Annotated in this window: 56 protein-coding genes and 1 pseudogene (1 of these 57 running past the window's edge); 40 read left to right on the top strand and 17 right to left on the bottom strand. The window is 31.8% G+C overall.

Translation table 11 applies throughout. The annotated features are described in order from the left end of the window. The 8 genes from iadA to P8H50_RS04815 all read left to right on the top strand — a co-directional run. Positions 1–184: the end of a beta-aspartyl-peptidase gene (iadA, locus tag P8H50_RS04850; RefSeq protein WP_300206174.1), read on the top strand. Its footprint begins 959 nt before the window's first position; the window shows 184 of its 1,143 coding nt (coding positions 960–1,143); its start codon lies off the left edge, out of view; its stop codon occupies positions 182–184. 19 nt (positions 185–203) lie between these two features. After that, complete coding sequence (locus P8H50_RS04845; protein ID WP_300206172.1) at positions 204–1,511, top strand: porin; 1,308 nt, start codon at positions 204–206, stop codon at positions 1,509–1,511. A gap of 2 nt (positions 1,512–1,513) precedes the next feature. Next, a complete protein-coding gene (locus tag P8H50_RS04840; protein ID WP_300206170.1) occupies positions 1,514–3,046 on the top strand; it encodes a M14 family metallocarboxypeptidase in 1,533 nt (510 codons plus the stop codon). After that, positions 3,046–4,290: a porin gene (locus tag P8H50_RS04835; protein ID WP_300206168.1), complete on the top strand. Its 1,245-nt coding sequence runs from the start codon at positions 3,046–3,048 to the stop codon at positions 4,288–4,290. Before P8H50_RS04840 ends, P8H50_RS04835 begins: the two co-directional genes overlap by 1 nt. A gap of 1 nt (position 4,291) precedes the next feature. Next, positions 4,292–5,488: a T9SS type A sorting domain-containing protein gene (locus tag P8H50_RS04830; protein ID WP_300206166.1), complete on the top strand. Its 1,197-nt coding sequence runs from the start codon at positions 4,292–4,294 to the stop codon at positions 5,486–5,488. Positions 5,489–5,951: 463 nt separating this feature from the next. Then, a complete protein-coding gene (locus tag P8H50_RS04825) occupies positions 5,952–6,410 on the top strand; it encodes an RNA methyltransferase (protein WP_300206164.1) in 459 nt (152 codons plus the stop codon). A 27-nt stretch (positions 6,411–6,437) separates the two neighbouring features. Beyond that, positions 6,438–7,319, top strand: a complete 882-nt coding sequence (gene era / locus P8H50_RS04820; RefSeq protein ID WP_300206162.1) for a GTPase Era — start codon at positions 6,438–6,440, stop codon at positions 7,317–7,319. A gap of 151 nt (positions 7,320–7,470) precedes the next feature. Continuing rightward, positions 7,471–9,000, top strand: coding sequence for a choice-of-anchor I family protein (locus tag P8H50_RS04815; protein WP_300206160.1), 1,530 nt, complete (start codon positions 7,471–7,473; stop codon positions 8,998–9,000). 48 nt (positions 9,001–9,048) lie between these two features. On the opposite strand, the gene P8H50_RS04810 is transcribed toward P8H50_RS04815, so the two are convergent. Further along, positions 9,049–9,543 carry a GTP-binding protein gene (locus P8H50_RS04810; RefSeq protein ID WP_300206158.1) on the bottom strand — a complete coding sequence of 165 codons (495 nt, stop codon included), beginning with the start codon at positions 9,541–9,543 and terminating at the stop codon, positions 9,049–9,051. A 98-nt stretch (positions 9,544–9,641) separates the two neighbouring features. On the opposite strand from P8H50_RS04810, the gene der reads away from it, so the two are divergent. Together der and P8H50_RS04800 are read left to right on the top strand one after the other, a co-directional pair. Further along, positions 9,642–10,949, top strand: coding sequence for a ribosome biogenesis GTPase Der (der, locus tag P8H50_RS04805; RefSeq protein ID WP_300206156.1), 1,308 nt, complete (start codon positions 9,642–9,644; stop codon positions 10,947–10,949). Between the two features lie 57 nt (positions 10,950–11,006). Next, positions 11,007–11,576: pseudogene (locus tag P8H50_RS04800) on the top strand (hypothetical protein). A gap of 269 nt (positions 11,577–11,845) precedes the next feature. Here the strand turns inward: P8H50_RS04800 and P8H50_RS04795 are convergent. Further along, the gene (locus P8H50_RS04795; RefSeq protein WP_300206154.1) at positions 11,846–12,175 is read right to left on the bottom strand and encodes a MerR family transcriptional regulator; all 330 of its coding nucleotides are present in this window, start codon (positions 12,173–12,175) and stop codon (positions 11,846–11,848) included. Further along, entirely contained in the window at positions 12,175–13,146 is a 972-nt protein-coding gene (locus P8H50_RS04790) for a M23 family metallopeptidase (protein WP_300206153.1), read from the bottom strand. Before P8H50_RS04790 ends, P8H50_RS04795 begins: the two co-directional genes overlap by 1 nt. Positions 13,147–13,368: 222 nt before the next feature. On the opposite strand from P8H50_RS04790, the gene alaS reads away from it, so the two are divergent. The 3 genes from alaS (at position 13,369) to P8H50_RS04775 (ending at position 17,449) form a co-directional block, all read left to right on the top strand. After that, on the top strand, positions 13,369–15,984 hold the full coding sequence (gene alaS / locus P8H50_RS04785; protein ID WP_300206151.1) for an alanine--tRNA ligase: 2,616 nt from the start codon (positions 13,369–13,371) through the stop codon (positions 15,982–15,984). A 79-nt stretch (positions 15,985–16,063) separates the two neighbouring features. After that, entirely contained in the window at positions 16,064–17,008 is a 945-nt protein-coding gene (locus P8H50_RS04780) for a GSCFA domain-containing protein (RefSeq protein WP_300206150.1), read from the top strand. 132 nt (positions 17,009–17,140) lie between these two features. Further along, on the top strand, positions 17,141–17,449 hold the full coding sequence (locus P8H50_RS04775; RefSeq protein WP_366900955.1) for a DUF4230 domain-containing protein: 309 nt from the start codon (positions 17,141–17,143) through the stop codon (positions 17,447–17,449). On the opposite strand, the gene P8H50_RS04770 is transcribed toward P8H50_RS04775, so the two are convergent. Beyond that, positions 17,444–17,737: a rhodanese-like domain-containing protein gene (locus P8H50_RS04770; RefSeq protein WP_300206148.1), complete on the bottom strand. Its 294-nt coding sequence runs from the start codon at positions 17,735–17,737 to the stop codon at positions 17,444–17,446. The two genes, P8H50_RS04775 and P8H50_RS04770, sit on opposite strands and share 6 nt — an antisense overlap. A gap of 88 nt (positions 17,738–17,825) precedes the next feature. On the opposite strand from P8H50_RS04770, the gene P8H50_RS04765 reads away from it, so the two are divergent. From P8H50_RS04765 to P8H50_RS04680, 18 genes are all read left to right on the top strand, one after another. Then, positions 17,826–18,395, top strand: a complete 570-nt coding sequence (locus P8H50_RS04765; protein ID WP_300206146.1) for a TetR/AcrR family transcriptional regulator — start codon at positions 17,826–17,828, stop codon at positions 18,393–18,395. 67 nt (positions 18,396–18,462) lie between these two features. After that, entirely contained in the window at positions 18,463–19,536 is a 1,074-nt protein-coding gene (locus P8H50_RS04760; RefSeq protein WP_300206144.1) for a 2Fe-2S iron-sulfur cluster-binding protein, read from the top strand. 68 nt (positions 19,537–19,604) lie between these two features. Next, entirely contained in the window at positions 19,605–20,561 is a 957-nt protein-coding gene (gene paaA, locus P8H50_RS04755; protein ID WP_300206142.1) for a 1,2-phenylacetyl-CoA epoxidase subunit PaaA, read from the top strand. Between the two features lie 98 nt (positions 20,562–20,659). Next, on the top strand, positions 20,660–20,950 hold the full coding sequence (paaB, locus tag P8H50_RS04750; protein WP_300206140.1) for a 1,2-phenylacetyl-CoA epoxidase subunit PaaB: 291 nt from the start codon (positions 20,660–20,662) through the stop codon (positions 20,948–20,950). Between the two features lie 101 nt (positions 20,951–21,051). Beyond that, positions 21,052–21,807 (top strand): 1,2-phenylacetyl-CoA epoxidase subunit PaaC, encoded by a 756-nt coding sequence (gene paaC, locus P8H50_RS04745; protein WP_300206138.1) that lies wholly within the window; start codon positions 21,052–21,054, stop codon positions 21,805–21,807. A gap of 82 nt (positions 21,808–21,889) precedes the next feature. Next, positions 21,890–22,390: a 1,2-phenylacetyl-CoA epoxidase subunit PaaD gene (gene paaD, locus P8H50_RS04740; protein ID WP_300206136.1), complete on the top strand. Its 501-nt coding sequence runs from the start codon at positions 21,890–21,892 to the stop codon at positions 22,388–22,390. A 73-nt stretch (positions 22,391–22,463) separates the two neighbouring features. Next, entirely contained in the window at positions 22,464–23,249 is a 786-nt protein-coding gene (locus P8H50_RS04735; RefSeq protein WP_300206134.1) for an enoyl-CoA hydratase-related protein, read from the top strand. After that, entirely contained in the window at positions 23,250–24,419 is a 1,170-nt protein-coding gene (locus P8H50_RS04730; protein ID WP_300206132.1) for a 3-hydroxyacyl-CoA dehydrogenase NAD-binding domain-containing protein, read from the top strand. It abuts the gene before it with no gap. Beyond that, positions 24,420–24,827, top strand: a complete 408-nt coding sequence (locus tag P8H50_RS04725; protein ID WP_300206130.1) for a hotdog fold thioesterase — start codon at positions 24,420–24,422, stop codon at positions 24,825–24,827. A gap of 52 nt (positions 24,828–24,879) precedes the next feature. Further along, positions 24,880–26,094 carry a 3-oxoadipyl-CoA thiolase gene (pcaF, locus tag P8H50_RS04720; protein ID WP_300206128.1) on the top strand — a complete coding sequence of 405 codons (1,215 nt, stop codon included), beginning with the start codon at positions 24,880–24,882 and terminating at the stop codon, positions 26,092–26,094. A 49-nt stretch (positions 26,095–26,143) separates the two neighbouring features. After that, positions 26,144–28,681 carry a phenylacetic acid degradation bifunctional protein PaaZ gene (gene paaZ, locus P8H50_RS04715; protein WP_300206126.1) on the top strand — a complete coding sequence of 846 codons (2,538 nt, stop codon included), beginning with the start codon at positions 26,144–26,146 and terminating at the stop codon, positions 28,679–28,681. A gap of 52 nt (positions 28,682–28,733) precedes the next feature. After that, positions 28,734–30,254, top strand: a complete 1,521-nt coding sequence (locus tag P8H50_RS04710; RefSeq protein WP_300206124.1) for a serine hydrolase — start codon at positions 28,734–28,736, stop codon at positions 30,252–30,254. Next, the gene (locus P8H50_RS04705; RefSeq protein WP_300206122.1) at positions 30,254–31,006 is read left to right on the top strand and encodes an enoyl-CoA hydratase/isomerase family protein; all 753 of its coding nucleotides are present in this window, start codon (positions 30,254–30,256) and stop codon (positions 31,004–31,006) included. The genes P8H50_RS04710 and P8H50_RS04705 overlap by 1 nt, the downstream gene beginning before the upstream one ends. 1 nt (position 31,007) lies before the next feature. Next, positions 31,008–31,604: a transferase hexapeptide repeat family protein gene (locus tag P8H50_RS04700; RefSeq protein ID WP_300206120.1), complete on the top strand. Its 597-nt coding sequence runs from the start codon at positions 31,008–31,010 to the stop codon at positions 31,602–31,604. A 2-nt stretch (positions 31,605–31,606) separates the two neighbouring features. Beyond that, complete coding sequence (locus P8H50_RS04695) at positions 31,607–32,905, top strand: dihydrolipoamide acetyltransferase family protein (RefSeq protein WP_300206118.1); 1,299 nt, start codon at positions 31,607–31,609, stop codon at positions 32,903–32,905. A 15-nt stretch (positions 32,906–32,920) separates the two neighbouring features. Next, positions 32,921–33,514, top strand: coding sequence for a TlpA disulfide reductase family protein (locus tag P8H50_RS04690; RefSeq protein ID WP_300206116.1), 594 nt, complete (start codon positions 32,921–32,923; stop codon positions 33,512–33,514). A 10-nt stretch (positions 33,515–33,524) separates the two neighbouring features. Further along, the gene (locus P8H50_RS04685; protein WP_300206114.1) at positions 33,525–34,592 is read left to right on the top strand and encodes a branched-chain amino acid aminotransferase; all 1,068 of its coding nucleotides are present in this window, start codon (positions 33,525–33,527) and stop codon (positions 34,590–34,592) included. A gap of 188 nt (positions 34,593–34,780) precedes the next feature. Continuing rightward, positions 34,781–36,868: a thiamine pyrophosphate-dependent enzyme gene (locus P8H50_RS04680; protein ID WP_300206198.1), complete on the top strand. Its 2,088-nt coding sequence runs from the start codon at positions 34,781–34,783 to the stop codon at positions 36,866–36,868. A 79-nt stretch (positions 36,869–36,947) separates the two neighbouring features. Here P8H50_RS04680 and P8H50_RS04675 read toward each other — a convergent pair whose 3' ends face one another. From P8H50_RS04675 to P8H50_RS04650, 5 genes are all read right to left on the bottom strand, one after another. Beyond that, the gene (locus P8H50_RS04675) at positions 36,948–37,499 is read right to left on the bottom strand and encodes a DUF4136 domain-containing protein (RefSeq protein WP_300206112.1); all 552 of its coding nucleotides are present in this window, start codon (positions 37,497–37,499) and stop codon (positions 36,948–36,950) included. A gap of 17 nt (positions 37,500–37,516) precedes the next feature. Next, complete coding sequence (locus P8H50_RS04670) at positions 37,517–39,517, bottom strand: urocanate hydratase (RefSeq protein WP_300206110.1); 2,001 nt, start codon at positions 39,515–39,517, stop codon at positions 37,517–37,519. A 25-nt stretch (positions 39,518–39,542) separates the two neighbouring features. Then, entirely contained in the window at positions 39,543–39,692 is a 150-nt protein-coding gene (locus P8H50_RS04665; RefSeq protein WP_300206108.1) for a DUF5522 domain-containing protein, read from the bottom strand. 382 nt (positions 39,693–40,074) lie between these two features. Then, positions 40,075–40,284, bottom strand: coding sequence for a hypothetical protein (locus P8H50_RS04655; RefSeq protein ID WP_300206103.1), 210 nt, complete (start codon positions 40,282–40,284; stop codon positions 40,075–40,077). Between the two features lie 55 nt (positions 40,285–40,339). Then, a complete protein-coding gene (locus tag P8H50_RS04650) occupies positions 40,340–40,582 on the bottom strand; it encodes a hypothetical protein (protein ID WP_300206101.1) in 243 nt (80 codons plus the stop codon). 229 nt (positions 40,583–40,811) lie between these two features. Here P8H50_RS04650 and P8H50_RS04645 point away from each other — a divergent pair, with 229 nt between their 5' ends. Genes P8H50_RS04645 through hemL form a run of 3 tightly spaced genes read left to right on the top strand, consistent with a single transcriptional unit; the run spans position 40,812 to position 43,851 of the window. Then, complete coding sequence (locus tag P8H50_RS04645; protein WP_300206099.1) at positions 40,812–41,747, top strand: pyridoxal-phosphate dependent enzyme; 936 nt, start codon at positions 40,812–40,814, stop codon at positions 41,745–41,747. Beyond that, positions 41,747–42,565 (top strand): glucosaminidase domain-containing protein, encoded by an 819-nt coding sequence (locus P8H50_RS04640; protein WP_300206097.1) that lies wholly within the window; start codon positions 41,747–41,749, stop codon positions 42,563–42,565. Before P8H50_RS04645 ends, P8H50_RS04640 begins: the two co-directional genes overlap by 1 nt. A 5-nt stretch (positions 42,566–42,570) precedes the next feature. After that, entirely contained in the window at positions 42,571–43,851 is a 1,281-nt protein-coding gene (hemL, locus tag P8H50_RS04635; protein ID WP_300206095.1) for a glutamate-1-semialdehyde 2,1-aminomutase, read from the top strand. Between the two features lie 72 nt (positions 43,852–43,923). Here hemL and P8H50_RS04630 read toward each other — a convergent pair whose 3' ends face one another. The 3 genes from P8H50_RS04630 to P8H50_RS04620 all read right to left on the bottom strand — a co-directional run bounded on the left by P8H50_RS04630 (position 43,924) and on the right by P8H50_RS04620 (position 45,202). Further along, on the bottom strand, positions 43,924–44,289 hold the full coding sequence (locus P8H50_RS04630) for a hypothetical protein (protein ID WP_300206093.1): 366 nt from the start codon (positions 44,287–44,289) through the stop codon (positions 43,924–43,926). A gap of 126 nt (positions 44,290–44,415) precedes the next feature. After that, entirely contained in the window at positions 44,416–44,907 is a 492-nt protein-coding gene (locus P8H50_RS04625) for a hypothetical protein (RefSeq protein WP_300206091.1), read from the bottom strand. Between the two features lie 82 nt (positions 44,908–44,989). Next, positions 44,990–45,202, bottom strand: a complete 213-nt coding sequence (locus P8H50_RS04620) for a hypothetical protein (RefSeq protein WP_300206089.1) — start codon at positions 45,200–45,202, stop codon at positions 44,990–44,992. A 26-nt stretch (positions 45,203–45,228) separates the two neighbouring features. Between P8H50_RS04620 and P8H50_RS04615 the strand changes: the two genes are divergently transcribed. The 3 genes from P8H50_RS04615 (at position 45,229) to P8H50_RS04605 (ending at position 47,419) form a co-directional block, all read left to right on the top strand. Then, positions 45,229–45,354: a hypothetical protein gene (locus P8H50_RS04615; protein WP_300206087.1), complete on the top strand. Its 126-nt coding sequence runs from the start codon at positions 45,229–45,231 to the stop codon at positions 45,352–45,354. A gap of 405 nt (positions 45,355–45,759) precedes the next feature. Next, positions 45,760–46,632, top strand: a complete 873-nt coding sequence (locus P8H50_RS04610) for an alpha/beta fold hydrolase (protein WP_300206085.1) — start codon at positions 45,760–45,762, stop codon at positions 46,630–46,632. Next, on the top strand, positions 46,598–47,419 hold the full coding sequence (locus P8H50_RS04605) for an alpha/beta fold hydrolase (RefSeq protein ID WP_300206083.1): 822 nt from the start codon (positions 46,598–46,600) through the stop codon (positions 47,417–47,419). Before P8H50_RS04610 ends, P8H50_RS04605 begins: the two co-directional genes overlap by 35 nt. A gap of 88 nt (positions 47,420–47,507) precedes the next feature. Here the strand turns inward: P8H50_RS04605 and lysS are convergent, their stop codons facing one another. Continuing rightward, on the bottom strand, positions 47,508–49,199 hold the full coding sequence (gene lysS, locus P8H50_RS04600) for a lysine--tRNA ligase (RefSeq protein ID WP_300206081.1): 1,692 nt from the start codon (positions 49,197–49,199) through the stop codon (positions 47,508–47,510). 96 nt (positions 49,200–49,295) lie between these two features. Here lysS and P8H50_RS04595 point away from each other — a divergent pair, with 96 nt between their 5' ends. Both P8H50_RS04595 and lipB read left to right on the top strand, forming a co-directional pair. Then, a complete protein-coding gene (locus P8H50_RS04595) occupies positions 49,296–49,454 on the top strand; it encodes a YqaE/Pmp3 family membrane protein (protein ID WP_300206080.1) in 159 nt (52 codons plus the stop codon). 101 nt (positions 49,455–49,555) lie between these two features. Then, on the top strand, positions 49,556–50,257 hold the full coding sequence (gene lipB / locus P8H50_RS04590; protein WP_300206078.1) for a lipoyl(octanoyl) transferase LipB: 702 nt from the start codon (positions 49,556–49,558) through the stop codon (positions 50,255–50,257). A 175-nt stretch (positions 50,258–50,432) separates the two neighbouring features. Here the strand turns inward: lipB and P8H50_RS04585 are convergent, their stop codons facing one another. From P8H50_RS04585 to P8H50_RS04570, 4 genes are read right to left on the bottom strand one after another with little or no spacing between them, the layout of a single operon-like run. Next, entirely contained in the window at positions 50,433–50,942 is a 510-nt protein-coding gene (locus P8H50_RS04585) for a hypothetical protein (protein ID WP_300206076.1), read from the bottom strand. A 17-nt stretch (positions 50,943–50,959) separates the two neighbouring features. Then, positions 50,960–52,009 carry a nucleoid-associated protein gene (locus P8H50_RS04580; RefSeq protein WP_300206074.1) on the bottom strand — a complete coding sequence of 350 codons (1,050 nt, stop codon included), beginning with the start codon at positions 52,007–52,009 and terminating at the stop codon, positions 50,960–50,962. A gap of 46 nt (positions 52,010–52,055) precedes the next feature. After that, positions 52,056–54,494, bottom strand: a complete 2,439-nt coding sequence (locus P8H50_RS04575) for a ribonuclease HII (RefSeq protein ID WP_300206072.1) — start codon at positions 54,492–54,494, stop codon at positions 52,056–52,058. Positions 54,495–54,526: 32 nt separating this feature from the next. Continuing rightward, positions 54,527–55,126: a ribonuclease HII gene (locus tag P8H50_RS04570; RefSeq protein WP_300206071.1), complete on the bottom strand. Its 600-nt coding sequence runs from the start codon at positions 55,124–55,126 to the stop codon at positions 54,527–54,529. A gap of 153 nt (positions 55,127–55,279) precedes the next feature. On the opposite strand from P8H50_RS04570, the gene P8H50_RS04565 reads away from it, so the two are divergent. Further along, positions 55,280–57,271 (top strand): putative porin, encoded by a 1,992-nt coding sequence (locus P8H50_RS04565; protein WP_300206069.1) that lies wholly within the window; start codon positions 55,280–55,282, stop codon positions 57,269–57,271. Positions 57,272–57,671: the final 400 nt, after the last annotated feature.

Genomic DNA, 57,671 nt, shown 5'->3' with positions numbered 1-57,671 from the left:
ATTCAAACTAATTACTACAAATCCAGCTCGAAATCTAGGACTTAAACATAAAGGTAAAATAGAAGTTGGTTATGATGCAGATTTGTGCTGTTTTACAGAAAATTTAAAGCTAACAGATGTGTTTGCTAAAGGACAACAAATGATGCATAATGGAACCATAATTGTTAAAGGAAATTTTGAATAATAGTTTTAATTATAAAAGTATGAAAGGTTTTAAAATAACTTGTCTTTGTGTATTTGTTTTCCTAGGTATATCTGTTAGAGCGCAAGAGGTAAAATTAGATACCTATAAATTTGGGGAAGGGCTAAATTTTAGTACCAATGATGGTTATACAATGAGAATAACTGGTTATTTACAGCCTTACATGGAGACAAAAACGTTTACAGATGTTGATGAAAACAGCACTCAAAATCGTTTTAGAATGCGTCGTATTAGGCTACGTTTTGATGGAAATTTAAAAAATGAGCGTTTTAAATACAGATTTGCATTTGACTTAAGTGGAACTTCTGAAGCTGGAGATGCCTCTACCAATAATTTCCTGTTAGATGCTTTTGTTTCTTATGACATAACTAATCGGATTAAAGCAACATTTGGACAGCGGTCAACATTTACAGATAACCGTGAGTTATTCATGCTTTCAAATACACTTCAATTAGTTGAACGAAGTCGCGTAACGTCTGCTTTTGCAAGTATACGAGAGTTTGGTTTGTTTTTAGAAGGAGGTTTCAAAACTGGTAAAGGGTCTTATCTAAAGCCTTATTTTGTTTTAACAAATGGAGATGGCGGTAATGTGCTTCAAAGAGATTTTGGCGGACTAAAAATTGGTGGTAGAATAGATTATTTACCATTTGGTTTATTTACAAACTTTGGTCAATTTAGACAGGCAGATATAGTTAGAGAGCGCACACCAAAATTAGTTGTTGGAGCTAATTTTAGCCATAATAATGGTATGAGTAGTAGACGTGGTCGCGATAGTGGTACTATTCTTTATTTAAATGATAATGACGAAGAATCATTACCAGACTACACAAAATATGGTGTTGATTTTCTTTTTAAATATCAAGGATTTTCCGCACTTGGTGAATATGTTAAAACCACAGCTAGTGTCCCAGGTGATATAACACAACGTGTTAGAAATGATGGTTCTACATCAACAACGTTTGATGTAAATGGTATACAAGATGTAGAGAATTATGTAAAAGGGAGAATGATGTTAGGAGAAGCCTGCAATATACAAGCTGGTTATTTATTTAAAAATGGTATATCGCTCGATGCTCGTTACACACACTTAAAAGCAGATGACCATTCATTTCTAAATAATGCTACGTTTTATAATAGACCTAATTATTATACCATAGGAATCAGTAAGTATTTATCACGGAGTTACGGAGCTAAAATTCAAGCCGATTGGACTTACATTGATGGTAGTGATGGTATAAACAATAACGAGGGAATTACAATTCCTGGAAACGAACATTTAGCCAGAATCATGCTAACATTTGCTTTTTAAAGATGAAATATATAGTGATTTTAATAATCGTTCTTTATTGTTCAGTAAATACGTTTGCGCAGTTAAATCCGCAATCTAAACAAATTACACAAAAGTTTTTTCCAGAAATTGAAACCTTGGAAAATACAACACCAGCGTTACAAAAGAACAAAGGATTTACGGATTATGATGATTTGATGTTGTTCCTAAATAATTTAGTAGAACAACATCCTGAAAATATTAAATTAAATTTTATTGGAAAAAGTCAAAAAGGATATCAAATTCCGTTAGTTCTATTGGCAACACAAAATACTAAAGAGAAAATAAAAGTTTGGATGCAAGGTGGATTACATGGTAATGAGCCAGCAAGTACTGAAGGCATGTTATATCTGTTAGACAAGCTTTTAAATGATTCAAAATACACTTATTTATTAGATGATATCGATTTGGCTATTGTGCCAATGGCAAACATTGATGGCTATTTAAAACAAGACAGATATGCTGCAAACGGTTTAGATTTAAATAGAGACCAAACCAAATTAATGGCACCAGAAAGTGTGTCTTTAAAGCAGGCATTTTCAGATTTTAATCCAGAAATAGGATTGGATTTTCATGAATACAGACCATATCGAAAAGATTTTACTCAGTTAAGTGATTTCGGAATTACGTCACTGTTTGATGCCATGTTTTTATATAGTGGAAATTTGAATGTACCTGAAAATATTCGAACATTAACAGATACATTATTTGTTGAAAATGCCAGACGAATACTAGACAAGAATGAGTTAAAACACCATGACTATATTTCTACTGGAAAATATGGTGGCGAAATTCATTTTAATCAAGGGTCAACCAATGCACGCTCAAGTGCAACAAACTATGCCCTAACCAACACAATTTCGACTTTGTTTGAGATTAGAGGTGTTGGCATTGGAAGAACATCTTTTAAAAGAAGAATTAATACAACTTTTTTAATAGCTGTATCCTATTTAGAAACGGCAAGTGCTAACATAACTTTGGTGAAAAATGAAATAAATAAAGCCATAAACCAGCAAAATGATGTGGTTGTTACAAGTAAAAAAACAATTGAAAAAGGGACGTTAGAAATTATAGATTTAGATACTAATAAGATTATAGAATTAGATGTTACGATAAGAGATGGTTTAAGATCGCAAGCAAATTTAATAAGAGAAAGACCATTAGCTTACTTAGTTGATGCAAATCAAACAGAGATTATAGAAAAATTAAAAACATTAGGTGTAACCATTGAAACACTAACCGAAGACCAAGAAGTTGAAGTAGAAACCTATAAGATTTCTGAATACGAAAGAGATTCAAAGAAATACGAAAAAATGAATCTTCAAACAGTAGAAACAATAATTGAAACTAAAAACATTCAATTCCCAAAAGGGACTTATAAAATAAATATCAATCAAAGAAGAGCTAATATTATTCTTGAAGTTTTAGAACCCGAAGCGCCAAATAGCTTTGTGTCATTTGGTGTACTTGAAACAGAAAAAGAAGCATATTTACCAATATATAGAATAACAAACTAATGAAGCAAATTTATACAGATATGAAAAAAATAGCATCACTAATCCTATTTTTCAGTTTATCAATACTGATAAATGCACAAGAAAGCAAAGAAAAAAATGTAGCAAGCTTTGACCTTGGTAGTGGACTGAATTTTTCTTTTAACGAAGGAAATTATCAGTTTAATTTTGGTGGTTTTGTAACACCAACATATAGCTATAGTAAAGTTTCAGGTAAGGATGGCGAAAATACATTTAATGCCAGAAACGCCTTCCTAATATTAAGCGGAAAAGCAGTTAAAGAAAAGGTGAGCTTTTTAGTTCAAACGGATTATAGTCAATCGCAACCCTTGTTAGACGCTTGGTTAGCCTATCATCTAACAAAAGATATTACCATAACATTTGGACAGAAACAAACATTTATAAATAATCGTGAGATGACGTACAGAGAAGATAGGTTGCAATTTACAAACCGAAGTTTATTGAGTCAAACGTTAAGTAATACAGGTCGTGAATTTGGTGTATTTATAGAATCTAAATTTAAAGTTGGCAACAAATTTGGTTTTGCACCCATGTTTGCATTAACATCAGGTGATGGACGTAATTCATTTGGCAATGATTCTCGAGATTCAGATTTAGGTGGCTTAAAAGTTGGTGGTCGTTTAGATTTGTATCCTTTAGGCTTCTTTACAGATGGGAATGATTTATTTAGTGCAGATTTAGCACATGAAGAAAATTTGAAACTTGTTATTGGAGCAGCTGCAAGTAAAAATTTTGGAGCGAGTAATGCTAACGGAGAAGGTCATGGAGACTTCCTTTTATTTAGTGCAAATGGAAGTGAAAATCTTCCTGATTACTCACAAGCCTACATTGACTTATTGTTAAAATACAAAGGCTTTTCATTATTAGCAGAATATGCCATTGCACGCGCAGAAGGTTTAGATTTAGTTTACACAGATGAAGCTGCAACACAAATTTTAGCGCCTCAACAAATAAGTGAATTTTTAGTATTAGGTGATAGCTACAATGTCCAAGCAGGCTATGTTACTAAAAAGGGTTTTGGTTTTGATTTGAGATATGAAAGTGCTACACCAGAATTTGAATCTAACCTCAATTCTTTATTAACAGATTACAGTGGTTTTACATTGGGTTTAACCAAATATTTTGATAACAATAATTTAAAAATGCAAGCCTCAATAAGCAGTATAGATATTAAAAATGTTGGAAATCAAACTGTTGGTGAGTTCTTAATTCAAATTGTTTTCTAGAATGAAAAACCATCTTTTTTTATTTTCTTTTTTGCTTTTTTCGGGTTTAATTTATACTCAAAATTTAAATTCAAATACAACAGGTTCTTTTATTTTTACGCCTCAATCTCCTGTAAACAGGCCACCTATTGAAGTGTTTTATCATATTCCATCTGGTAATATCACAACTATGCCTATATTGATGTCCTTTCATGGTGCCAATAGAGATGGAGCCAATTACAGAGATTATTGGATAAGTATGGCAAATTCAAATGGATTTATGGTTTTTGCGCCTGAATTTACTAATGTTAATTATCCTGGTCTGGGAGATAATTACCTTATGGGTAATGTTTTTGTGGACGGTGATAACCCAACACAATTAGAGTTTAACGATCCCAATGAATGGACATTTTCTGTCATAGAACCTCTCTTTGAATATATTAAGAATGATATTTCTGGAGTACAAGAAACCTATAGTGCTTGGGGTCATTCTGGTGGTGCTCAATTTTTGCATCGTTTTGCACTTTTTGTGCCAGATAGTAAGTTGGGAATAGGCGTATGTTCAAATTCGGGCTGGTACACTGTGCCAGAATCAGGTGTTGATTATCCTTATGGTACAGGACTTCCATTTGGATCAACAAATGAGGATTTGTTTATTTTTTTTCAAAATTTAACTACACCACTAAATGTTACTTTGGAGCAATTCTTTGGTAAAGAGTTAGTCATACATTTAGGAACAAATGATACAGATCCAAATTCTCCAGCTCTAAGACATAATGATATTTTAGATGCACAACAAGGCTTAAATCGATATGTAAGAGGTCAGTATTTTTTTAACACAAGTCAAACTACTTCTACTGATATAAGTTTACCATTTAACTGGGAAAAGCATGAAGTTACAGGTATTGGTCATAATGCTCAACTTATGGCAAATGATGCTTTACAGTTTTTTTTACCAAATATTCTTTCTGTTGATTCGGTTGAAGAAAATAAATTTATTAAAATTTATCCGAACCCAATATACTCAAGTTATATCAATTTTAGTACAAACCTAAGCACTCCAATTTCTGTTTCTATTTATAATATTATGGGAATAGAGATATTCAAAAGAATAATTGAAGACCATGTTTTAAATGTTTCTAATCTTGATACTGGTATTTATTTTATAAAAATTCAATCAAATACATTTTCAACAACAAAAAAAATAATAAAAAAATAGAAATTCAATTTTTAATTATATGCATTACATAAAAAATAGAACTATATCTTTGGATTATTTGGGTATTAAAAACTCAACTACCAACTATCAGCTGGGTTTGTAGACTTCCCCTTATTAAGACACCTCTAAATTCAGCAAATTTTCATTATTGGTATTAAAATGGGTATTTTTGATATCATTAGAAAGAATGGTTTTTAGTATAATGTAAATTCAAAATACAACATTTAACTACCTAGTAGTTTTGAAAATTGAGCTAAGCTATATGTAATTGAGTTCGATATTTTTTCTGTCTGCTCTACTAGTAAAGCTTCACATAAATGTGGAGCTTTTTTTTGCACTAAAATCAAGGTTTTAGAGTTTTTCCTGTGTTTTTTTACTTATAACAAACATATTAAGGCAGATAAAGTTGCTAGTGTAAAATAGAGTATCTCCGCATTTAGTATAAAATATTTATTTTTACAGAATGATAGACAACTTCGAAAACGAATATTTTGGTATTGGCATCCAAAATGGTAAAACACCAGAAAATCTTGGTGTTCTTTGGCGTTCTGCTCAAAATTTAGGTGCAAGTTTTATTTTTACTATTGGTAACCGTTATGCAAAACAAGCCTGCGACACGCATAATGCTGTTAAAGCAATGCCTTATTTTCATTACGATAACTTCGATGAATTCTATAACCACCTACCAAAAGGTGCAAGACTCATAGGTGTAGAATTAACAGATAAAGCCATAGATTTAGAAACTTTCAATCATCCAAGACGTTGTGTTTATTTATTGGGAGCAGAGGATCACGGTTTGTCTAAGCAAGCGATTGAGAAAAGTCATTATTTAGTGAAATTTAAGTCTCAATTAAGCTTAAATGTTTCGGTCGCAGGAAGTATTATAATGTATGATAGAGGAATAAATAAACCAAGGTTGTAACTTTGTAGTCATTAAAATAATAATAGAATGAGTCATAAAGCAGGTTTTGTAAATATTATAGGTAATCCAAACGTTGGTAAATCTACATTAATGAATGCTTTTGTTGGAGAAAAACTATCCATTATTACCTCAAAAGCACAAACTACAAGGCATCGAATATTAGGTATAGTAAATGGTGAAAATTTTCAAGTTGTTTTAAGTGATACGCCTGGAATTATTAAACCAGCTTATGAGCTACAAGCCTCTATGATGGATTTTGTAAAATCGGCATTCGATGATGCAGATTTACTAATTTACATGGTAGAAATTGGAGAGAAAGAACTTAAAGACGAAGCATTCTTTAAGAAAATCACTAGTGCAAAAATTCCTGTTTTATTACTATTAAATAAAATAGATAAATCCAATCAGGCGCAATTAGAAGAACAAGTGCAATTATGGGCAGAAAAAGTACCAAATGCAGAGATTATTGCTATTTCGGCTTTAGAAGGTTTTAATGTTAAAGAAGTTTTTGATAAAATTATAGAATTACTTCCAGAATCTCCACCATACTATCCAAAGGATCAATTAACAGATAAACCAGAGCGTTTTTTTATAAACGAAACTATTAGAGAAAAAATATTAATACACTACAAAAAGGAAATTCCTTACGCTGTAGAGATTGATACTGAAGAGTTTTTTGAAGAAGAAACAATAATACGAGTAAGATCAGTTATTATGGTCGAGCGCGAAACGCAAAAAGGGATCATTATTGGGCATAAAGGAAGTGCTTTAAAGCGTGTTGGTGTAGAAGCTAGAAAAGATTTAGAAAAATTCTTTGGAAAGCAAATTCACCTAGAACTTTATGTAAAAGTCAATAAAAACTGGAGAAGTAATCAACGACAATTAAAACGTTTTGGGTATAATCAATAACCTGATGTAAATATCAATTTTACATCTAGATAATGTTTTCTTAAAATAACTAGCCTTAAAGTTAGTAATGCTTAAAGATTTCTTGTAAGTGTAATAACCTTAAATTTAAGGTAGAGTTTCAAATTTGGTATTAATTATAAAACCAAAAAATATGAAACTTTTAAACAAAACCATTTTAGCATTTTCAGCATTACTTATTTTTAATTGTCAAGATGATGATGATACACCTATTATTGAAGATCCAATAAATACTAATGTAAATTTCCAATATAAAAGTACAATAAATGTTGGTGGTGAAGCAGCTTCAGAAATATCTGCTTATGATGTAGCAACAAATAAATTATTTATTACAAATTCAGAATCTACTGAGATTTCGATTTATAATATTTCAGATTTAGATGCTCCAATACAAGAAACATCAATACCATTAAGTGCATTTGGAGCACCAAATAGCGTGTCTGTTTATAATGGAAAATTAGCAATAGCTGTAGAAGCTTTAGTTAAGCAAGATCCTGGAAAAATTATGGTTTATGACACTTCAGATATGACATTACTTAATCAATATACTGTTGGTGCATTACCAGATATGGTAACGTTTTCAAAATCAGGCAATTTAATTATTACTGCAAATGAAGGCGAGCCAAATGACGATTATACTATAGATCCTATGGGAACTATTAGTATCATAGATTTAAATGATGACTCAGTTACAACTTTAGATTTTTCATCTTTTAATTCGCAAGAAGCGTCATTAGAGACACAAGGATTTAGAGTGTTTGGTCCAAATGCAGATTTGGCTAAAGATGTTGAGCCAGAATATATTGCAGTATCTGACGATTCTCAAACAGCTTGGGTGTCTTTACAAGAAAATAACGGAATTGCTAAAATTAATTTAACAACAAAAACTATTGAAGCAATTTATCCGTTAGGATATAAAGATCATAGTTTACCACAAAACTCTTTAGATGCTAGTAATGAAGATGGTGTTAAAGAATTAAAAAATTGGCCAATTAGAGGGTTGTTTCAACCAGATGCTATCGTGTATGTTAATATTGCAGGTGTAGATTACGTGATTTCTGCAAACGAAGGAGACGCAAGAGAATATGAAGGTACACCTGGATATGTAGGTGAAGATAGAATTAAAGATGTCGTTTTAGATCCAACAGTTTTTCCTGCTTCAGAAGATTATCAAAACGAAGCAAATTTAGGACGTTTAAAAATGATGTTATCTGAAGGAGATATTGATAATGATGGAGATTATGATGAAATATATTCTTATGGAGCCAGATCTTTTACAATTTGGAATGGTAATGGACAACAAGTTTATGATAGTGGAAACAGTATTGCTACAGAGACACTAGCAGCAACACCAGCTACTTTTAATGATGATGATGGTAGAAGTGATGATAAAGGTGCAGAACCAGAAAGTGTAGAAGTATTAAATATTGGAGATCAACGTTATATTTTATTTGTTGGATTAGAACGTACAGATCAGATAATGGTATATGATATAACTAATCCAAATGCACCAACTTTTTTAACAATATTATCTCATAATGGTGATGAGGCTCCAGAAGGTTTGTTAATTGTACCAGCAGTTGATAGTCCTAATGGAAAAGATTTACTAATTGTTTCAAATGAAGATAGTGGTACTGTAACTATTTATCAAAACGAACAATAAATTAATTTAAAATGTTTTTAAAGCTTCAGTTTAATGCTGAAGCTTTTTTTATTCATCCAAAACACTGCTCATAAAAGTATATAAATCTGTCATTTCTTTTTGATTTGAAGCTTTACTAACACGTCCAGAAAAATACAATACAAACCATAAAACAATCATTAAAACCATTCCCCAAATCTGTAAAGAGTAATCAACTTTTAAAGCATAATTAGAATAGGCCCAAATACAAAGTGCTATAAATAATCCAGCAACTGCAAAATGTAAAAACATAAACAAGGTCCAAACGGTTGGATTAGGACCAAACAAACCATACAATTGGCTTTTATTATGTTCAATTTTATTAATTTCTAAATGTAACTGTGGAGACCAAAACTGTTGTTTTGCTTTAGGAATTTTAATAAAAACATGGTCGTCTACTCTAGACACAATAAAATTACTTTGCGTACTTTTAGTGGCATCAAAAAGTTCTAGAAGTTTTTCGTTGTTGTATTCTATGTCGAATTTAAAACGTGGTCTTAATATTATTTCGTTTTCTAATAACATAATTTGTGTTTAAAACTTCAATTTACATTTTTTTCTTAAACTAAACACTACCTTTGCAGGCGCTTACAGGATATGTAATGCAGATAAAACATGAAATTATGAGTAATATAGTAGCAATTGTAGGAAGACCAAACGTTGGTAAATCCACTTTTTTTAATCGTTTAATTCAACGTCGTGAAGCGATTGTAGATGCCGTAAGTGGTGTTACAAGAGATCGCCATTACGGAAAAAGTGACTGGAATGGAAAAGAATTTTCTTTAATAGACACAGGAGGTTATGTAAAGGGAAGCGACGATATTTTTGAAGCTGAAATCGATAAGCAAGTAGAATTAGCAATTGAAGAAGCAGATGCTATTATTTTTATGGTAGATGTAGAAACAGGTGTTACAGGAATGGATGAGGATGTTGCAACATTATTACGTAAAGTCACAAAACCAGTCTTTTTAGTTGTTAATAAAGTAGATAACGGAAAAAGAGCAGAAGATGCAGTAGAATTTTACAGTTTAGGTTTAGGAGAATACTTCACTATTGCTAGTATAAACGGAAGTGGGACAGGAGATTTATTAGACGCTTTAGTAAAAGCGCTTCCTGAGAAAGAACAAGACGAAGAACAAGACGAGTTACCAAGATTTGCAGTAGTTGGTAGACCAAATGCAGGAAAGTCTTCTTTTATAAATGCTTTAATTGGAAAGGATAGATATATAGTAACAGATATTGCTGGTACAACAAGAGATTCTATAGATACTAAATACAATCGTTTTGGCTTCGATTTTAATTTAGTGGATACAGCAGGCATAAGAAAAAAAACTAAAGTAAAAGAAGATTTAGAATTCTATTCTGTAATGCGAAGCGTAAGAGCTATAGAACATGCAGATGTATGTTTATTAGTTGTAGACGCTAATAGAGGTTTTGATGGCCAAGTGCAAAACATCTTTTGGTTAGCCCAAAGAAATAGAAAAGGGATTGTAATTTTAGTAAATAAATGGGACTTGGTAGAAAAAGACCATAAAACAACAATAGCTTTCGAAAAACATATTCGCCAGCAATGTGAGCCATTTACAGATGTACCTATTGTATTTATATCTGCATTAACAAAGCAACGTATTTATAAAGCTATTGAAACAGCTGTTGAGGTTTATAAAAACAGAACTAAGAAAATTAAAACAAGTGTTTTAAACGATACGTTTTTACCAATTATAGAAAGCTATCCTCCACCAGCTTACAAAGGAAAATTTGTGAAAATTAAATACATTATGCAATTGCCAACACCGCAACCGCAATTTGCATTCTTTTGTAATTTACCTCAATATGTACGTGAGCCTTATAAACGTTTTTTAGAAAATAAATTACGTGATATTTTCGATTTTACAGGTGTTCCAGTTAGTGTATATATGCGTAAAAAATAAGGTTTGAAGAAAGCAGTATTACTTACAATTAGTTTTATTGTAGTATTAATTGTAGCAATGTTGTTTTGGAAAACTTCACAACATTTAAGTCATAATGTATTAGATTCATTTGGGGTAATGAATGAGAAGTTGGAGAATGCTAACTCGAATTCTTACCACGAATTAACTTTAGATGAAGAGCGTATTTTAAAACACCAATCTCAAAAAATCCAAAAACAAGGAGAGGAAATTATAAAAGCTTCAAACGAATTATACAATTACATCGAGAATTTAAAAGTTAACATGTTAGCCGAAGTTAATATGACTAAAGATAGCATGGATTTTTCTGTTATGGATAAGCCAAGTGTTCTCTTATTCAAAGACGGTAGAGTAATTGGTAACGCATTTATTTTACATATTAACACATATAGAATTCAAATGGCTGCGTTTGCTAAAACTTCTTTAAACGAGGAATTTAATATTTACATTCAAAATTCATTTAAAACAAAACATTTAAATACTACAGATTGGCTTTCTTAAGAGTTTAATGATTTTCCTGTTATTGCAACGTATACAAAGTTAACAGCAATCCAAAACGATATCAAAAAAGCCCAAAGTATGGCCTATAAAATTTTACTTAAAGAATAGCTTTTTTTTCTCTAGCTTTTTTAAAAACTTAAAAAATAACATTTCACTCACAAATTTTATAATTTCTTTAAGATTTGCACACTATAACTATACTACATTCGTTTTTTGTTTTTCATTAAACCTAAATTATGTAATAGAATTTCGTAATGAAGGTTTTGCAGTAGTGTCAAGATGTAATAGATTTTCTATTACATAATTAGGGTTAAAAAAGCTCATCAATCAAAAACATCAAATACATCATGCATAAATTATTATTTACAGCAACACTATTATAATTCATTTTTAAGTTTAATTAGTTGTGCTTTAACGCCTTCCAATTTACTAATAATTTCAAAATTGGCTAAGCTTTTCTGTTTTTCTTCTTTAATATGCGTTTTTGCACCTTCTAAAGTAAAGCCTCGCTCTTTAACTAAATGATAGATAAACTGAAGGTTTTTTATATCTTCAGGAGTAAATTTACGATTCCCTTTTGCATTTTTTTTAGGCTTAATTACATCAAATTCTTTTTCCCAGAATCTAATCAACGAAGTATTTACAGCAAAAGCTTTAGCAACTTCTCCTATGGCATAATAACGTTTTTCTGGAAGTTCTAAATGCATTAATCTAAAGATTGGTTTTCTATTGAAGAACGCTCAAGTAACTTGCTGTATTCTTCAGCTGTTAAACTTCCGTAATAGAAATTAATTGGGTTTATACGCTCACCATCTTTAAAAATTTCATAATGTAAATGTGGTGCTTCAGATCGACCTGTACTACCTACAAATCCTATTAAATCGCCTCGTTTTACTTTTTGGTTTTTACCTATGTTATATTTATACAAGTGTGCATAAAGTGAAACATAGCCATAGCCATGGTCTATTCTAATGTGGTTTCCATAACCTGTACTATTGCTATCTGCTCTTTCAACAACACCATCACCAGCTGCATAAATAGGTGTGCCTCTAGGCGCAGTAAAGTCCATTCCCCAATGCATTTTTCTTGTTTTGTTAAATGGGTCAGTTCGCATACCAAAACCAGAAGCCATACGTGTTAAATCTTCATTGTTTACTGGTTGAATTGCAGGAATAGATGCAAGAAGCTTTTCTTTTTCCTCAGCTAATACTGCAATTTTATCTAAAGATTTAGATTGTACAACTATTCGTTTTTGAAGGATATCTATACGTTTATTACTTTCTTTAATAAGAGTAGAGTTGTCGAAACCTTCAAAAGCTTTATATCTATTAATTCCACCAAAACCTGCTTTTCTTTGTTCTTCAGGAATAGGATTAGATTCAAAATACAAACGATAGATGTTGTTGTCTCTTTCCTCAATATTTGCAAGTACAGCTTCAGCTTCGTCCATTTTTTTGTTTAGAAGGTTGAACTGTAATTGCATGTTGCTTAACTCACGTTTTAAAGCTTTTTCATTTGGAGATTCAAAAAAATGACTTGCAATAAAAACAAAGCATATTCCTAATATTGCAGCCGAAAAAATAAACGCAACTATATATTTAAAAGTACGACGTTTTTTACGAACTATTTTACGATACGACAAGGTATCAGAATCATAATAATATTTTACCTTACTCATTATGTAAATTATACTATTTTTGCATTAAAATGGTGCTTATTATCCAGCAGCATTAATTAAAAACGTTAAACAAATATATAAATTGTTTTTTAACCTTTAAGATTAGTAAAAACAAGATTATTAACAATAACATTTTTAAGTAGCTATTAGTTAAGTTTAGTGTACTCTAAATTTTTTAGTAGTTATTTAAATTATTCAATAAAAAAATAATAAAAGCAACAAATGAAGTCTCAAGATATTCGCTCTACATTTTTAAGTTTTTTCGAAAAGAAGAAACACAGTATCGTGCAATCTGCACCAATGGTTCTTAAGGATGATCCAACTTTAATGTTTGTAAATTCTGGAATGGCTCCTTTTAAAGAATACTTTTTAGGTAATGCACAACCAAAAAATAACCGAATTGCAGATTCTCAAAAATGTTTACGTGTTTCTGGAAAACATAACGATTTAGAAGAAGTTGGTTACGATACGTATCACCATACTTTATTCGAAATGTTAGGGAACTGGTCTTTTGGAGATTACTTTAAAAAAGAAGCTATTGCTTGGGCTTGGGAGCTTTTAATAGATGTTTACAAAATTGATAAAGACATCTTATATGTTACTGTTTTTGAAGGTAGTGATGACGCAGACAACCTTAAAATGGATACTGAAGCATATGATATTTGGAAGCAGTATATTTCTGAAGACCGCATTTTAAAAGGAAACAAAAAAGATAATTTTTGGGAAATGGGAGATCAAGGACCTTGTGGACCTTGCAGTGAAATACATGTTGATATACGTTCACCTGAAGACAAAGCCAAAGTAGATGGAAAGGATTTGGTAAATAAGGATCATCCGCAAGTGGTGGAAATATGGAATCTAGTTTTTATGCAGTACAACCGTAAAGCAGATGGAAGTTTAGAAGGGTTACCAAACAAACATATTGACACAGGAATGGGTTTTGAGCGTTTATGTATGGTGCTTCAAGATGTAAAGTCTAATTACGATACAGATGTGTTTACTCCAATTATTCGAGAGATTGAGACCATTACCAACAAGGATTATGGTAAAGATGAAAAAACGGACATTGCTATTCGTGTTATTAGTGATCATGTTCGCGCAGTAGCATTTTCTATAGCAGATGGCCAATTGCCTAGTAATACTGGAGCTGGTTATGTTATAAGAAGAATTTTACGTCGTGCAGTACGTTATGGTTTTACCTTTTTAGATAAAAAAGAACCATTTATTTACCGTTTGGTAAATGTTTTAACAGAAAAAATGGGAAAAGCTTTCCCAGAATTAAAAGCGCAAAAACAACTTATAGAAAACGTAATTAAAGAAGAAGAAGCCTCTTTTTTAAGAACGCTAGATCAAGGTTTATCTATTTTAGATAGAATTGTAGATAACGCAAAAGACAAAAAAGTATCGGGTTCAAAAGTTTTCGAACTTAAAGATACGTATGGTTTCCCAGAAGATTTAACAGATTTAATTTTACGCGAAAAAGGGTTTTCTTATAATAAAGAAGAGTACAATAAACGTCTTAAAGCACAACAAGATAGAGGTCGTGAAGCTTCAGAATTAAAGTCTTACGATTGGACTGTTTTAATAGAAGATGAAGAGCAAGAATTTATAGGTTACGACCAATTAGAAGCTAAAATAAAAATTACTAAGTACCGTAAAGTAGTCTCAAAAAAAGATGGTGAAATGTACCAATTGGTGTTTAATTTAACTCCTTTTTATGCTGAGGGAGGAGGACAAGTAGGAGATAAGGGTTACATACAAGCTAATAATGGAGATGTATCTTATATAGTAGATACTAAAAAAGAGAATAATATTATTATTCACTTAACTAAAGAGTTGCCTAGAGACGTAAATCAAACATTTGTTGCTAAAGTAGATGAAAAACAACGTTACCGAACCGAGTGTAATCATACTGCAACCCATTTATTACATCAAGCATTAAGAGAAGTGTTAGGAGAACACGTTGAGCAAAAAGGAAGTGCTGTGCACTCTAAATATTTACGATTTGATTTCTCGCATTTTTCTAAAATGACTGTAGAGCAATTACGTGATGTTGAAAATTTTGTAAATGCTAGAATAGAAAGTAAATTACCATTACAGGAAGGTAGAAATATACCAATGGAAAAAGCAATAGCAGAAGGTGCTATGGCGTTATTTGGCGAGAAATATGGAGATGCAGTACGAACTGTACGTTTTGGGCAATCTATAGAGTTATGTGGTGGAACTCATGTGGATAACACTGCAGATATTTGGCATTTTAAAATTGTGTCTGAAGGTGCAGTTGCTGCTGGAATTCGTCGTATAGAAGCCATTACTAATGATGCTGTTAAGTCTTACTATCAAGATCATGATAAAGCATTTTTTGAAATGAAAGACTTACTTAATAATGCGCAAGAACCTGTTAAAGCCTTACAAAATCTTCAAGACGAAAACACTAACTTAAAAAAGCAAATTGAACAATTATTAAAGGATAAAGCAAAAAATATTAAAGGTGAACTTAAAAACGAAATCTCAGAAATAAACGGAATTAATTTTTTAGCAAAACAATTAGATTTGGATGCTTCTGGTATTAAAGATTTATGTTTTGAGTTGGGTAGTCAATTTAATAACCTCTTCTTGCTATTTGGAGCAGAAAACGATGGTAAAGCTATTTTATCATGTTACATCTCAAAAAGTCTTGTAGAAAATAACAGTTTAAATGCTGGAACAATAGTAAGAGAATTAGGAAAACACATCCAAGGTGGTGGTGGTGGACAACCATTTTTTGCAACAGCAGGAGGTAAAAATCCTGCAGGAATTAAGGATGCTCTGGAAGCTGCGAAAGGTTATATAGCTTAGTTTGTTTTTACTGTGGAATATAAAATTTACGAATTCCTGAAATAAAATATTAATTAATGAGTAAAACAGGAATCTAATTATGGAATTTCAAACCAAAATAAAACTAAAACTTCAAGGCCATAATCAAATAGATTATGACTCTAAATTAGTTTTGCTTGGTTCATGTTTTGCTGAAAATATTGGAAGTAAATTTAAGTATTATAAGTTTCAAAGTTTATTAAACCCTTTTGGTGTTTTATTTCATACTAAAGCTATAGAAACTGTTCTTAAAAAAGCAATAAATAAAGAACAATATACAGATAGCGATGTCTTTTTTTATAATGAACAATGGCATTGTTTCGATGCACATTCTCGTTTAAGTAACACATCTAGAGCACAATTATTACTCAATTTAAATACTAATTTAGAATTAATAAGCAAACAAATTAATAACGCTACTCATATTGTTATTACTCTTGGCACTGCTTGGGTTTATAATGTAATTAGTACAAATAGTACAGTTGCAAATTGTCATAAATTACCTCAAAATGAGTTTAATAAAGTATTACTTTCTATTGAAGAAATTAAACAAAGTTTACAGTCTATAATAAACAATATTAAAAGCGTAAATAGCAAGGCATCAATAGTTTTTACAGTGTCTCCAGTAAGACATTTAAAAGATGGTTTTATTGAAAACACATTAAGTAAGGCTCATTTAATATCAGCTATACATCAGGTATTAAATGAGGAAATATTTTATTTTCCTTCGTTTGAGATTATGATTGATGAGCTTAGAGATTACCGTTTTTATAAAAGTGATATGTTACATCCTAATAATACAGCAATAATATATATTTGGGAGAAGTTTATAACAGTTTGGATGACTTCAGAAGCAAACAATACAATGAAAGAGGTAGAGAATATTCAAATGGGAATGCTTCATAAGCCTTTTAATTCTCAGTCTACTGCACATCAAAAATTTCTTGATAATTTAGAAAGGAGTAAGCTTAAACTTCAAAATAAACACCAACATATTTCATTTTAACACATTAAATTTAAGTATCCTAATATTGAAACATACGATAAATAGCGTATTGTTTTTCATCATTTAAGATTTAAAGGTTTGTAAAAATAATAAAACCTCTCTCTTATATTAAAGTGATAACTAGTTCACTTTTTGCTGACGTTATACATTTTAAGTATTCCAACAGAGGAAATTAAAATTAGTCCAGATTTTGAGTATTATGACATTCAAGCAGATTTTTTTAATCCATTTCTAGCTAAAGATTATAATGCTATAAAAGAAACCGTAAACAAACAATTGTTAAAGAAAATTGAAAACTCAGAATTAAAAACAAATTCCAAAAACAGGCTCATTAGTGAGCTGTCCAAATTTCACATCTTAACAAATTCATTAGGTTGGACTCTAGAATACAACGAAAGGCCAATAAAAAATATCGAGGAATTTTATAATTTAAAATTATAATTTCTTACTTAAACTCATCCAGCCACCACCATTAACAGCTTCTATGCCTTGCGCTTTCAATATAGAAGCAGCACTGCCAGAACGCATACCACTTGTGCAACAGGTAATAATAGGTTTGTTAAGTTTTTTAATATCGTTAATCTTTCCGTTTATAACTTGTAAAGGAATATTTTTGGCACCTTGTTTATATTCATTTACTGTTCTAACATCTATAATAATAGCATCTCTTGTTAATAAATCTTTAATTTTATCATTTTTATTACCAAATAAAACATCTAATAAGCCCATAATATATTTTTTTACAAAATACAGAATTTCTTTTCAAAGTCTAAGTAACAAAAGTTACAACTTATTTTTTTATATTCATTAAATATATATGAAACTAGAAACACGTAAACACGAAATAATAAAAACTGCAGCAAAACTTTTTAAAGAAAAAGGATATAGCGCAGTTACCATGCGAGACATAGCTACAGCAATGGGAATAAAAGCAGCAAGCTTATATAACCACATAAGCTCAAAACAAGAAATTTTAAAAGAAATTATTATATCTCTAGCAGAAGAATTTACAACAGGTATGGAACTAATTGTGAATTCAAATAATAGTAACCTCGATAAATTAAGTCAAATAATAACTTTGCATGTTACAATAACAACTAATAATACTTCAGGAATGGCATCTTTAAATAACGATTGGATGCATCTTGAAGATCAATTAGAATATTACCTTGAGCTAAGAAATAATTACGAAAAAACTTTTTTAAGCATCATCAATCAAGGAATCAAGTCTTCAGAAATTAAGAAAGTCAATCCAGAAATTATTATGTTTTCTATGCTCTCCACTTTACGTTCATTATACCTATGGATTCCTAATAAAGAAGATTCTAGCGCAAACGTTATAGCAAATAACTTAAGCGCAATCCTAATTCAAGGAATTAACAAATAGTTAGCAATTTATTTTGTATTTTTGTCAGAGAAACTAACAAGTGTTAGTTTTTGATTAAGTACTAAATATGGCACAATTTTATAAACTTAATATTAAAGATATTTACAAAGAGACAGATGATACTTCTGTAGTATCTTTCGAGGTTCCTGTTCATCTTCAAAGCGTTTTTAAATACGCTCAAGGACAACATTTAACTCTAAAAGCAGATATTGCAGGAGAAGATGTTAGGCGGTTTTATTCGTTGTGTTCAAGTCCGTTAGAAAACGAATGGAAGGTTGCTGTAAAACAAATTCCAGGAGGCAAATTTTCAACCTATATAAACAACGAAATAAAAGTTGGAGATCTATTAGAAGTCATGGAGCCAAGCGGTAATTTTGGCGTTTCTGTAAAACCAGAAGACTCTAAAAATTATCTTTTTTTTGCAGCAGGAAGTGGAATTACACCGGTTTTGTCAATGTTAAAAACACACCTTAAGGCAGAGCCAAATGCAACTTGTAAGTTGTTTTATGTAAACAAAACAGCGAAGTCTATTATCTTTAAAGAAGAGTTAGAGCAGCTCAGAAACACCTATTTTGGAAGATTGGAAATTTATTATTTCTTAACCAAAGAACGTCGCGACATCCAGTTATTTAATGGTCGATTTGACGATGATAAAATGAAAGTACTTACCAACACCTTTATAGATATTCCAGATACCAGCGAAGTCTTTTTATGTGGTCCCGAAAAAATGGTAAACTATGTTAGTGATTATTTAATAAATGCAGGATTACCAAAAGATTTAGTTCATTTCGAGTTGTTTGTTACAGGTCTAACAGAAGAAGATATTAAAAGAGCAGAACGTCTTGCAAAACAAAATGTTGAAGGCATCGAAATAACAATAGTCGATGGTGGTAAAGAGTTTGCTTTTACCATGACTAAAGAATACGATAATATTTTAGATGCAGCTTTAGGAGCTGGAGCCGATTTGCCTTTTGCTTGTAAAGGAGGCGTTTGTAGTACTTGTAAGTGTAAAGTAGTTGAAGGATCTGTAGAAATGAAAATTAATTACGCATTAGACGAAAAAGAGGTATCACAACAACTAGTATTAAGTTGTCAGGCAGTACCTACAACAGATAAAGTAGTCGTAGATTTCGATGTATAAAAAATAAAGAAAAAGAAAAATTAACTCGCTTGTGGTCTAAAGCCAACAGCTAAAAAAAAGCTAAAACAATGAGTGAAGCACAAATTAAAAGTTTAGAAAAGCAATTCGATGAACGTATTGCGAGAGATGAAAAAATCGAACCAAAAGATTGGATGCCAGAAAAGTATCGTAAAACACACATTCGTCAAATGTCGCAACACGCGCATTCCGAAATTGTTGGCATGCTTCCAGAAGGCAACTGGATAACTAGAGCACCATCATTAAGACGTAAAGTTGCGTTACTTGCAAAAGTTCAAGACGAAGCTGGACATGGTTTATATTTGTACTCTGCAACAGAAACTTTAGGTATTTCCCGTGAAGAAATGTACGAGCAATTACACACAGGAAAAGCTAAATATTCTTCAATATTTAATTATCCAACAATTACATGGGCAGATATGGGAGCCATTGGGTGGTTAGTAGATGGAGCAGCCATTATTAACCAAGTGCCATTATGCAATACCTCTTATGGACCATATGCAAGAGCGATGATTCGTGTATGTAAAGAAGAAAGTTTTCACCAACGTCAAGGATTTGAAATCATGATGAAACTGGCAAATGGTACACCAGAACAAAAAGAAATGGCTCAAGATGCTTTAAACCGTTGGTGGTGGCCAAGTTTAATGATGTTAGGTCCTACAGATGATGTTTCAGTGCATACAGAACAGTCGATGAAGTGGAAATTAAAACGTAAATCTAACGACGATTTGCGTCAGCAATTTATAGATCAAACCGTACCTCAAGCAGAATTAATTGGCTTAACTATTCCAGATCCAGATTTAAAATGGAATGAAGAAAAAGGTATGTATGATTTTGGAGAAATTAATTGGGATGAGTTCTGGCAAGTAGTTAAAGGTCATGGTCCAATGAATAAAGAACGAATGAAAGCTAGAGTAGGTGCCTGGGAAGAAGGAACTTGGGTTCGTGATGCAGCTATGGCTTATGCAGAAAAGAAAAGAAATAGAAAAGAAAAACGAGTAGTTTAAATTTCTTCATTAGTTCAAGTAATTTTCTTTTGTATTTTAAACAATCAAAACTTAAAACAATAGAATCGAGAACAACATGAAATAATAAAAAACAAATTATGTCTGATAAAAAAAATTGGCCTCTTTGGGAAGTCTTCGTAAGAAGTAAAAACGGATTAGAACATCGTCACTGTGGAAGCTTACACGCAGCAGATGAAGATATGGCTTTGGAAAACGCACGCGATGTCTATACCAGACGAAGCGAAGGCGTAAGCATTTGGGTAGTAGAATCTAAACATATTACAGCATCAAATCCTGAGCATAATGGAGAATTATTCGATCCAGCTCATGATAAAGTCTATCGTCATCCAACTTTTTACGATTTACCAGACGAAGTAAAACACATGTGATTATTGCGTGGAAATAATTATAATTTTTCCGAAAGTGAAAAACTCATAAATAAAACTAAATGTCATGCTGAGCTTGTCGAAGCATCTTTTTAATAAAGAAAATGAAAAACGAAAATTTATATAATTACATACTTGGTATCGCAGACAATTCTTTAATTCTAGGACAACGAATGGGAGAGCTTTGTGGACATGGTCCAAGTTTAGAAACAGATATCGCTTGTACCAATATTTCTTTAGATTTATTTGGACAAGTACGTAGCTATTTTCAATATGCTGGAAAAATAGCAGGTGACGGTAGAACAGAAGACGATATTGCGATGCTTCGTAAAGAACGTGAATATAAAAATGTGTTATTGGTAGAACAACCAAACACAAATTTTGCCTATTCAATAGGACGTCAGTTTTTATTTGATGTGTACCATTTAGCATTTTTAGAGCAATTACAAAAAAGCACAGATTTAACCTTATCTGCAATTGCAAATAAATGTATTAAAGAAGTAAGTTACCATGAGCGTTTCTCATCAGATTGGGTTAAACGTTTTGGAGATGGTACTGAGGAAAGTAAAGCTAAAATGCAAGAAGCTATCAATGATTTGTGGACGTATACCGATGAATTATTTCATCAAACAGAAGCAGATAAAGCAATGGTTGCAGAAGGGATTGGTGTAGATGTTACAAAGTTAAAAGAAGCATATTATAAAAATGTAGGCGAGCTTTTAGAAGAGTCAACGTTAGAAATTCCAGAATCAAAATGGTTTCAAAAAGGAGGTAAAAATGGTGTTCATACAGAGCATTTAGGATACTTATTAAGCGATTTGCAATACATGCAACGTGCTTATCCTAATATGGAATGGTAAAATTCCTTTAAGAAAGGATTTTTTTTCGAAAACAGAATATTAAGTAGAGTGTCATACAGAGCTTGTCGAACTATCTCAAATAATGGTAAAAGAAAAACAAAACATAGATAAAAAACTAATTCCAATTTTGGAAGCAGTTTCAGACCCAGAAATCCCTGTATTATCTATTATGGATATGGGTGTTGTGCGTTCTGCTATAATTGTTGATGAGCTTGTTAAAGTAGAAATCACACCAACATACAGTGGTTGTCCAGCAATGGATGTGATTGGCGACGATATCAAAAAAGCATTAAAAGAAGCAGGTTACAATTCTGAAATTGATTTAATCTTGCATCCAGCTTGGACAACAGATTGGATTACACCAAGAGGCAGAAAGGCATTAGAAGATTATGGTATAGCAGCACCTTTAGATGCAGAAGCAGATAAAGACGTGTTGCTAAACGGAAAACGAATAGTAAAATGTACTAATTGTAGTTCACAAAATACACGATTAGTAAGTCAGTTTGGTTCAACAGCTTGTAAAGCACAATTTCAGTGTGATGATTGCCAAGAACCATTCGATTATTTTAAATGTTTGAAATAAAGTAACCTTAGTTCTAATGAAATTCTTTTTTTTAGAATTTCGTATCAAGAATATATAAAGAAACAAAATAGGTATGAGTAATAATTCAATTCTTTTAAAAATTGAAAACAAAGTAGCGTACATAACGCTAAACAGACCAGAAGTCTTTAATAGTTTCAATCGTGAAATGGCATTTAATCTTCACGAAACTTTAGATGCTTGCGAAAAAAGTAATGAAGTAAGAGCTATAGTTTTAACGGGAAATGGAAAAGCATTTTGTGCAGGACAAGACCTAAAAGAGGTTACAGATCCTGATTTAAATCCAGGCTTTAAAAAAATTCTAGAAGAACACTATAATCCAATAATTACAAGACTAAGAGCAATTAAAAAACCAATAATAGCTGCAGTTAATGGAGTAGCAGCTGGTGCAGGAGCTAATATAGCTTTAGCATGCGACATCGTTATTGCACATGAAAAAGTCAGTTTTATTCAAGCTTTTAGTTTAATAGGTTTAGTTCCAGATAGTGCTGGAACTTTTTTTCTACCACGATTAATAGGTTTTCAAAAAGCATTAGCTTTAGCCATGTTAGGCGATAAAATTTCTGCAGAAGAAGCAGAAAAAATGGGTATGATTTACAAAATGGTACCACTTGAGAATTTCGATACAGATGTTAATACATTAGCTTTAAAATTAGCTAATATGCCAACCAAAGCACTTGGATTAATTAAAGAATTATTTAACAAATCAATGACAAATGATTTAGAATCTCAATTAGCCTTAGAATCTAAATTACAAATAGAAGCAGCTCAAAGTAGTGACTATGCAGAAGGCGTTGCTGCATTTATTGAAAAAAGAAAACCAAACTTTAAAGGAAACTAAATGAACGTAGGAATTATTGGAGGTGGAACAATGGGAAGTGGTATTGCGCAAGTTGCAGCAACTTCAGGTTGTAAAGTAAAGTTGTACGATACTAATCAAGCAGCCTTAGATAAAGCTAAAGCAGCTTTAGAAAAGATATTAAATCGTTTAATCGAAAAAGAACGTATTGATAACGCTGAAAAATTAAGAATCCAATCTAATATCTCATATGTAGATAATTTAAAAGATTTAGCAGATTCAAACCTAACTATTGAAGCGATTATTGAAAACCTTGATATTAAGAAAAAAGTGTTTTCAGAATTAGAAAGCTATGTGGCAAACGATTGCATTATTGCTTCAAATACATCTAGTTTATCAATGGCATCAATAGCAGCATCTCTTAAAAATCCAAAACGATGTGTCGGAATTCACTTTTTTAATCCAGCACCTTTAATGAAATTGGTTGAGGTTATTCCTGCTATTCAAACATCATACGAAACCTTAGAGAAAGCTATAGATACTATCGCGAGTTGGAAAAAAACGGTCGCTGTAGCTAAAGATACACCAGGTTTTATTGTTAACCGTGTTGCTAGACCTTTTTATGGCGAAGCATTACGTATTTACGAAGAAGGATTAGCCGATTTTGGAACTATAGATACAGCTATGAAAGAAGTAGGTGGTTTCAGAATGGGACCATTTGAATTAATGGATTTTATAGGGAATGATGTTAATTACACTGTGACCGAAACCGTTTTCAAGGAATTCTATTACGACCCAAGATATAAACCATCATTTACACAAAAACGTTTTGCTGAAGCAGGTTATTTAGGACGAAAATCAGGAATAGGTTATTACGAGTATGATGAAAATGGGAAACGTGTCATTCAGAGCGATAGCGAAGAATCTCATAATAAAGAATTGTCAACACAAATATTTGAAAGAATACTAGTCATGTTAATTAACGAAGCTGCAGATGCATTATTTTTAAATATCGCATCAGCAGAAGACATAGATAATGCCATGACTAAAGGTGTAAATTACCCAAAAGGATTATTGGCTTGGGCAGACGAGAAAGGCATCGATTGGTGTGTGTCAAAATTAGACGAGTTGTATAGCGAATATCACGAAGATCGATACCGTTGTAGTCCATTATTACGCAAAATGAATAGAGAGAACAAAACATTCTTTTAAATGAAAGGAGAAGAAATTCCACATAAAATGTTATCACAAGATGCTTATAGCACTTGGCTAGGAATAGAAATTCTAGAATGTGAAATTGGACGTTGTAAAGTCGCTATGACCATTAAAAAAGATATGCTAAATAGCATGGACAAAGCGCATGGTGGCATTAGTTACGCTTTAGCAGATACAGCATTCGGGTTTGCAGCAAATACTCATGGAAAATATGCGGTTTCTATAGAAACCAGTATTAATCATATTGAAGCTTTAAACGAAGGCGATTATATAGTAGCAGAATCTGTTATCGAAACGGTAAAAAACAAACTAGGCTTTAATATTATAGAAGTTAAAAGAGGAGACGAAATGGTAGCTCTTTTTAAAGGTGTAGTTTATAGAACTCAAAAAGATTGGGAAGAATAAAACAAAGTGATTTGTCATTCTGCATTTGCTGCGGAATCAATAAATATAAATTATGAAAGAAGCATACATAATAGATGGCATTAGAACACCAATAGGAAACTACAAAGGCACATTGTCTGCTGTTAGAACAGACGATTTAGGTGCATTAGTCATTTCAGAAATCGTGAAACGTAATCCAAGTATTCCAAAGGAAGCTTATGACGATGTGATTATGGGTTGTGCCAATCAAGCAGGAGAAGATAATCGTAATGTGGCACGAATGGCATCACTTTTAGCAGGATTACCATTTACAGTTCCAGGAGAAACGGTTAACCGTTTATGTAGTTCAGGATTGTCTGCAATTATTCACGCTAATCGCGCCATAAAAGCAGGAGATGGAGACGTGTTTATTTCAGGCGGAGTGGAGAATATGACACGCGGACCATACGTAATCGCAAAACCATCTTCAGCATTTGGAGGCGACTCAAAAATGTATGACTCTACGTTCGGATGGCGTTTTATCAATCCGAAAATGCAAAAATTATATGGTACAGATGGTATGGGAAACACTGCTGAAAATCTTGTAGAGCTATATAACATCTCAAGAGAGGATCAAGATAAGTTCTCCTATTGGAGCCAAATGAAAGCGACAAAAGCTCAGGAAAACGGACGATTAGCCAAAGAAATCGTAACCGTTGAAATTCCGCAACGAAAAAAGGATCCAATTCTATTTTCAAAAGATGAATTTGTAAAACCAAACACGTCATTAGAAATTTTAGGAAACTTAAGAGCTGCATTCAAAAAAGAAGGCGGAAGCGTTACAGCAGGAAATTCTTCAGGATTAAATGATGGAGCAGCAGCAACAATAATAGCATCAGAAGATGCCGTAAAAAAATACAACCTAAAACCACTAGCACGAATTGTAAGTTCAGCTGTGGTAGGAGTGGAGCCTCGAATTATGGGAATTGGTCCTGTTCAAGCGTCAAACAAAGCATTAGAAAAGGCAGGATTGACAATGGAAGATATGGATATTATCGAGCTTAATGAAGCTTTTGCAGCACAAGCATTAGCGTGTACTCGTGCTTGGGGATTAGCAGACGACGATTCTAGGTTAAACCCAAATGGTGGTTCTATAGCTATTGGTCATCCATTAGGAGTCACGGGAGCTAGAATAGCATATTCAGCAGCTTTAGAATTGCATGAACAAAATAAAAAGTATGCTTTAATCACGATGTGTATTGGTGTTGGTCAAGGTTATGCTGCAATTATTGAAAACGTGAATGTATAACGATTTGTCATTCCGCATTTGATGCGGAATCCACTATATATTATAAAATATGAATAAGATTCAACATTACGTTCAAGGTAGTTGGACTACAGGAAAAGAAGAAGGAATACCAATTTTAGATGCTGTCACTGGCGAAGCTTTCACAAGTGTTGCAATAGAAGGCCTAGATATTCCTGAAATTCTTCAGTACGGAAGAACCAAAGGAGGCGAAGTTCTTCGTAAAATGACCTTTCAAGAACGAGGAAACATGCTCAAAAGTTTAGCATTATATCTCACCAAAAGAAAAGACGCATTTTATGATTTAAGCTATAGAACAGGAGCAACCAAAGTAGATAGTTGGATTGATATTGAAGGAGGTTTTGGAAACTTATTCGCTAATGCATCCTTAAGAAAATTATTTCCTAATCAATCGTATCATGTAGAAGGCGATGCTATCGATTTATCTCGTGGTGGACGCTTTATGGCGCATCATATTATGGTGCCCAAAAAAGGTGTTGCTGTGCATATCAATGCTTTCAATTTTCCAGTTTGGGGAATGTTAGAAAAATGTGCGGTGAATTGGATGGCTGGCGTCCCAGCTGTGGTATTACCTGCACCATCTTCTTCTTATCTATCCGAAGCTGTAGCAAGAACAATTATCGATTCTGGAATACTACCAGAAGGCGCATTGCAAATTATAAATGGAACCGTTAAAACAATTTTAGATACTGTCGAATCTCAAGATGTAGTAACTTTTACGGGTTCTGCACAAACAGGTCGTTTGTTAAAAGCACATCCAAGATTGATTCAAGAATCTGTGCCATTTACTATGGAAGCCGATTCTTTAAACGCTTCAATTTTAGGTGAAGATGCGGTTCCAGGAACTCCAGAATTCGATTTATTTATTAAAGAAGTTAGAAAAGAAATGACCGTTAAAGCTGGACAAAAATGTACAGCAATCAGACGAATCATTGTGCCAGAGAACTTAGTTGAAGACATTCAAATTGCATTAGGTAAAGCATTAGATAAAGTGACAATTGGTGATCCGAGACTTAAAGAAGTTAGAATGGGTTCTTTGGTAAGTCATCAACAAGTGCAAGCGGTTAGGGATTCAGTAAACGATTTAGCTAAAGAAGCACAGATTGTTTATGGTAATTTAGATACAATTGAAACCATTGGAGCAGATGCTAAAAAAGGAGCATTTATAAGTCCTATTTTGTTGCGAGCAGATTATCCGTTTCAAAATACGGTCATTCATGAGCGTGAGGCATTCGGTCCAGTAAGTACCATTATGCCATATAAAAATTTAGAGGAAGCGATTACTTTAGCGCAAATGGGTAAAGGTTCATTAGTCTCTTCAATAGCTACTAACGATGATAAAATAGCTAAAGACTATGTGGTAAAGGCTGCATCGCATCATGGGCGAATTTTAGTGCTTAATAGAGAAAGTGCAAAAGAAAGTACTGGTCATGGTTCACCATTACCATATTTGGTGCATGGAGGACCAGGTCGTGCAGGTGGAGGAGAAGAAATGGGAGGCATGCGTGGTATTAAGCATTACTTGCAACGTACAGCAATTCAAGGTTCACCTTCAACAATAACTGCAATTACTGGTATTTATCAGCAGAATGCTAATTACACAGAAGCAGAAGAGCATCCGTTTAAATACCATTGGGAAGACATCGAAGCAGGAATGTCAATGAAAACCCATAAGCGTACCTTGACTGATAACGACATACAGAATTTTGCCAATTTGACTTGGGATCATTTCTATGCACATACAGATATTACCTCTTTAGACGGAAGTATTTTTGAAAAAAGAACAGCTCACGGCTATTTTATTATATCTGCAGCAGCAGGATTATTTGTGTATCCAAACAAAGGACCTGTTGCAGCAAATTATGGTTTAGATAGTATTAGATTTTTAAGACCATTATATCATAATGATACGATTTATGTGCGACTAACCTGTAAAGAAAAAATAGATAGAGATGTTGCTTCAGCAGAACATCCTAGTGGAATTGTAAAATGGCATGTTGAAGTATTCGATGCTAATTTTGAAAACCAACCTGAAAGTCAAAAATCAGATAAAGATACGCCATTAGTCGCTGTTGCTACGATTTTAACTATGGTTCAAAAGAAGCAAGAAACATTTGTGGAAATGACCAATGAAAAAATAGATGATTGTCTATCTAAACTGTCTGAAGACCTAAAACCAAAATGGGGAATCATGACACCACAACACATGATTGAACATTTGGAGTATACATACAAAATAGCAGCAGGAGACGTTCAGGATTTTGAAATATCAACACCAGAAAAGATTCTAGAAAAAGTAAAAAATAGTCTATGGAACTATGATAAGTTTCCTAAGAACAGTCAGTTTCCACAATTAGAGAAAGATACACTTAACGATTTAAAGCATGAAAATTTAAGTGTTGCTATTCAGCAATTCAAGGAACAACGAAAAAAGTATTTAGACTATTTTAAAGAACATCCAGAAGCTACATTAAGTAATATGGTTTTTGGAGAATTAAATAAATACGAATGGTATTTATTAGAACGTAAACATTTAAATCATCACTTCGAACAATTTGGAGCTTTGTAATTCCTGAGAAGGCAGGAATCTAAAATTTATACCTTGTAATTATTATTCACAAATGAATTTGATAAAAAAAATCACATATATTACACTATTTGGCCTAACTATTTTTAGCTGCAATTCAGAAAAAAAGGTAAACATTTCTGAAGATTCAGCAAAAGATGCGTTTAATAAACTTACAAATCTTGTTGACGGTTTTGCAGAGAATAGCATCCAAAAAGGCAATGCTAATTCATTTGCAATAGCCATTTATAAAGATGGTGAAATGTATCAAAACTATTATGGTGAAATTGATAAAGAGGACAACAATAAGCCTAACGATAGCTCACTCTACGAAATAGCATCTATAACTAAAACATTCACTGGGTCTTTAGTAGCAAAGGCTGTTTTGATTGGTAAAATTGGTTTAGATGACGATATCCGAAAGTATTTAAAAGGTAATTATCCAAATCTTGAATTCGAAGGGCATCCCATTACTGTAAAACACCTTTTAACACACAGTATGGGATTAAAAAATAAACACACAAAAGGCTTTGAAGCTATTAGTAATAAAGTAACAAGCGGAACCTACGATTATAAAACAGATTCCTACTCCATAGACGATTTATTGGAAGAGCTTAAAACGGTTGAGGTAGATAAAAAACCAGGAACAGTTTTCGCATATAATTCAGTTGGTCCTGAGTTATTGGCACATATTCTAGAAAATGTAAATAAGAAGCCTTTCAAGATGCAAATGGATGCTTTTTTTAAAGAACTAGGAATGAATGATACATATCTACAATACTCTCAAAATTACAAATACCGATTAGTTAAAGGTTATAAAGGAGAAGTGTTAGCACCAATAGATCATGACCCAGTTTATGGTGCAGCTGGTGGTGCGATTTCTACATTACCAGATTTGGCTAAATATATGCAGTATCTAATTGATAATAAAAACGGGCCATGGATAAAAGAAGCCTCACGTGTATTGTTTACAGATCCAGATGACGATGAACAAATAGGATACTTATGGCAAAGTATAGGTTTTGCTGAAGAGGAAGGTTGTTATTATTCAAAAACAGGAACTTCTAATAGAATTCAAAGTGGAATATTGATTTGTCCAGATTCTAATTACGGCATTATTGTAATGGTAAATAACACCTCAGATCAAGCTATGCGAGATTGGGAATTACTATTCTTTAGAGATATTGAACCAATGGTAATTAAATACCCTAAACTCGACTTGTCTTCTGTATTTAGAAAGGATTTTAATGAAAACCCAAAAAAAGCGTATCAGAATTTTAGAACCTTAAAAAGTGATACTGTGACCTATCACTTTGCTGTAAGAGATTTAAATAATTTTGGTTACGATTTATTGAATGATAAAGAGTATCAAAAATCGATTGCAGTTTTTAAGTTTTTAACTGAAGAGTTTCCTGAAAATGCCAATATTTATGACAGTTTAGGTGAAGCCTATTTTATTACCGAAGACTATAAAAATGCTTTAATAAGTTTCAAAAAAGCATTGGAGTTAAATCCAGATATGAAAACATCAAAAAACTATATTAAAAAAATTAAAGAATTAAGTACACAACAATAATGAGTAATCCATACGTAACAATAGAAATAGAAAACGAAGTAGGTTATATAGAATTCTTTCATCCTGCTCACAACTCATTACCAGGAGATGTATTAGCAAAATTAGCAAACACAATTACTGAAGCAGGACAAAACGATACTATTAAAGTCATTGTATTAAAAAGTGGAGGAGATAGAACCTTTTGTGCAGGAGCAAGCTTCGAAGAATTAATTAGTATAGACGATGCAGCAACAGGAAAGGTTTTCTTTTCAGGATTTGCAAACGTTATAAACGCGATGCGTAAATGCCCAAAATTTATAATTGGACGCATTCAAGGAAAAACTGTTGGTGGAGGCGTTGGATTAGCAGCATCAACAGATTATTGTATGGCAACAAAATTTGCAGCAATTAAATTGAGTGAGCTTAATATTGGTATAGGCCCTTTTGTTGTTGGTCCTGCAATAGAGCGTAAAATGGGATTAAGTGCAATGTCACAAATAGCTATAGATGCCAATTCGTTTTATCCTGCAGAATGGGCAAAACAAAAAGGTTTATTCACTCATGTTTATGACACTACAGAAGCACTTGATGAAGCTGTAAAAACAACGGCAGAGCATTTGTGTACGTACAATACCGAAGCGATGTTGGAAATGAAAAAAGTCTTCTGGATAGGTACTGATGATTGGGATGAGTTATTGGCAGAACGTGCAGCAACAAGTGGAAGGTTGGTGCTTTCTGATTTTACAAAAGAAAAATTAAAAGGATTTAAATAAAATGATTTACAGTTTTAAAGGCTTTACACCAGTTGTACACGAATCTAGTTTCGTTCATCCTTTGGCAGCAGTAACTGGAAATGTAATTATTGGTAAAAACTGTTATATAGGTCCTGGAGCTGCGATTCGTGGTGATTGGGGACAAATTATTATAAAAGATGGTGTAAATATCCAAGAAAACTGTACAGTGCATATGTTTCCAGGAAAATCGATAACACTTAAAGAAAGTGCGCATGTTGGTCATGGCGCAATAATTCATGGTGCCAATCTAGGTAGAAATTGCTTAATTGGAATGAACACCGTAATTATGGACGATGCTGAAATTGGAGATGAAAGTATAGTTGGAGCAATGGCATTTGTAAAAGCCGAAACTATTATTCCTAAACGAAGCTTAGTAGTTGGCAATCCAGCAAAAGTGATTAAACAAGTTAGTGATGATATGTTGGCTTGGAAAACCAAAGGCACGCAATTATACCAACAATTACCTAGAGATTGTCACGAAAGTTTAAAAGAAGTTGAGCCTTTAAGAGAAGTGCCCGAAAATATGAAAATTCAAGAAGATGTTTATAAAACGCTTCGAGATTTTATGAAAAAATAATTATGTCGAGATACGAATTCAAAATGCCCAAATTGGGTGAGAGTATTACAGAAGCAGCCATTATTACATGGTTTAAAAATGTTGGTGATACCATTGAAGAAGATGAAATGCTTTTAGAAGTAGCAACAGATAAAGTCGATTCTGAAGTGCCTTCAACTGTTTCTGGAATTATTGAAGAAATTTTATACGAAGCTAACGCTGTTATTAAAATAGGAGAGCCTTTAGCTATCATTAAAATAGATGGTGAAGTAAAAAACACTAAAAAAGAAACTAACAAAAAGCTTGAAAAAAAATCTTCCGAAAAAGCAAAAACGTTAAAGAAACCAAAGCCAAATCCTGTTACTACTTCAAATCAGTTTAGTGTCTCAAATTCAAATGCTTTCTTTTCACCATTAATCATAAAAATTGCAAAAGAGCATCATATTAGTTTTGAAGAATTAGCTAGAATTCCAGCAACAGGAAATGAAGGTAGATTACGTAAAAGCGATGTTTTTCAGTATATAGAAGAAGGACGACCATATAAATTTGCACAACCAGTTGCACAACAAGATCCTACAGCTTATCGTATTCCGCAATTAAAATTCGATAAAGGAAAAGGTAAAGTGATTGAGATGGATCGTATGCGACAAATGATTGCAGATCATATGGTGTATTCAAAACACACCTCACCTCATGTTACGGCTTATGTGGAAGCAGATTTAACCAATATGGTAAATTGGCGAAATGCTAATAAAGTTGCTTTTCAAGACAAATATGGTGAACGCCTAACATTTACACCTCTATTTGTTGAAGCTGTTGCTAAAGCCGTCAAAGATTTTCCAAATATTAATGCGTCAGTCGATGGTAAAAATATTATTGTAAAAGAAGATGTTAATATTGGTATGGCTACTGCATTACCAAGTGGAAATTTAATTGTACCAGTGGTTAAAAATGCAGACACCAAAGATTTAAAAACGTTAGCCGAAAACGTCAATGAATTGGCCAACAAAGCCAGAGAGAATAATTTAAAAGCTGATGACATTCAGGGAAGCACATTCACGATTTCTAATGTAGGAACTTTTGGAAGCGTTATGGGAACACCAATTATTAATCAGCCAGAAGTAGCTATTCTCGCTTTAGGAATCATAAAAAAACGTCCTGAAGTTATTACTACAGAAAAAGGAGATGAAATAGCGATTAGAAGCATGATGTACTTATCGCTTTCTTTCGACCATCGTGTAGTTGATGGTTTTTTAGGAGGAAGTTTTGTACGTCGCGTGGCAGATTATTTCGAACAGTTTGATATGGATAGAAAGATTTAATACATAAAAAAAATTATGAAACTTAAATCAATTTTGTTTATTGCCTTTTATGCAATTCTAATTAGTGCCTTCTCTCAAACAGGAAATATAAGTTCAAAAAAAGAGCTTACAAAAGAGCAACAAAAAGCAAAGAACAAAGCGTTAACTGAAAAATATAAAATTCAGAAAAACAAGAATAAAGAACTACGAAAAGAAATAAACGGAAGTATAATTGATGATTTATCTTTTGAAGATATAAATGGAATTAAACACACTTCGCAAAGTCTAAAAGGTAAAATAGTTGTTATTAATTTTTGGTTTATTCAATGTAAACCTTGTGTTGAAGAGTTTCCAGATTTAAATGCCCTAAAAGCTGATTTTAAATCTAAACCAGTAGAATTTATTGCGGTTTCATGGAATGATAAAAATGCACTTCAAAATTTTTTAAAAACAAATAAACTAGACTTCAAAGTTGTACCAAATGGCATGTCAATAGTTGAGAAATTCAAAATACCGCATTATCCATATAATATTATTATTGATCAAAATGGAAAAGTAGAATACATAAGCGATGTACTTAGCTTTAATGTGATTAATAAGATAAAACGAAAAATAAACAATTTATTGTAAAAGTAATATCATGAAACATAACATTTCAGTAACCAAAGTAGAACACTCAAAAGTTGACAATATCGACTTTAATAATATTCCATTAGGTATAACTTTCACAGATCATATGTTTATTTGTGATTACGATAATGGAGATTGGATTAATCCAAGAATAGAACCATTAGCACTAATACCAACACATCCAGCAGCAATGGCTTTACATTATGGTCAAGCCATTTTTGAAGGCATGAAAGCAACTGTAGATACAGAAGGCAATCCAATGTTGTTTAGAGCAGATAAAAATGCAGCACGATTAAATGCAAGTGCAGATAGAATGGGAATGCCAGATTTTCCTCAAGACTTATTTGTAGAGGGCTTAAAACAATTAGTAGATTTAGAACGTAATTGGATTCCACCACTAGACGGAAGCGCACTCTATTTAAGACCATTTATGTATGCAGACGAGCCTTTTATTGGCATGAGAGCTGCTACACATTTTAAGTTTATAATTATGGCATCTCCAGCAGGACCATTTTTTAGTAAACGCATAAAATTGTGGGCTGAAAAGGAGTACATACGTGCAGCTAATGGAGGAACTGGTGAAGCTAAAGCAGCTGGTAATTATGCAGCTGCAATTCGTCCAACTGAGTTAGCAAAAGCAAAAGGTTACGATCAAGTACTATGGTTAGATGCAGTGGAGCATAAATACATTCAAGAAGTAGGAACCATGAATATTTTCTTTAAAATTAATGGAGAATTTATTACACCAAAACGAGACGGTTCTATACTAGATGGAATTACCAGGCTAAGCGTTATCTCTGTTTTAAAAGATAAAGGTTTCAATGTAATAGAACGCGCTGTTACAATAGACGAAATTGAAGAAGCATCACAAAAAGGAACTTTAGAAGAAGCTTTTGGTACAGGAACAGCAGTTGGTATAGCCTATATTCAAGAGATTGGAGTAGGAGACAAAACCATTCATGTGTCTAACGAAAGTCCAGTTGGTCTTGATGTTAATAACACCTTAAATGCAATTAAAACAGGTAAGATTGAAGATAAATTTAATTGGATGACAACAGTTAAAAACGAATTAGCTTAGGATAATTTTGGAGTTACCTAAAGGTCAGGCTTTCGGCAGTCGCTCTCTTCGAGGAGCTTCAACAAAGTCTCAATTGTGGAACACTCACAAATTTCTATTTATAAAATATTATAGATGAGTAATCCTTATCGCAGACGCAATCAAAATAATAAGTAAAATTGATTTCTGCTTTTGTAGAAATGACAGATATGATGAAAGATATATTAGAAAAAGGATTTTTAAAACTCTGCACAGCAAAAGCAATGGCAGAATTATACGAAGCTAATTTTAAGCAAGTTTCAAAATATGTACATGCAACATCTCGTGGTCATGAGGCTATTCAAATAGCCTTAGGATTACAATTGTTACCTCAAGATTATGCGTTTCCGTATTATAGAGACGACGCCATGTTATTATCATTCGGTTTAGAACCTTACGATTTAATGTTGCAATTATTAGCAAAAAAAGAAGATCCGTTTTCCGGAGGAAGAACCTATTATAGCCACCCAAGTTTAAAGGATGATGATAAGCCTAAAATTCCGCATCAATCATCAGCAACAGGTATGCAAGCCATTCCAGCAACAGGGGTGGCTATGGGAATGCAGTATAAGGAACTACAAGGTTTAGACGATTATTCTCTTGATTCCGATCCTGTTAGTTCGAGCGCAGTCGATAACTCTTTGAAACCAATAACCGTTTGTTCTTTAGGAGATGCATCAGTAACCGAAGGAGAAATAGCAGAAGCATTTCAAATGGCAGCTTTAAAACAAATGCCTATTTTATATTTAGTACAAGATAACGGTTGGGATATTAGCGCAAATGCTGCCGAAACCAGAGCACAAAATGCTTTTGAGTACGCTCAAGGATTTCATGGTTTAGAGGCCATTTCTATAGATGGTGCAAATTTTACAGAAAGTTACGAAGCACTAGAAAAAGTTATAAAAACAATACGTACAGAACGCAGACCTTTTTTAGTACATGCAAAAGTACCGTTACTTAATCATCACACTTCTGGTGTGCGCATGGAATGGTATCGCGACGATTTAGACGAAGCAAGATCTAGAGATCCATATCCAGTAATAAAACAACAGTTATTAGATGCTGGATTTTCGAAAAGTGAGATTAACGACATAGAAAATTTCGCGAAAGCAAAAGTACAATCAGATTTTGAAAAAGCGCTAAAAGCTGAAGATCCAAAACCTGAGGATTTATTTACATACGATTTTGTACCAACACCAATCACAGAAGAAAAAGGAACAAGAGCACCTGAAGGAGCAGATAAAGTGGTCATGGTAGATTGCGCCTTATTTGCAGTTGAAGAATTAATGAGAGCGCATAAAGAATGTTTACTTTATGGTCAAGATGTTGGAGGAAGACTTGGTGGTGTTTTTAGAGAAGCAGCAACACTGGCTCAAAAATTTGGTGACGATCGCGTTTTTAATACTCCAATTCAAGAAGCCTTTATTGTTGGTTCTACCGTTGGTATGAGTGCTGTTGGATTAAAACCAATTGTTGAGGTGCAATTTGCAGATTATATTTGGCCAGGATTAAATCAGTTATTTACAGAAGTAAGTAGAAGTTGTTACTTGTCTAACGGAAAATGGCCAGTTTCTATGATTCTTCGAGTACCAATAGGTGCTTATGGAAGTGGTGGACCTTATCATTCATCTTCTGTAGAAAGTGTAATCACCAATATTCGAGGTATAAAAATAGCCTATCCTAGTAATGGAGCAGATTTAAAAGGCTTAATGAAGGCTGCATATCACGATCCAAATCCTGTAGTGATTCTAGAACATAAAGGTTTGTATTGGTCTAAAGTACCAGGAACACAAGGTGCAACATCTGTTGAGCCAAGTGAAGATTATGTATTGCCTTTTGGTAAAGCTTGGGTGTTACAAGAAATATGGAAACAAGACGATTTAGAAACACTTACTATTGTTACTTACGGAATGGGAGTGCATTGGGCAATAAATGCTTCAGAAGCACTAGAAATGCAAGACCAAATAGAAGTTATAGATTTAAGAACATTGTTTCCGTTAGATGAAGACACTGTAATGAAATCTGTTAAAAAAACTGGTAAATGTTTAGTGGTTACAGAAGAGCCTTCGAATAATAGTTTTGCAAGAGCTTTAGCAGGAAAAATTCAAGAAGACTGTTTTAAATACCTAGATGCACCAGTAATGACTATTGGTAGTGAAAATATGCCTGCAATTCCTTTAAATTCTACTTTAGAAGAAACAATGATACCATCTACAGAAAAAGTGAAAGTTAAAATTGAAGCATTACTTAATTATTAAGTTTACAAAATTAGAATTTGAAATATTGAACACACAAAACAAAAAAGCGATTCATTTCTGAATCGCTTTTTAATGTAATTTATTCTTCCAATGCAGGAGGATACGCAGTCATAATTTCTCTAACAAATGTATTTATTCTTTCAATTTTTTTATCAACTTTAGAAGAACTTGTTAAATAACCAGAGCCTTTACCTTGCCAAACAAGCTCTTTCTTTTTTGCGTCTATTAAATCTATATATAGACTGCCTTGTAAATTGGTACTAACGTTAGTATTAAAGTTATTTCCCCAAAACGGGCTCCATCCCCAACCATATCCAAAACCACCAAAGCCATTATTCCATACATTAATTTCTTGTCTTTCTTTTGTAAAAATACTGACTAATAAATCTGGATCTTTAGATTTTGTAAATCCTTTTGCTAGCATTTCGCTTTCAATAGCACGAAGTATTCTACGTTTATCTAAATCACTTATTTCAGCTTTATCTATACCTGTTTTAAAAAAGGCAAAGGTTTTATAAGAGTCAAAATTGTTGTTCTTATCGTAATCTGCGGCAACACGTACAGAGTTGCATGAACTCATAATTATTAGCAAAGCTAATAATGAAAATGTTTTTTGAATTAATTTTTTCATTGTAATTTTTTTAATAGTTATAACGATTCTATCATGGCATCATCTACACTATTAGGTAATGTTACTTTTAAATTAGGTTCTATTTCCATTGCGCGTTTTATTGCAAATATTGCGCCTTCGTTTCTTGCCCAACTTCTTCTGGAGATTCCATTATTAACATCCCAGAACAACATTGATTTTAAGCGTTTTGAAGCTTCTTTACTACCATCAAGAACCATACCAAATCCTCCATTGATAACTTCTCCCCAACCAACACCACCACCATTGTGAATGCTTACCCAAGTTGCGCCACGAAAGCTGTCTCCAATAACATTATGTATTGCCATATCTGCTGTAAAACGAGAACCATCATAAATATTACTGGTTTCTCTGTAAGGCGAATCTGTTCCAGAAACATCATGATGGTCTCTTCCTAGTATTACAGTGTCTATTTCACCTTTTGCAATGGCTTGGTTAAAGGCTTCTGCTATTTTTGCTCTACCTTCTGCATCTGCATAAAGTATTCTAGCTTGAGAGCCAACTACTAGTTTGTTTTCTTGTGCACCCTTAATCCATTGAATATTGTCTGCCATTTGTTGTTGAATTTCTTCTGGAGAATGCTTCATTAATTCTTCTAAAACACTACAAGCAATAGCATCTGTTTTTGCTAAATCTTCTGGTTTTCCTGAAGCACAAACCCAACGAAAAGGTCCAAAACCATAATCGAAACACATTGGACCCATAATATCTTGTACATAACTGGGGTATTTAAATTCTTTACCAATTGTAGGATGAGTAGACATAATATCTGCACCTGCACGAGAGGCTTCTAACAGAAAAGCATTTCCGTAATCGAAGAAATAAGTGCCTTTTGAGGTATGCTTATTTATAGCATCTGCATGACGACGTAATGTTTTTTGAACTTCTATTTTAAATTGTTCTGGATTATTAGCCATCATTTCATTGGCTTGATCAAAAGACATGCCTGTTGGATAATAACCTCCAGCCCAAGGATTATGAAGTGAGGTTTGGTCGCTTCCTAAGTCTATGTGAATATTTGCTTCGTCAAACTTTTCCCAAACCTCTACGATGTTTCCTAAGTAAGCTATTGAAATAGTTTCTTTTTCAGCTTTGGCTTTATTAACTCGAGACACTAATTCATTTAAATCTGTAATTTTTTCATCTATCCAACCTTGATCTAAACGGACTTGAGTGATTTTTGGATTTACTTCTGCGCAAACTGTAATACAACCTGCAATATTTCCAGCTTTTGGCTGAGCTCCAGACATTCCTCCTAATCCTGAAGTTACAAACAGGTTTCCTTTTGGTTCTTTTCCTATTTTTCTAAATCCGTTTAAAACGGTTATGGTTGTGCCATGAACTATACCTTGTGGTCCAATATACATATAGCTTCCTGCTGTCATTTGGCCATATTGTGTAACACCTAAGGCGTTAAATTTTTCCCAATCGTCTGGTTTAGAATAATTTGGAATCATCATGCCATTAGTTACCACCACTCTTGGTGCTTCTTTATGTGAAGGAAATAATCCCATTGGATGCCCAGAATACATAACGAGTGTTTGCTCGTCGTTCATTTCTGCAAGGTATTTCATGGTTAGGCGATATTGTGCCCAATTAGAAAAAACACCACCATTTCCTCCATAAGTAATGAGTTCATGAGGATGTTGAGCTACTGCATAATCTAAGTTGTTTTGTATCATTAGCATAATGGCAGCTGCTTGTTTTGATTGTGCTGGATATTCGTCTATTGGTCTTGCGTACATTTTGTAATCAGGACGTAAACGATACATATATATTCTACCGTAAGTATCTAATTCTTTTTTAAACTCAGGAAGTAATGTTGCATGGTGTTGCTTATCGAAATATCTTAAGGCATTACGTAACGCTAATTTTTCTTCTTCTTTGCTAAGAATAGCTTTGCGTTTTGGCGCATGATTTATTACTGTTTCGTATTGTTTTTGGGCTGGTAAAACTTTTGGAATACCTTCAAGAATTTGAGTTTTAAAAGTTGAGTTCATTATAGTGTTCTCTTATTTTATTGAATTATTTTTTTTTATTGAAGCCGTATGGACAATGTCTACATCCACTCTCACAACAATACCCTCTTTTTAAATGGTATTGCTCTGTAAAACACCTATAGCCTTCTGGTGTTATGTAAAAGTCTCCTTCTTCTAATAGAATATATTTCTTCATTAATTACAAATATAATGTAAATTGGAGTGATTTTTGTAACCAATATTTTATGATTTTAATTTCTAAATATTTAGTACCTAAAGGTTATTTAGGAATCACTATATATCCATTCGTTTTACTTAAAAGTAAAGTGTTAAAATCGAATATAGTATTGGTAAATCATGAGAAAATTCATTTGAAACAGCAACTAGAATTATTAATCATACCGTTTTATGTGTTTTATTGTGTTGAATTTATTTTTAGGTTAATTCAATATAGGAAATGGTATACTGCATATACGAATATATCTTTTGAACGAGAGGCTTATACAAATCAAAACGACCAAGATTATTTAAAATCAAGATCGTTTTGGGGATTTTTAAAATATATTAACACTTAAACTTTAATACAAAGCTTTCTTATATAGTTGTGTTTTGTCTGTAAATACAATTTTAAGTAGTAAAGCATTGTAAGACTTTATTATACCTTTTAATGTTAGTGTTTTAGAATCTACGTTATTGTATGTCATTAGTCGTTTTCCAAGAATATTATAGACTACGATACTTTCTATTTTTTTAGACTGAGAGATCACTTGTAAATTATCACTAGACACTACTTTTATTTCGTTAGCATCTACTAGGTATTCATCTGTAGATAAACTTGCGTTATTATAGATCAGCAGCTATTGGATTAGTTGTATCTGTTGCTGTTAAAGTAGTGCTTGAAACAACAGAACAGCTAGTGTTTGATGTAAGCATAGTTGCAGAACAAGGGTCATCGTTAGAAGGAGGCATGTAAGTGTTATTTCCATAACTAATATTACAAACAATCATAAAAATGATTGAAGTAGCAATGTTAAAAACCAGTCTTGATTTTAAAGTAGGGATTTTAATACAGTAGTTTTGTTTCATAGCTTGTTTATTTATTTAATAAAATCAACATGTAATTTAAATTTCACTTTAGATTTAGACTTTAAATCTTTTCTAAAACAACAAAACACAAAGTGTTTATTTAATCGATGAAATACATATTTTTTGTTAAATTCAATTAAATATACAAACATTAAGGTATGAATTGCAAATTTATTCGATGAAATGCATTAATTTTATAAAGAAATCGTAAATAAATCATCTAAAATTAATGAATACACTAATTGCAAACTTAAATTTTAATGCTAAAGAGATTAAAAATCAAAGTTTTGTACTAGAGAATAGTAATAGTTTTAAATTGTTTATTAAACGAGAAGACGAAATTCATCCTGTAATATCTGGTAACAAATATCGAAAATTAAAATTTAACATAAAGACTGCAAGGAAAGAAGATAAAACAACACTTCTTACTTTTGGTGGTGCGTTTTCAAATCATATTGCAGCAGTTGCAGCAGCAGGAAGTACCTATGGTTTTAAAACCATTGGAATTATTAGAGGAGAAGAATTAGCTAATGAAATTAATAAAAATGCAACTTTAAAATATGCCAAAGCTTGTGGTATGCATTTTAAATTTATTAGCAGGACAGCATATAGAAACAAAAAAAATACAAATTTTATAGCAGCTTTAAAAAATGAATTTGGTGATTTTTATTGTATACCTGAAGGCGGAACAAATAATTTAGCTATTGAGGGTTGTAAAGAAATTTTAACAGAAGCAGATTCTAGTTTTAATTATATTTGTGTGCCAGTGGGAACAGGTGGTACCATAGCAGGAATAATAAATAGTTCTCAACCGCATCAAAAAGTTTTAGGCTTTTCTGCTTTAAAAGGCGACTTTTTAAAAGAAGATATTTGTAAATTTGCAAAACAAGATAATTGGGAATTAATTACAGATTATCATTTTGGAGGTTATGCTAAAATAAATAACGAGTTAATTACGTTTATTAATACTTTTAAAGCAGATAATAATATACAACTTGATCCCATTTATACAGGAAAAATGCTATATGGTATTCAAGATATGATTAACAAAAATTATTTTCCTAAAGGATCAAAAATTTTAGTCATACATACAGGAGGATTACAAGGTATTGCAGGAATGAATGCTAAATTAAAACAGAAAAATTTACCATTAATAACAATTTAATGAACAGAATATTTACACTTATTTTCTTAATAGCCATGCTATCTAGTTGTGGTTCTTCAAAAAAAGTAACAACAAGAAAATCTCAAAATAAAACAAGCCGTGTTGTTAAAACCACCAAAAAAAATAAGGTACCAGAAGTGGTTGTAAATACATCAACAGAAACCGAAGAAATTATTAAGGAAACTCCAGAGAATTATGCAACACCTACTCATGAGTATATAGCTATTTATAGTGACATTGCTCAAGACGAAATGCGAAATTATGGCATACCTGCAAGCATAACTTTAGCTCAAGGAATTTTAGAATCTGGATCTGGAAAAGGAAGGCTTTCAGTAGAAGCCAATAACCATTTTGGTATTAAATGCCATACTGGTTGGACAGGTGGAAAAATATATCATGATGATGATGAAGATCAAGAATGCTTTAGAAAGTATAAAAACTCTAAATATTCGTTTAGAGATCACTCTTTGTTTTTAAAAGAACGTAGTCGATATGCTGGTTTATTCGAGTTAGGCGCAGGCGATTATAAATCTTGGGCTAAAGGTTTAAAAGCTGCGGGTTATGCAACAGATAGAAAATATCCTCAAAAGTTAATAGATTTAATAGAGCGTTATCAATTGTATCGTTTTGATAACGAGGTTCTAGGTGTTGAGGCTAGTCTAAACAACAAACATACTGTGGTGTCTGGAGATACTTTGTATTCTTTGTCCAGAAAGTATAATATTTCTGTTCCAGAATTAAAAGCTTTAAATAGTTTAGAAACAAACAACCTATTTGTAGGGCAAGTAATATATATTAAGCCCATTATTAAAGATTAATTATAATGATTTATAAACGTAGTAGTGCTCTTTTTGCAGCAGCAGAGAAGGTAATTCCAGGAGGAGTAAATTCTCCAGTTCGTGCATTTAAAGCAGTAGGAGGTACTCCAATATTTGTTAAAGAAGCAAAAGGAGCTTATTTGTACGATGAAGATGGAAATGTATTAATAGATTATATTAATTCTTGGGGACCAATGATTTTAGGTCATGCCTACCAACCAGTTGTAGATGCTGTAGTAGAGAAAGCACAAAAAGGAACTTCCTTTGGTATGCCAACAGAAATTGAAACTCAAATTGCAGAATTAGCTGTTTCTATGGTACCAAATATAGACAAAATTCGTTTTGTGAATTCTGGTACAGAAGCCTGTATGAGTGCTGTAAGATTAGCAAGAGGTTTTACTGGGAAAGATAAAATTATAAAATTTGCAGGCTGTTATCATGGCCATAGCGATTCGTTTTTAATACAAGCAGGAAGTGGTGCTGTAACCTTTGGAAGTCCCAATAGTCCTGGTGTTACAGCAGGTACAGCAAAAGATACTTTGTTGGCAAATTATAATAATTTATCTAGTGTTGAAGCCTTAATTGCTGCTAATAAAAATGAAATTGCCTGTATTATTATTGAGCCAGTTGCAGGAAATATGGGCTGTATTCCACCTGTAAAAGGATTTCTTGAAGGCTTAAGAACATTATGTGATGCGAATAATATTTTATTAATTTTTGATGAGGTAATGACTGGTTTTCGTCTAGCTAAAGGTGGTGTACAAGAGTTGTATGGTGTTGATGCAGATATTGTTTGCTTTGGAAAAGTAATAGGAGGTGGTTTGCCAGTCGGAGCATTTGCAGCTAGAAATGAAATTATGAATCAATTAGCACCTTTAGGTCCTGTTTACCAAGCAGGAACTTTAAGTGGAAATCCTTTAGCTATGGCAGCAGGTTTTGCTATGTTGAATGAGTTGAATAATGATAAAGACGTTTTTAAGCGTTTGGCAGAAAAAACCGAGTATTTGCATAAAGGTTTAGCACGAGTATTATACAATAATAATATTACACATACCATTAATAGAGTAGGTTCTATGATTTCTGTTCATTTTGATAAAGCAAACGTTATCGATTTTGAAACTGCTGCAAAAGGTAATAATGAGACTTTTAAAACCTTTTTTCACGGAATGCTCAATCAAGGCATTTATATTGCTCCAAGCGCTTTTGAAACTTGGTTTATAACCGATGCTCTAACTTATAATGATTTGGATAAAACAATAGCAGCTTGCGATGCTGTTTTTAGATAAAGTTCCAATAAAGTTTATAAAAAAAAGCGACTACCAATGTAATCGCTTTTTTTTCTAACTTATTTTTAAAACTTAATCTTGCACGTTTTCTAAAAGTTCTTCTTGCTTAGTTGCAATTAAATATCTTTTGTATAAATCGTCACCTAAGGTTTCTTTAATGCTAGATTGTAATATTTGGTTTACTTTTAAAATGGCATCATTATACTCAGAAGTACCAGAAGTTAAGTGTTTTTTAATAGAGTAAAGCTTGCTTTCGTAAGCTTGGTATGCATTATAAATTTCTTCAACTTTATTGTCGTTAAATTTAAGCATAGAACGTAATTCTTTAGCTTTAACTATAGCGCTCTCGTTAATCTTAGCCATGTCTTGAGCAATTACAGATTGAGTGCCAATTAATAGTGCAAATGCGAAAAAGCAGAATGTAAATATTTTTTTCATTATTATTATTATTGTTATACGTTAATATCTCAAAGAAAAGCTATTTTGTTAAATTTTGCAAATAAAAAAGTACCGATTATATATTCGGTACTTTATTTATTTTTTTAAGATGTAATTAATTGATTATTATTCTTTAACTTTTTCTAATCTCTTCTCTCTTTTTTCACCAGTTCTATTTCGTTGCATCATTTTTCCTTTGGTGTTTTTTACTCTTCTTAATTGAGAAACTTTTTCGTACTTTGTATATTGCTCTTCAGTTAATATTTTTTTCATCTCTCTTTTAGTAGCAATTTGGTGGTCTAACTTTTCGTTAGCCATCTGTAATTTTTCTTCTTTAGTAGGTTTTTTACCAGCTTCTAAAGCAGCCATTCTTTTTTCCATTCCAGCCTTAAGCAATTTAGCGTTTTTAAGATTTAGCTGTTCAACTTTTACTTGTTGTTCATCTGTAAGATCTAGTTCAAGTGTTAGCTTCTTAGTTTGAAGTTGTGCCATGTCTTTTGGTTCCATATCTTTAATATGTTCCATTTTTTGTTTTCTTAACTGTTGCTGTTCCTTCTTTTCTTGAGCAGTTACTTGTAGAGCAAATAATGCTAATGCTACTATTAATAATTTTTTCATTTTTTTATTGTTTTAAATTGTTTAACACTCTTAGGACACTAAAATAATAAAAAGGTTTAAATCAAGAATGTTTTTTTAAGTATTAATTAACAGCTTGAGCTTTTGTAACCAACTCTAATGTTGCCTTATATAAAGGTTTGTTTTCTATTTTGCTTTTTAACCATGCAAAAAAGCTCATTACAAAAATATCTTCACGTTTAGCTTCTACCCAAATAAAAGCGGCTTCCATTTTATTTTTAAAATGTATGGTTTTTATACTGTCTGGTTTTTTATAATAGCGTTCAACAAATTGCAAATAGGTTATTACACGTTCTTGGTGTTGTGAAATTTATAGAAAACTACGGAAGCATTCCAGAACAGTTGCAAAAAGATTTAGACCGTTTAAGCGAGGCAAGTATTCCTGTTGATGTTGTTTTCGAACAAGGTTTAGAAGCCCTAGGATTATAATAATAAGTTTTATTTTTTTTAAAAAGCTTCAGAATAATTTCTGAAGCTTTTTTGTCGTTATAATAGAACAACACAACGAATAAAAAGCAAATAATTTTAAAAATTATTATTCAAGTAATTTTATTTATTACATTTAAAAAAAAATCAATATTAAAACATGGCGTTTACAATAATAACTCTTCTGCTAATAGCCTATCTCATTTTTAGAGTTGTTAAATCAATTAATAAAATCAGAGATTTAAGAGAAAACGGCATAAATGTGACAAATAAAAACTGGTATTATAAGTTACTTTCAAGCCTGTTTTTAAAAAAACTTCCTTCTTAATATATTAGGTAGTCTTTTTTTAAAAAGTCTTCATTCTTAATAAGAACTATTTTTTCTATCTTGTTGGTTAAATTTAACTTATGCCATATTGGTTACATACCTTTATAATTGTTGTAATAGTATATATTGTTATTAGTGTAGCTTTATATTATTTGCAAGATTATATTTTATTTAAGCCAGAAAAATTACCTAAAGACTTTCAGTTTCTATACGATAATCAAGAAACAAAAGAGTACAATCTCGAAACTAGAGATGGTGCCATTATAAATGGTGTACTTTTTAAACCTAAAGCAGAATCTAAAGGTTTAGTATTGTATTTAAAAGGGAATTCTAAAAGCATTAAAGGTTGGGGAAAGTTTGCTGTCGATTTTACAAGATATGGTTACAGTGTTCTCATGGTAGACTATAGAGGTTTTGGAAAAAGCACTGGCAGACGTTCTCAAAAAGCCATAAAACGGGATTTGCAGGAAGTTTATAATAAAATAAAAGAGCAAACTACAGAAGACAGAATTATTATTTACGGTCGCTCTCTAGGATCTGGTTTTACTACCAAATTAGCCTCTATAAATAATCCTAAAATGTTGGTTTTAGACGCTCCATATTACAGCCTAACAAAAGTGACAAGCCGTTATATGCCTTTTATGCCTTTGTCTGTACTTTTAAAATATCCATTACCAACTTATAAATGGTTAAAATATGTACAATGTCCTATACATATTATTCATGGCACGAACGATAAGTTGATTCCTTTTAAAAGTAGTATTAAACTCTCTAAAGTCAACCCAAAACTCACCAAACTACATAGCGTTATTGGTGGAGGACATAAAAATCTTAATAATTTTGAGTCCTACCATAAAATGATTCGTGATATAATAACCACAAAGCAAGAACCAATAGATTTATCAACCACAAGTATTAATGTTATACACTCCCACAAAAAGAGCAAAAAATAAGCTTATAAAAGCGTTTAAAATTGTTGCTTTTTTATATTTTTTAATAGGAATAGTCCTTTACATGTTTCAAGAAAAACTACTCTTTTTACCAACAGTATTAGCAGAAGATTATAAATATACTTCGGTTTATAATTTTGAAGAAATAACGCTTGAACCAGAAGACAATGTGACTTTAAATGCTATTCATTATAAAGTTGAAAAACCCAAAGGTGTTATGTTATATTTTCATGTTAATGCTGGCGATTTATCGCGTTGGTCTAAAGTGAGTGAGTTTTTTGTTGCAAAAAACTACGATGTCTTGATTATGGATTATCGTACCTACGGAAAAAGCAAAGGCAAGTTAAGTGAGCAAGCTTTTTATAATGATGCGCAGTTATTTTACAACTATTTATTAAAACAATATGAAGCTTCAGAAATTACCATTTATGGTCGCTCTTTAGGAACAGGTATTGCAACTTACGTGGCTTCAAAAAACAAAGCCAAACAGCTTATTTTAGAAACACCATATTCTAGTATTACAGCTGTTGCAAAGCATAGATTTCCTGTATTTCCAATAAAATGGTTGTTGAAATATAAATTTCCTTCAGAAGATTTTATTAAAAATATTACCTGTCCAATTACTATTTTTCATGGTACAGAAGATAAAATTGTGCCTTATCAATTTGGAGTAAAATTAGCTGAACAAGCAAAAAAGGACCAAGTTAATTTTATAACTATTGATAAAGGAAGCCATAATAACCTTGTGACTTTTGAGGCGTATTTGGAAGGAATTGATAAAATTTTATAATTAATAAATTAAAATAAAAAAGGAACTACATTTCTGTAATTCCTCTCTGTTTTGTATGATTCCTGCCTTCGCAAGAATGACAAGTTTATTAAACCATTTCAACAAACAAACCATCATCTGTTTTGCTAACTTTAGCGACACCAATTTTGGTTAATCCTTTAATGGTTTTATCCCATTTTTTGTTGCTTAAACCAGACTGTGTTTTTAATGTATTTAAATCAATAGGTGAATTCTTTTTCAAGATTTCGAAAACTGCTTTTTCATCGTCACTCATAGCAACCGCTTTCTTTTCTGGACGCATTTGCGGAAAAAATAAGACTTCCTGTATACTTTGGTTATTAGTTAAAAACATAATTAATCTATCCATACCAATTCCCATTCCAGATGTTGGTGGCATACCGTATTCTAAAGCACGTAAAAAGTCTTCGTCTATAAACTCTGTGGCTTCGTCGTCTCCTTTTTGAGCCAATTTTAATTGGTGTTCAAAACGTTCGCGTTGGTCTATTGGGTCATTCAATTCAGAATAGGCATTTGCTATTTCTTTTCCGCAAACCATAAGCTCAAAACGCTCTGTTAATTCAGGATTGTCACGATGTTCTTTACACAACGGACTCATTTCTTTTGGGTAATCTGTTATGTAGGTAGGTTGTATGTAATTACCTTCACATTTTTCACCAAAAATTTCATCAATTAATTTTCCTTTTCCCATGGTTGCATCTACTTCAATTCCCATACCTTTTGCAGCATCAAAAATTTCAGCTTCTGTTTTGCCATTAATATCGAAACCTGTAAAATGCTTAATAGAATCTGCCATGGTTACACGAGCATAAGGCGCTTTAAAGTCAACCTCATGTTCACCAAAAGTAGCTTTTGTTGTTCCATTAACAGCAATAGCACAATGTTCTAATAATTTCTCACAGAAATCCATCATCCAATTATAGTCTTTGTAAGACACATAAATTTCCATAGCTGTAAACTCTGGATTATGAGTGCGATCCATACCTTCGTTTCTAAAGTTTTTAGAAAACTCATAAACACCATCAAAACCACCAACTATTAAACGTTTTAAGTATAACTCATTTGCTATACGCATGTATAACGGAATGTCTAAACTGTTGTGGTGTGTAATAAATGGACGTGCTGCTGCTCCTCCAGGAATAGGTTGTAAAATTGGAGTTTCTACTTCAAAATATCCAGCATTATTAAAGAAATTACGCATCGCGTTAAATAACTTTGTACGTTTAATAAAGACCTCTTTTACATGTGGATTTACTGCTAAATCTGCATAACGTTGTCTGTAACGCATTTCTGGGTCTGTAAACGCATCGTAAGTTTTACCATCTTTTTGTTTTGGTATAGGTAATGGTTTTAATGCTTTACTTAGCATTTTAAAGTCTTTTACCATAACTGTTTTTTCTCCAACTTGTGTGGTAAACAGTTCGCCTTCAATACCAATAAAGTCTCCTAAATCTAATAATTTTTTAAAAACTAAGTTATATAAATCTTTGTCCTCACCAGGACAAATTTCATCTCTATTAAAATACACTTGAATGCGTCCTTCTGAATCTTGTAATTGTGCAAAAGAAGCTTTTCCTTGTATATTAATTGCCATCAATCTACCAGCAATTACTACCTGTTTACCGTCTTTAAAGTTCTGTTTTATGCTTTTAGACGTTTCTGAAACTGGAAATAAATCTGCTGGATATGGATTAATTCCCATATCGCGAAGCTTTACTAGCTTTTCTCTTCGTACGAGCTCTTGCTCAGATAATTGTGACATAATATATGTGTTTAAGCCTGCAAAGATAATTGCTTTGTAACAAAACACAATAGTTTGCGTCCTATTAATACATCATCAATCATTAAAATTTATATTATGAGTATCTGGAGAGTTATTCTTTCAATTATATGTCCACCTTTAGCTGTATTAGATAAAGGTTGTGGCTCAATAGTAATCACTTTTTTATTATGGCTTTGCGGTTGGGTTCCAGGCGTAATTGCGGCATTGGTAATCTTAAATAACCCGAATAAGTAGTTTTTAGTTGCCATACTTCTTGATGCCTTTTTCTTTCATTTCAATCAAGAAAAACATTTGAAATGACAAGCTGATTTAAATTTATCGTAATTTTGCAGTCTATGAATAAAACAATTGTACTTCAAGATTTAGGAACTAAAGATTTTAAAGCCACTTGGGATTACCAAGAAGAATTATTTAAAGGTATTTTAGATACTAAAATTAAAAATAGGAGAGAAGCTGCTGGTTTAGAAACCAATAACTACTTTTTATTTGTCGAGCATCCTCATGTATATACCTTGGGTAAAAGTGGTGATATGTCTAATCTGTTATTAGACGAAAAACAATTGACCGAAAAAGGTGCCACTTTCTATAAAATAAATAGAGGTGGAGATATTACCTACCATGGACCAGGACAAATTGTGGGCTACCCAATTTTAGATTTAGATAACTTCTTTACAGACATACATAAATACTTACGTTTTTTAGAAGAAATGATAATTCTTACACTTGAAGAATATGGTTTAAAAGCTGAGCGGTCTCCAGGAGAAACTGGTGTTTGGCTGGATGTAGGTACGCCATTTGCTAGAAAAATATGTGCTATGGGAGTTCGTGCTAGCCGTTGGGTCACCATGCATGGTTTTGCGCTAAATGTAAATGCTAATTTGGGTTATTTTGATAATATTATACCTTGTGGTATACGAGGAAAAGCTGTGACTTCGCTAAACGTTGAGTTAGGTAAGAAAACTATTGATGAAGCTGAAGTTAAAAGCAAATTATTGAGGCATTTTACCACACTTTTTGAGGCTGAATTTGTTGAATAAACTTAAGATTTTAAAATTAAACTTGCTATTTAGCTGATTTGAAATTGATTAAATGTTTATATCAGCATTTAGTTTAATTTCTAACATAGCTATTTTTTTAACAAAGTCCAGTAACAATTTATTAAACCTTTATTTCATTATTATACTTTCCTTTTGCAATAAAATTCATTTTTAATTACTTAAAAAAGTAATAATCCATTAAAAACATTAGCCCAACACCATAAAGAATATCGAGCCAGAACACATGAAGAATTCTAAAAAAGTAAATAAATATTACAAATGGATAACCTAATATAGAGATGTAATTTTTGTTTTTAACTTCTATATTTGTACGTTTCCAAATTAGCTTACCAATATCTGTTTCTGGAAAAGATTGTGCAGCTATAGAAATACCAAGCCATGCACAGGTTAAAAAGGCAGTGCCTTTGTTATATTCTACAGCTTTGTAGCATAACGGAATAGCAATTAAGGTTAGTGTTACAAATGGAATGATAGAAAATAGAAAAAGTTTATAGTACTTAGAGTCTTCTTTAATTTTAACAGGATTTCCTGTAAGAATGGAAGCGTAGTTAATTTCTGTAATTTCTAAATCAAGTAATTTTGCAGAAAAGATATTAACTATTAAATCTAAAATTACACCAGGAAAAGTGATTAGTCTAATTAAAATGCCTATTAATATACCCATTGTTTAATTTTTTATGTTTAGCCTTCTGCATTAAAAAACACTTTGTAATAGTGCATTTTTTTGTCCTCGTCGTAACCACGTTCTAGGTATTCGCTAGCTGCATCTGGCGCATCGATATCTAGTTTTATTTGTATGTTAGTGTCTAGTTTTATGTCTGTTTTAATTTTCTTTTTGTCTTTTTTTACAACTGCTTCAGCTAGATCAAATTGGTTACGTAGTAATACATTTTGCTCGCCTTCATATTCTTTTTTAAAGTCTTCAAATTGTCTAATGTGTTTTTCTTCTGTAAAAAGGTCTTCTTTAAAACGTTCTATATTTATAACTTCATTTTCCTTGAAATAGTCAATGGTTTTGGCTAAAAAGATATTTCTTTGTTGTTCTCCATAGCTGGGTTTTAAAATTTCGGTAGAAAAAGCACTACACATGTTTAAGTAGTTGTGTGTGTGATTATTCATATCATCTGCATACTTAATGTTTAAGAACTTGTCTAACCAATATTGCGCATCGTAACTGTTGTTGTCTACACTTAAAATAATATGGCCTTCCATGTCTTTTTGATTAAGAATCAAGCAACCTTTATCTACTTTTTTACTAGAAATCCCTTTTTGTACCAAGACATCGTAGCTGTTATTTTCGAGATAGGTTTGAAAGAAATTAATTTTATTTTCAATTTTAAAAATACCAATAGCATTGGTTACCATTTCTTTATACTCTATACCTTCAAAAACAGCTACCAAAACATCTCCAGTTTTTATTTGCGCAGAGTCGCTTTGCTCGTACAGGTGTTTTACAATGTTTTTTGAGGTTTCTATAAAAGCATCATCATCTTCGAAAATGTTCTTAGAATATGCATTAATTTCATTGAGGTCTACATTTGCGTGGTGATTAAAACGATAACTTTGTACAACGGTTCCAAAAGGCCTTAGTAAAAAAGGTAACATTAGCTCGTAACTGTCTTCGTCGAAATGCACTTCTTTATGTGAAAACGCATTTTTTGTGTCATTATGTTTGTTGCCAACTTTATGAATTATAAATTTTGAAATGCTTGCTTGGTTACGATTAATCATCTTGAATAATATGGTTTTTAATTATTTATTTTAGCTAAAGCCAATTCTAATTTATTTCGTAAAGTAAAATGCTATTAGTATCTCCTTTTGTAATAAATTTTAAGCTATCGTCTTTATCAATATTATCTAGTTCTATGGCAGAGTTTCCATATACAGGAAAGTTTTCTATAGGCTTTGCTTGACTATCAAATAGCAATACTTTTTGTGCTTGTAAATCTGTTACAGAAACGTAAATTTTATCTTTTATATAAAATATTTTTACAGGAGAATAGTTGCCTAAATCGAGCTCTAGTCTTTTACTTTTAATGTTAAGAATGTTCTCGTTTTGAGACACCAAAGTTTTTGTAGTTGTAGTAATATGGTGGTTTTTAGTTAGGTCAACGGGTTTTGTAGTTACGTTACCTTTTTGATCGATACTTACTATTTTACCATCTCTAGTTGTTGTTGTAAAGGTGTTATTATAATTAAAAACGGCTTTGTTAGAGAATTCTAGGTCTTTTAATACTTTTACTCGTGTTTGTCCTCTTCTATTTAGAATATGAAGCGTCTTATCTGTTTTAATTAAGATGTAGTCTTTATTACCAATTCTTATATGCTGTGGTTGATGGTTTATGGTATTTTTAGCTAATTTAAATTGAAAACCTTTAACTGTTTTGCCTTGAGCATTGTATAATAAAACAGATGGTCCTTGGGTTACAAACAGTCTGTAGTTTTTGTTTTTATCGTAATCGAATACAGAAAGCGGTTGGGTTATTTTGTCGTTAAACTTTAGAGGATATCCAGAAACATCTTTTCCAGTTCTATCTAATAAGTAAACGCTGTTTGGTGTGGCAAACACTAATTGAAGTCTTCCGTTTTTGTAACTGTCTATTTGTTCTATCTTGCCTAAAACAGGACCATCAAGTTGTTTTTTCCATATAATATTACCATTATTAGAAATAAGATATAGTTTGTTGTTTATGTCTTGAATTACAATTTCTTTTTGCTTTGTTCTGTGGTTTGTTACAAATTGCGGATTGTTTAACAAATCGGCATCAAGTTTAATATTTAAAAGCTCTGTAACCGCATTGGCTTCGGCTTTTATCTTATTTTTTTTAATGGCTCCATGAAGGTGTGCATAATGCGAATCGTAAACAAATTGTAACGCAGAAACTTTGTAGTCTTCAAAATTATTATTTAAACTAACGTCTAGATTTAGATCTATTAAATCTTTCAGTTTATTGTTGTTTATAACCTGTAGTATTGAAGATTCGGTACTTAAATTATTGGTGATATTAGTGTAATATTCACGATCACTTAAAGTTGTTTTGTTTTGATAATTTGCAATAATGTTTTCTAGTGCTTCAGTGTTTTTTGCAAAAATAAAAAATTGGTCAATGGTACAATAATAATTGGTTTCGCTATTATTAATTAATGGATAAAACACATTATTAAATACTTCCGGTTTACTGAAATCGTGAATTGGAACCTGTCTGTAGGTTTCAATTATGTTTTGTTCACTTAATAGATTTTCTTTAGTAGAAATAACATCGATTGAGTTTAAAACTACAGCTTGGTTTTCACCAAGGTAGATGGTTCCTACTTCAATAATATTATCGAATAAAGGAGTTAAAGTTGTACTGTCTTGCTTTTTGTTAAAAGTATCTAAATTGGTTTTAAAGGTTTTAAAGTTATTAAAAGTAAAGCTTAAAAAGCCATCACAATTATTTGGTGCAATTTTAGCTAATTCATTGACTTGTGGAATTGTGTTTTTAAAGATATTAATGAGTTTTTTTGAAGAATCTGCTGCTTTAGTAATACCATTGAAAAGAATTTCGTCCTGGGAAATAACAGCATCAAACGAAGTGTAGTCACTAAAATCTTTAAACTGTAAAACTTCAGAATTAAATATAGAGCGCACCAGACTACCATTAGTGTCATTTAAAACTACAGAAACAGACTTGCTATTATCTAGAGTATTTATAACTTTTAGCCTTGTTTCGTTTTTGGTTTTTTTTGTGATTGCTGCCTCTAATAGTTTTTTGCTTGAGCTACCAATGGCTATGCTGTCTTTAAAAGTTGTGTATAAAACTTGATTATTAAAAGTTATTTTTTTAGCAGTTGTATTCGCTATTTGTAAGGTTTCAATTTTATGATTTGAAAGTGAGTCTGTCTCAAAAATATTAGGTACTTGTTTAGTCGTTATTGTAAATTGAAGGCTATCGTTTTTATCATTTAAAAAAGAAATAATAATAGGATGTTCTGTATTTATTAAGGCTAAGTGGTTTAGTTTTTTTGAAGCATTTTTATACATTGAAGATTTAGAAAGGCCATTAATAAAACCATTGTTTTTTAGATTAGTTTCAAGACTTTCGGTGTCATTAATTATTACAATAATTGAAGCTTCCTCAGGAATAAAATCATATTCAGATGCGTTTTTATTGCTGTTCGTGTTACAACTCACAAGCAGTATAAAAAAAACTATAGTAAAACTTAAATTTTTCATTCTATGATTAAAGTATTTTAGCATAATCAAAATTACAATTCTAATTTTAATTGTTCAGGTAAAAGTCTAAAGCTTTTTCTGTGGTATTTTGTTGGGCCATATTTTCTAATAGCATCTCTGTGTTCTTTTGTTGGGTAGCCTTTGTTTTGTTTCCAATTGTACATTGGGAATTCTTGATGAATTTTAAGCATATAAGCATCTCTGTGGGTTTTTGCTAAAACTGATGCTGCAGCAATACTTAAAAATTTACTATCGCCTTTTACGATAGTTTTAAATGGAATATCCTGTAAGGGCTTAAACCTATTTCCATCTACAATTATAAATTCTGGTTTTGGATTTAATTGTAAAATAGAACGTTGCATGGCTAAAATAGAAGCGTTAAGAATGTTTATTTTATCTATTTCATATTCGTAAACATGGGTAAAAGCAAAAGCTATGGCTTGGGTTTCTATAATTGGTTTTAGTACCTCGCGTTTAGTTTCCGAGAGTTGTTTAGAATCGTTTAAAACTTCGTTTTTAAAGGACTTTGGCAAAATTACAGCAGCAGCAGTTACAGGTCCAGCTAAGCATCCTCTTCCTGCCTCGTCTGTTCCACATTCTAGTTTAAATTTTGAATATTTTAATTTTAGCATTTATGTAATTCTTAACAAAAAACAGTAATATTAATTGTAATTATACGTTTCTGAGTTTATTTGCCAAACAGTTTGAGATATTTCATATTTTTGGCAAAACTTTAAATTTTAATCTGTACCTATTTTTGTCAGGTTAAAAATAGATATCATTTAATGAATAAAATAATTTTTGCATTTTTTTTAATTTGTTTTGTTAGTGTTTCTAATGCTCAAACAACTCCAAAACCTACAATAGGGCAAGGCGGTAAGGATATTAATAATTTTTCTGGTGATAGAAATGTTAGAAACGACAGTTTATCACAATTAAGCACAAAAAGTACAAGTAATGAGAATTTAAAAAATTTAGATGCTAAAATTACAGACTATTTAATTATCTCACATAAAAACGACACCACATATGTCGATACAACACTTACCATTCAAAAAGAGTACAAATACAACTACCTTAGAAAAGACGAATTTAATTTAATTCCTTTTTCTAATATTGGTCAAACTTATAATACGCTTAGTAAAAACTTTGAGAGTATTTCTTTAATGCCAGAATTTGGAGCACGAGCAAGACATTTTAATTATATGGAAATTGAAGACATAAACTATTTTCATGTACCAACACCATTAACAGAGTTAATGTATAAGTCTGCTTTCGAGCAAGGCCAGCTATTAGATGCTTTCTTTACTATTAATACATCTAAGCAATTTAATTTTTCTGTTGCTTATAAAGGTTTGCGCTCTTTGGGTAATTATCAACATATTCTAACAAGTACAGGTAATTTTAGATTTACGTCTAGCTATAAAACTAAGAACAATAAATATGTTGCGAATATGCATTTTGTTTCTCAAGACCTCTTTAACGAAGAAAATGGAGGTTTAACAGATGAGAATGTTTTGTTTTTTGAATCTGGAGAAGAAGATTTTAACGATAGAGGAGTACTGGAAGTAAATTTCGAAGATGCCCAAAACACATTAAAAGGTAAAAGGTTTTACTTAAACCACAAATACAATATAATAAATAAGTCTGATTCTATTTCTAAAAGCAACCTAAATGTAGCACATATAATGTCCCTAAAAGACAAAAGCTATTTATTTGAACAAGATTCTCAAAATGATATTTTCGGAACAAGTTTTAGAACAAGTAATCTTAGAGACCGAGTGACTTTAGAAGAGTTATCTAACCAATTACAATTAAATTATTCAAGTAACATTTTTGGTGATTTACAATTCAATGCAAGTCATACAAATTATAATTATGGATACAATAAGCTAGTGGTGTTGAATGGAAATACGATAACCAACAGATTGAAAGGAGGTATTTTAGCTTTAGGAGGTAAATATAAAAAGCAAATTAAAGATTTTAATCTTCAAGGAGAATTAGGAGTAAATGTATCTGGTGATTTTGGCGGAAATTTTATAAAAGCACAAGCCTCTTATAGATTTAACAATGATCTAAGTGTTGCTGCCCAAATTAATCATAATACTGCTGCTCCAAATTATAACACACTATTATATCAAAGTGATTATGTGAATTATAATTGGAAAAACGAGTTTAATACTATTAAAACTAAACAATTATCTCTTAACATAAAATCTCAAAAGCTTATTGACCTTAGTTTAGATTTAACAACAATAAACGATTATGTGTATTTTACTAAAGACGAGACAACTAATCAAGTAAGACCTTTTCAAAACGATAAAACAATAACCTATTTAAGGCTAAAAGCAAATAAAGAAATTAAATACAGAAATTTCGCACTTAACAATACAGTAATGTACCAATATGTTATAGATGAAAACCAAGTATTTAACATTCCTCAGATAATAACAAGGAATACTTTGTATTATTCTAATCATGTTTTTAAAAAAGCAATGTACCTCCAAACAGGAATTACTTTAAATTATTTTACGGCTTATAATATGGATGCTTATGATCCGCTTTTAGCCGAGTTTTATACACAAAACGATCAAGAGTTGGGAGGTTTTCCTCGCTTAGATTTTTTTGTGAATGCAAAAATTAGACAAACAAGAATCTACTTAAAGGCAGAACATTTCAATGCTGCTTTTACAGGACGCAGTTATTATTCTGCACCAAATACGCCATTCCGAGATTTCAAAGTTAGGTTCGGTGTTGTATGGAACTTCTTTCTTTAAAGAATAAAGATTTTTAGCATTTACTTTTAGGTGTTCAGGCTTTCCACTAAATCTCTTTGTAAAAGGCAAAAATGATGCTGTGTCGATTCTAAACATTGGTAAAATAGTATTGATTAATGTAACAAAATAAAACAAACAAGCTGAGTTAAGGTCTGTTTTAAAGTTCAAGGCTATTAAATCTAGAGTGTTTTTTAAAACGATTATAACTCCAGAATAATCATCATTATATTTTTAGTATTTGACAGATAGGTTAATAGCATTTTAAATACAGTATAAATAATAAGGACAAAAACATTAAATATTTAAAAATAAAATTTATTTGTAATGTATTGATTACAAGCAATAAGGGCAGGGTTAAAAATAAAACAATAAAAAAGAATAAATAAAAGCTTGTTAAAGA

Source organism: Lacinutrix sp. (genome assembly GCF_029238095.1).
Lineage (GTDB): Bacteria > Bacteroidota > Bacteroidia > Flavobacteriales > Flavobacteriaceae > Lacinutrix.
Note: the sequence above shows the minus strand (reverse complement) of the source record. Positions and strands in the feature narration are given on the sequence as shown.

Excerpts from the sequence above, each read along its gene's own strand:
- paaC (WP_300206138.1), top strand. The coding sequence starts at position 21,052 with ATGAAAAACGAAAATTTATATAATTACATACTTGGTATCGCAGACAAT.
- P8H50_RS04700 (WP_300206120.1), top strand. The coding sequence starts at position 31,008 with ATGATTTACAGTTTTAAAGGCTTTACACCAGTTGTACACGAATCTAGT.
- P8H50_RS04695 (WP_300206118.1), top strand. The coding sequence starts at position 31,607 with ATGTCGAGATACGAATTCAAAATGCCCAAATTGGGTGAGAGTATTACA.
- P8H50_RS04835 (WP_300206168.1), top strand. The coding sequence starts at position 3,046 with ATGAAGCAAATTTATACAGATATGAAAAAAATAGCATCACTAATCCTA.
- P8H50_RS04710 (WP_300206124.1), top strand. The coding sequence starts at position 28,734 with ATGAATTTGATAAAAAAAATCACATATATTACACTATTTGGCCTAACT.
- P8H50_RS04585 (WP_300206076.1), bottom strand. The coding sequence starts at position 50,942 with ATGGGTATATTAATAGGCATTTTAATTAGACTAATCACTTTTCCTGGT.
- era (WP_300206162.1), top strand. The coding sequence starts at position 6,438 with ATGAGTCATAAAGCAGGTTTTGTAAATATTATAGGTAATCCAAACGTT.
- P8H50_RS04665 (WP_300206108.1), bottom strand. The coding sequence starts at position 39,692 with ATGAAGAAATATATTCTATTAGAAGAAGGAGACTTTTACATAACACCA.
- paaB (WP_300206140.1), top strand. The coding sequence starts at position 20,660 with ATGTCTGATAAAAAAAATTGGCCTCTTTGGGAAGTCTTCGTAAGAAGT.
- P8H50_RS04605 (WP_300206083.1), top strand. The coding sequence starts at position 46,598 with ATGTTATACACTCCCACAAAAAGAGCAAAAAATAAGCTTATAAAAGCG.
- P8H50_RS04595 (WP_300206080.1), top strand. The coding sequence starts at position 49,296 with ATGAGTATCTGGAGAGTTATTCTTTCAATTATATGTCCACCTTTAGCT.
- der (WP_300206156.1), top strand. The coding sequence starts at position 9,642 with ATGAGTAATATAGTAGCAATTGTAGGAAGACCAAACGTTGGTAAATCC.
- P8H50_RS04680 (WP_300206198.1), top strand. The coding sequence starts at position 34,781 with ATGATGAAAGATATATTAGAAAAAGGATTTTTAAAACTCTGCACAGCA.
- P8H50_RS04670 (WP_300206110.1), bottom strand. The coding sequence starts at position 39,517 with ATGAACTCAACTTTTAAAACTCAAATTCTTGAAGGTATTCCAAAAGTT.
- pcaF (WP_300206128.1), top strand. The coding sequence starts at position 24,880 with ATGAAAGAAGCATACATAATAGATGGCATTAGAACACCAATAGGAAAC.
- hemL (WP_300206095.1), top strand. The coding sequence starts at position 42,571 with ATGATTTATAAACGTAGTAGTGCTCTTTTTGCAGCAGCAGAGAAGGTA.
- lipB (WP_300206078.1), top strand. The coding sequence starts at position 49,556 with ATGAATAAAACAATTGTACTTCAAGATTTAGGAACTAAAGATTTTAAA.
- P8H50_RS04810 (WP_300206158.1), bottom strand. The coding sequence starts at position 9,543 with ATGTTATTAGAAAACGAAATAATATTAAGACCACGTTTTAAATTCGAC.
- P8H50_RS04735 (WP_300206134.1), top strand. The coding sequence starts at position 22,464 with ATGAGTAATAATTCAATTCTTTTAAAAATTGAAAACAAAGTAGCGTAC.
- P8H50_RS04765 (WP_300206146.1), top strand. The coding sequence starts at position 17,826 with ATGAAACTAGAAACACGTAAACACGAAATAATAAAAACTGCAGCAAAA.
- paaD (WP_300206136.1), top strand. The coding sequence starts at position 21,890 with ATGGTAAAAGAAAAACAAAACATAGATAAAAAACTAATTCCAATTTTG.
- P8H50_RS04825 (WP_300206164.1), top strand. The coding sequence starts at position 5,952 with ATGATAGACAACTTCGAAAACGAATATTTTGGTATTGGCATCCAAAAT.
- P8H50_RS04565 (WP_300206069.1), top strand. The coding sequence starts at position 55,280 with ATGAATAAAATAATTTTTGCATTTTTTTTAATTTGTTTTGTTAGTGTT.
- P8H50_RS04845 (WP_300206172.1), top strand. The coding sequence starts at position 204 with ATGAAAGGTTTTAAAATAACTTGTCTTTGTGTATTTGTTTTCCTAGGT.
- P8H50_RS04815 (WP_300206160.1), top strand. The coding sequence starts at position 7,471 with ATGAAACTTTTAAACAAAACCATTTTAGCATTTTCAGCATTACTTATT.
- P8H50_RS04640 (WP_300206097.1), top strand. The coding sequence starts at position 41,747 with ATGAACAGAATATTTACACTTATTTTCTTAATAGCCATGCTATCTAGT.
- P8H50_RS04790 (WP_300206153.1), bottom strand. The coding sequence starts at position 13,146 with ATGAGTAAGGTAAAATATTATTATGATTCTGATACCTTGTCGTATCGT.
- P8H50_RS04760 (WP_300206144.1), top strand. The coding sequence starts at position 18,463 with ATGGCACAATTTTATAAACTTAATATTAAAGATATTTACAAAGAGACA.
- P8H50_RS04730 (WP_300206132.1), top strand. The coding sequence starts at position 23,250 with ATGAACGTAGGAATTATTGGAGGTGGAACAATGGGAAGTGGTATTGCG.
- P8H50_RS04580 (WP_300206074.1), bottom strand. The coding sequence starts at position 52,009 with ATGATTAATCGTAACCAAGCAAGCATTTCAAAATTTATAATTCATAAA.
- P8H50_RS04705 (WP_300206122.1), top strand. The coding sequence starts at position 30,254 with ATGAGTAATCCATACGTAACAATAGAAATAGAAAACGAAGTAGGTTAT.
- P8H50_RS04610 (WP_300206085.1), top strand. The coding sequence starts at position 45,760 with ATGCCATATTGGTTACATACCTTTATAATTGTTGTAATAGTATATATT.
- P8H50_RS04650 (WP_300206101.1), bottom strand. The coding sequence starts at position 40,582 with ATGAAACAAAACTACTGTATTAAAATCCCTACTTTAAAATCAAGACTG.
- paaA (WP_300206142.1), top strand. The coding sequence starts at position 19,605 with ATGAGTGAAGCACAAATTAAAAGTTTAGAAAAGCAATTCGATGAACGT.
- alaS (WP_300206151.1), top strand. The coding sequence starts at position 13,369 with ATGAAGTCTCAAGATATTCGCTCTACATTTTTAAGTTTTTTCGAAAAG.
- P8H50_RS04725 (WP_300206130.1), top strand. The coding sequence starts at position 24,420 with ATGAAAGGAGAAGAAATTCCACATAAAATGTTATCACAAGATGCTTAT.
- P8H50_RS04645 (WP_300206099.1), top strand. The coding sequence starts at position 40,812 with ATGAATACACTAATTGCAAACTTAAATTTTAATGCTAAAGAGATTAAA.
- P8H50_RS04795 (WP_300206154.1), bottom strand. The coding sequence starts at position 12,175 with ATGCATTTAGAACTTCCAGAAAAACGTTATTATGCCATAGGAGAAGTT.
- P8H50_RS04770 (WP_300206148.1), bottom strand. The coding sequence starts at position 17,737 with ATGGGCTTATTAGATGTTTTATTTGGTAATAAAAATGATAAAATTAAA.
- P8H50_RS04575 (WP_300206072.1), bottom strand. The coding sequence starts at position 54,494 with ATGAAAAATTTAAGTTTTACTATAGTTTTTTTTATACTGCTTGTGAGT.
- lysS (WP_300206081.1), bottom strand. The coding sequence starts at position 49,199 with ATGTCACAATTATCTGAGCAAGAGCTCGTACGAAGAGAAAAGCTAGTA.
- P8H50_RS04625 (WP_300206091.1), bottom strand. The coding sequence starts at position 44,907 with ATGAAAAAATTATTAATAGTAGCATTAGCATTATTTGCTCTACAAGTA.
- P8H50_RS04675 (WP_300206112.1), bottom strand. The coding sequence starts at position 37,499 with ATGAAAAAATTAATTCAAAAAACATTTTCATTATTAGCTTTGCTAATA.
- P8H50_RS04630 (WP_300206093.1), bottom strand. The coding sequence starts at position 44,289 with ATGAAAAAAATATTTACATTCTGCTTTTTCGCATTTGCACTATTAATT.
- P8H50_RS04690 (WP_300206116.1), top strand. The coding sequence starts at position 32,921 with ATGAAACTTAAATCAATTTTGTTTATTGCCTTTTATGCAATTCTAATT.
- P8H50_RS04570 (WP_300206071.1), bottom strand. The coding sequence starts at position 55,126 with ATGCTAAAATTAAAATATTCAAAATTTAAACTAGAATGTGGAACAGAC.
- P8H50_RS04830 (WP_300206166.1), top strand. The coding sequence starts at position 4,292 with ATGAAAAACCATCTTTTTTTATTTTCTTTTTTGCTTTTTTCGGGTTTA.
- P8H50_RS04840 (WP_300206170.1), top strand. The coding sequence starts at position 1,514 with ATGAAATATATAGTGATTTTAATAATCGTTCTTTATTGTTCAGTAAAT.
- paaZ (WP_300206126.1), top strand. The coding sequence starts at position 26,144 with ATGAATAAGATTCAACATTACGTTCAAGGTAGTTGGACTACAGGAAAA.
- P8H50_RS04780 (WP_300206150.1), top strand. The coding sequence starts at position 16,064 with ATGGAATTTCAAACCAAAATAAAACTAAAACTTCAAGGCCATAATCAA.
- P8H50_RS04685 (WP_300206114.1), top strand. The coding sequence starts at position 33,525 with ATGAAACATAACATTTCAGTAACCAAAGTAGAACACTCAAAAGTTGAC.